General features: G+C 71.7%; 51 protein-coding genes, 2 tRNA genes and 1 other RNA gene (2 of these 54 running past the window's edge). 29 read left to right on the forward strand and 25 right to left on the reverse strand.

What is annotated here, in order from left to right:
* Positions 1-457, forward strand: partial view of a tetratricopeptide repeat protein gene (locus DK419_RS04420; RefSeq protein WP_109958020.1) — the end only. 2,795 nt of this gene lie to the left of the window's left edge; only the last 457 of its 3,252 coding nucleotides appear in the window; its start codon lies beyond the left edge, outside the window; the stop codon is at positions 455-457.
* Between the two features lie 81 nt (positions 458-538).
* Here the strand turns inward: DK419_RS04420 and DK419_RS04425 are convergent, their stop codons facing one another.
* From DK419_RS04425 to DK419_RS04435, 3 genes are all read right to left on the reverse strand, one after another.
* Positions 539-1,657, reverse strand: coding sequence for an aminotransferase class V-fold PLP-dependent enzyme (locus tag DK419_RS04425; RefSeq protein WP_109958021.1), 1,119 nt, complete (start codon positions 1,655-1,657; stop codon positions 539-541).
* 473 nt (positions 1,658-2,130) lie between these two features.
* Complete coding sequence (locus DK419_RS04430) at positions 2,131-2,331, reverse strand: hypothetical protein (RefSeq protein WP_109958022.1); 201 nt, start codon at positions 2,329-2,331, stop codon at positions 2,131-2,133.
* Positions 2,332-2,490: 159 nt separating this feature from the next.
* Positions 2,491-2,575, reverse strand: a tRNA-Leu gene (locus DK419_RS04435).
* A 377-nt stretch (positions 2,576-2,952) separates the two neighbouring features.
* Here DK419_RS04435 and DK419_RS04440 point away from each other — a divergent pair.
* The 4 genes from DK419_RS04440 to DK419_RS04455 all read left to right on the forward strand — a co-directional run bounded on the left by DK419_RS04440 (position 2,953) and on the right by DK419_RS04455 (position 8,267).
* Positions 2,953-4,284 carry an MFS family transporter gene (locus DK419_RS04440; protein WP_208642281.1) on the forward strand — a complete coding sequence of 444 codons (1,332 nt, stop codon included), beginning with the start codon at positions 2,953-2,955 and terminating at the stop codon, positions 4,282-4,284.
* 117 nt (positions 4,285-4,401) lie between these two features.
* A complete protein-coding gene (locus DK419_RS04445) occupies positions 4,402-6,303 on the forward strand; it encodes a sensor histidine kinase (RefSeq protein ID WP_162561144.1) in 1,902 nt (633 codons plus the stop codon).
* Positions 6,304-7,647, forward strand: coding sequence for a sigma-54-dependent transcriptional regulator (locus DK419_RS04450; RefSeq protein WP_109958024.1), 1,344 nt, complete (start codon positions 6,304-6,306; stop codon positions 7,645-7,647).
* A gap of 200 nt (positions 7,648-7,847) precedes the next feature.
* Entirely contained in the window at positions 7,848-8,267 is a 420-nt protein-coding gene (locus DK419_RS04455; protein ID WP_109958025.1) for an acyl-CoA thioesterase, read from the forward strand.
* 261 nt (positions 8,268-8,528) lie between these two features.
* On the opposite strand, the gene DK419_RS04460 is transcribed toward DK419_RS04455, so the two are convergent.
* From DK419_RS04460 to DK419_RS04485, 6 genes are all read right to left on the reverse strand, one after another.
* Positions 8,529-8,613: transfer RNA gene (locus DK419_RS04460), tRNA-Leu, on the reverse strand.
* Positions 8,614-8,709: 96 nt separating this feature from the next.
* Complete coding sequence (gene leuC, locus DK419_RS04465; protein WP_109958026.1) at positions 8,710-10,125, reverse strand: 3-isopropylmalate dehydratase large subunit; 1,416 nt, start codon at positions 10,123-10,125, stop codon at positions 8,710-8,712.
* 222 nt (positions 10,126-10,347) lie between these two features.
* Positions 10,348-11,238: a carbohydrate ABC transporter permease gene (locus tag DK419_RS04470; protein WP_109958027.1), complete on the reverse strand. Its 891-nt coding sequence runs from the start codon at positions 11,236-11,238 to the stop codon at positions 10,348-10,350.
* 18 nt (positions 11,239-11,256) lie between these two features.
* Entirely contained in the window at positions 11,257-12,201 is a 945-nt protein-coding gene (locus DK419_RS04475) for a carbohydrate ABC transporter permease (RefSeq protein ID WP_162561145.1), read from the reverse strand.
* A gap of 390 nt (positions 12,202-12,591) precedes the next feature.
* Complete coding sequence (locus tag DK419_RS04480) at positions 12,592-13,902, reverse strand: ABC transporter substrate-binding protein (protein WP_109958028.1); 1,311 nt, start codon at positions 13,900-13,902, stop codon at positions 12,592-12,594.
* A 98-nt stretch (positions 13,903-14,000) separates the two neighbouring features.
* The gene (locus DK419_RS04485; RefSeq protein WP_109958029.1) at positions 14,001-15,092 is read right to left on the reverse strand and encodes an ABC transporter ATP-binding protein; all 1,092 of its coding nucleotides are present in this window, start codon (positions 15,090-15,092) and stop codon (positions 14,001-14,003) included.
* Positions 15,093-15,364: 272 nt separating this feature from the next.
* Here DK419_RS04485 and DK419_RS04490 point away from each other — a divergent pair, with 272 nt between their 5' ends.
* Together DK419_RS04490 and DK419_RS04495 are read left to right on the forward strand one after the other, a co-directional pair.
* Positions 15,365-16,321: a 2-hydroxyacid dehydrogenase gene (locus DK419_RS04490; RefSeq protein WP_208642282.1), complete on the forward strand. Its 957-nt coding sequence runs from the start codon at positions 15,365-15,367 to the stop codon at positions 16,319-16,321.
* Between the two features lie 18 nt (positions 16,322-16,339).
* Positions 16,340-17,095, forward strand: coding sequence for an AprI/Inh family metalloprotease inhibitor (locus DK419_RS04495; protein ID WP_109958031.1), 756 nt, complete (start codon positions 16,340-16,342; stop codon positions 17,093-17,095).
* Positions 17,096-17,111: 16 nt separating this feature from the next.
* On the opposite strand, the gene DK419_RS04500 is transcribed toward DK419_RS04495, so the two are convergent.
* Positions 17,112-17,780 (reverse strand): pyridoxamine 5'-phosphate oxidase family protein, encoded by a 669-nt coding sequence (locus tag DK419_RS04500; RefSeq protein WP_109958032.1) that lies wholly within the window; start codon positions 17,778-17,780, stop codon positions 17,112-17,114.
* Between the two features lie 369 nt (positions 17,781-18,149).
* Here DK419_RS04500 and DK419_RS04505 point away from each other — a divergent pair, with 369 nt between their 5' ends.
* From DK419_RS04505 to DK419_RS04515, 3 genes are all read left to right on the forward strand, one after another.
* Positions 18,150-19,640: a carboxypeptidase M32 gene (locus tag DK419_RS04505; protein ID WP_109958033.1), complete on the forward strand. Its 1,491-nt coding sequence runs from the start codon at positions 18,150-18,152 to the stop codon at positions 19,638-19,640.
* A gap of 211 nt (positions 19,641-19,851) precedes the next feature.
* Positions 19,852-21,546, forward strand: coding sequence for a methyl-accepting chemotaxis protein (locus tag DK419_RS04510; protein ID WP_109958034.1), 1,695 nt, complete (start codon positions 19,852-19,854; stop codon positions 21,544-21,546).
* A 220-nt stretch (positions 21,547-21,766) separates the two neighbouring features.
* Complete coding sequence (locus DK419_RS04515; RefSeq protein WP_109958035.1) at positions 21,767-22,111, forward strand: hypothetical protein; 345 nt, start codon at positions 21,767-21,769, stop codon at positions 22,109-22,111.
* A gap of 4 nt (positions 22,112-22,115) precedes the next feature.
* Here DK419_RS04515 and DK419_RS04520 read toward each other — a convergent pair whose 3' ends face one another.
* The gene (locus DK419_RS04520) at positions 22,116-22,907 is read right to left on the reverse strand and encodes a class II glutamine amidotransferase (RefSeq protein ID WP_109958036.1); all 792 of its coding nucleotides are present in this window, start codon (positions 22,905-22,907) and stop codon (positions 22,116-22,118) included.
* A gap of 475 nt (positions 22,908-23,382) precedes the next feature.
* Here DK419_RS04520 and DK419_RS04525 point away from each other — a divergent pair, with 475 nt between their 5' ends.
* Positions 23,383-23,766 (forward strand): response regulator, encoded by a 384-nt coding sequence (locus DK419_RS04525; RefSeq protein WP_109958037.1) that lies wholly within the window; start codon positions 23,383-23,385, stop codon positions 23,764-23,766.
* 93 nt (positions 23,767-23,859) lie between these two features.
* Here the strand turns inward: DK419_RS04525 and rpsU are convergent, their stop codons facing one another.
* Positions 23,860-24,168, reverse strand: a complete 309-nt coding sequence (rpsU, locus tag DK419_RS04530) for a 30S ribosomal protein S21 (protein WP_109958038.1) — start codon at positions 24,166-24,168, stop codon at positions 23,860-23,862.
* 320 nt (positions 24,169-24,488) lie between these two features.
* Positions 24,489-25,703, reverse strand: a complete 1,215-nt coding sequence (locus DK419_RS04535; protein WP_109958039.1) for a polyhydroxyalkanoate depolymerase — start codon at positions 25,701-25,703, stop codon at positions 24,489-24,491.
* Between the two features lie 274 nt (positions 25,704-25,977).
* Between DK419_RS04535 and DK419_RS04540 the strand changes: the two genes are divergently transcribed.
* A complete protein-coding gene (locus DK419_RS04540; protein ID WP_109958040.1) occupies positions 25,978-26,631 on the forward strand; it encodes a glutathione S-transferase in 654 nt (217 codons plus the stop codon).
* A 132-nt stretch (positions 26,632-26,763) separates the two neighbouring features.
* Here DK419_RS04540 and chrA read toward each other — a convergent pair whose 3' ends face one another.
* Positions 26,764-28,149, reverse strand: coding sequence for a chromate efflux transporter (gene chrA / locus DK419_RS04545; RefSeq protein WP_109958041.1), 1,386 nt, complete (start codon positions 28,147-28,149; stop codon positions 26,764-26,766).
* A 137-nt stretch (positions 28,150-28,286) separates the two neighbouring features.
* Here chrA and ruvB point away from each other — a divergent pair, with 137 nt between their 5' ends.
* The 7 genes from ruvB to tolB all read left to right on the forward strand — a co-directional run bounded on the left by ruvB (position 28,287) and on the right by tolB (position 35,273).
* Positions 28,287-29,333, forward strand: a complete 1,047-nt coding sequence (gene ruvB, locus DK419_RS04550) for a Holliday junction branch migration DNA helicase RuvB (protein ID WP_109958042.1) — start codon at positions 28,287-28,289, stop codon at positions 29,331-29,333.
* Positions 29,326-30,267, forward strand: coding sequence for a metallophosphoesterase (locus tag DK419_RS04555; RefSeq protein ID WP_109958043.1), 942 nt, complete (start codon positions 29,326-29,328; stop codon positions 30,265-30,267). Before ruvB ends, DK419_RS04555 begins: the two co-directional genes overlap by 8 nt.
* 305 nt (positions 30,268-30,572) lie before the next feature.
* Entirely contained in the window at positions 30,573-30,977 is a 405-nt protein-coding gene (ybgC, locus tag DK419_RS04560) for a tol-pal system-associated acyl-CoA thioesterase (RefSeq protein WP_109962124.1), read from the forward strand.
* A 187-nt stretch (positions 30,978-31,164) separates the two neighbouring features.
* Positions 31,165-31,881 carry a protein TolQ gene (tolQ, locus tag DK419_RS04565; RefSeq protein WP_109958044.1) on the forward strand — a complete coding sequence of 239 codons (717 nt, stop codon included), beginning with the start codon at positions 31,165-31,167 and terminating at the stop codon, positions 31,879-31,881.
* A gap of 37 nt (positions 31,882-31,918) precedes the next feature.
* Positions 31,919-32,362 (forward strand): ExbD/TolR family protein, encoded by a 444-nt coding sequence (locus DK419_RS04570; protein ID WP_109958045.1) that lies wholly within the window; start codon positions 31,919-31,921, stop codon positions 32,360-32,362.
* A 22-nt stretch (positions 32,363-32,384) separates the two neighbouring features.
* Positions 32,385-33,884, forward strand: coding sequence for a cell envelope integrity protein TolA (gene tolA / locus DK419_RS04575; RefSeq protein ID WP_167450827.1), 1,500 nt, complete (start codon positions 32,385-32,387; stop codon positions 33,882-33,884).
* Positions 33,885-33,929: 45 nt separating this feature from the next.
* On the forward strand, positions 33,930-35,273 hold the full coding sequence (gene tolB, locus DK419_RS04580) for a Tol-Pal system beta propeller repeat protein TolB (protein ID WP_109958046.1): 1,344 nt from the start codon (positions 33,930-33,932) through the stop codon (positions 35,271-35,273).
* A gap of 382 nt (positions 35,274-35,655) precedes the next feature.
* On the opposite strand, the gene DK419_RS04585 is transcribed toward tolB, so the two are convergent.
* The 7 genes from DK419_RS04585 to DK419_RS04615 all read right to left on the reverse strand — a co-directional run bounded on the left by DK419_RS04585 (position 35,656) and on the right by DK419_RS04615 (position 42,168).
* Entirely contained in the window at positions 35,656-37,173 is a 1,518-nt protein-coding gene (locus DK419_RS04585) for a DegQ family serine endoprotease (protein ID WP_109958047.1), read from the reverse strand.
* A 158-nt stretch (positions 37,174-37,331) separates the two neighbouring features.
* On the reverse strand, positions 37,332-37,526 hold the full coding sequence (locus DK419_RS04590; RefSeq protein ID WP_109958048.1) for a DUF2065 family protein: 195 nt from the start codon (positions 37,524-37,526) through the stop codon (positions 37,332-37,334).
* Between the two features lie 202 nt (positions 37,527-37,728).
* Positions 37,729-38,649: a protease modulator HflC gene (gene hflC, locus DK419_RS04595; protein WP_109958049.1), complete on the reverse strand. Its 921-nt coding sequence runs from the start codon at positions 38,647-38,649 to the stop codon at positions 37,729-37,731.
* A complete protein-coding gene (gene hflK / locus DK419_RS04600) occupies positions 38,646-39,863 on the reverse strand; it encodes an FtsH protease activity modulator HflK (protein ID WP_109958050.1) in 1,218 nt (405 codons plus the stop codon). Before hflK ends, hflC begins: the two co-directional genes overlap by 4 nt.
* A 209-nt stretch (positions 39,864-40,072) precedes the next feature.
* Positions 40,073-40,567: a dihydrofolate reductase gene (locus DK419_RS04605; protein ID WP_109958051.1), complete on the reverse strand. Its 495-nt coding sequence runs from the start codon at positions 40,565-40,567 to the stop codon at positions 40,073-40,075.
* A 2-nt stretch (positions 40,568-40,569) separates the two neighbouring features.
* Positions 40,570-41,364 carry a thymidylate synthase gene (locus DK419_RS04610; protein ID WP_109958052.1) on the reverse strand — a complete coding sequence of 265 codons (795 nt, stop codon included), beginning with the start codon at positions 41,362-41,364 and terminating at the stop codon, positions 40,570-40,572.
* Between the two features lie 156 nt (positions 41,365-41,520).
* A complete protein-coding gene (locus DK419_RS04615) occupies positions 41,521-42,168 on the reverse strand; it encodes a CPBP family intramembrane glutamic endopeptidase (RefSeq protein WP_162561146.1) in 648 nt (215 codons plus the stop codon).
* 156 nt (positions 42,169-42,324) lie between these two features.
* On the opposite strand from DK419_RS04615, the gene ssrA reads away from it, so the two are divergent.
* Positions 42,325-42,690, forward strand: a transfer-messenger RNA (tmRNA) gene (gene ssrA / locus DK419_RS04620).
* A gap of 44 nt (positions 42,691-42,734) precedes the next feature.
* Positions 42,735-43,397: an SspB family protein gene (locus DK419_RS04625; RefSeq protein WP_109958054.1), complete on the forward strand. Its 663-nt coding sequence runs from the start codon at positions 42,735-42,737 to the stop codon at positions 43,395-43,397.
* Positions 43,398-43,536: 139 nt separating this feature from the next.
* Here DK419_RS04625 and DK419_RS04630 read toward each other — a convergent pair whose 3' ends face one another.
* Positions 43,537-44,928, reverse strand: a complete 1,392-nt coding sequence (locus DK419_RS04630; RefSeq protein WP_109958055.1) for a cytochrome P450 — start codon at positions 44,926-44,928, stop codon at positions 43,537-43,539.
* A 102-nt stretch (positions 44,929-45,030) separates the two neighbouring features.
* On the opposite strand from DK419_RS04630, the gene fumC reads away from it, so the two are divergent.
* From fumC to DK419_RS04645, 3 genes are all read left to right on the forward strand, one after another.
* Complete coding sequence (gene fumC, locus DK419_RS04635; RefSeq protein WP_109958056.1) at positions 45,031-46,440, forward strand: class II fumarate hydratase; 1,410 nt, start codon at positions 45,031-45,033, stop codon at positions 46,438-46,440.
* Positions 46,441-46,521: 81 nt separating this feature from the next.
* Complete coding sequence (locus DK419_RS04640) at positions 46,522-46,713, forward strand: DUF4169 family protein (protein ID WP_109958057.1); 192 nt, start codon at positions 46,522-46,524, stop codon at positions 46,711-46,713.
* Positions 46,710-46,997 carry a ribbon-helix-helix domain-containing protein gene (locus DK419_RS04645; RefSeq protein ID WP_245442826.1) on the forward strand — a complete coding sequence of 96 codons (288 nt, stop codon included), beginning with the start codon at positions 46,710-46,712 and terminating at the stop codon, positions 46,995-46,997. The genes DK419_RS04640 and DK419_RS04645 overlap by 4 nt, the downstream gene beginning before the upstream one ends.
* Positions 46,998-47,124: 127 nt before the next feature.
* Here DK419_RS04645 and ygfZ read toward each other — a convergent pair whose 3' ends face one another.
* Entirely contained in the window at positions 47,125-47,946 is an 822-nt protein-coding gene (gene ygfZ / locus DK419_RS04650) for a CAF17-like 4Fe-4S cluster assembly/insertion protein YgfZ (protein ID WP_109958058.1), read from the reverse strand.
* Between the two features lie 120 nt (positions 47,947-48,066).
* On the opposite strand from ygfZ, the gene DK419_RS04655 reads away from it, so the two are divergent.
* From DK419_RS04655 to DK419_RS04670, 4 genes are all read left to right on the forward strand, one after another.
* Positions 48,067-49,407: a dihydroorotase gene (locus DK419_RS04655; RefSeq protein ID WP_109958059.1), complete on the forward strand. Its 1,341-nt coding sequence runs from the start codon at positions 48,067-48,069 to the stop codon at positions 49,405-49,407.
* Between the two features lie 469 nt (positions 49,408-49,876).
* Positions 49,877-50,281, forward strand: coding sequence for a preprotein translocase subunit SecG (secG, locus tag DK419_RS04660; protein WP_109958060.1), 405 nt, complete (start codon positions 49,877-49,879; stop codon positions 50,279-50,281).
* Between the two features lie 148 nt (positions 50,282-50,429).
* Complete coding sequence (locus DK419_RS04665; RefSeq protein ID WP_109958061.1) at positions 50,430-52,058, forward strand: CTP synthase; 1,629 nt, start codon at positions 50,430-50,432, stop codon at positions 52,056-52,058.
* A gap of 167 nt (positions 52,059-52,225) precedes the next feature.
* Positions 52,226-52,474 carry a DUF2934 domain-containing protein gene (locus DK419_RS04670; RefSeq protein ID WP_109958062.1) on the forward strand — a complete coding sequence of 83 codons (249 nt, stop codon included), beginning with the start codon at positions 52,226-52,228 and terminating at the stop codon, positions 52,472-52,474.
* A gap of 18 nt (positions 52,475-52,492) precedes the next feature.
* On the opposite strand, the gene DK419_RS29765 is transcribed toward DK419_RS04670, so the two are convergent.
* Together DK419_RS29765 and DK419_RS04680 are read right to left on the reverse strand one after the other, a co-directional pair.
* Complete coding sequence (locus DK419_RS29765) at positions 52,493-53,659, reverse strand: M23 family metallopeptidase (protein ID WP_109962127.1); 1,167 nt, start codon at positions 53,657-53,659, stop codon at positions 52,493-52,495.
* 287 nt (positions 53,660-53,946) lie between these two features.
* On the reverse strand, positions 53,947-54,411 hold the full coding sequence (locus DK419_RS04680) for a peroxiredoxin (protein WP_109958063.1): 465 nt from the start codon (positions 54,409-54,411) through the stop codon (positions 53,947-53,949).
* A 191-nt stretch (positions 54,412-54,602) separates the two neighbouring features.
* Between DK419_RS04680 and DK419_RS04685 the strand changes: the two genes are divergently transcribed.
* Positions 54,603-56,653, forward strand: the 5' portion of a protein-coding gene (locus tag DK419_RS04685; protein ID WP_245442827.1) for a DUF3971 domain-containing protein. The gene runs 1,381 nt beyond the window's last position; the window shows 2,051 of its 3,432 coding nt (coding positions 1-2,051); it begins with the start codon at positions 54,603-54,605; its stop codon lies off the right edge, out of view.

Raw genomic sequence — 56,653 nt, forward strand, 5'->3', positions numbered from 1 at the left:
GGAGGCTGCGCACCTGCGCGGCGACATCCTGTGGAGCGCCCGGCGCTGGCGCGACGCCGGCGAGGCGCACGAGGCGATGCTGGGGACGCGCTGGCGCGAATCCGGCCCGCTCTCCGATCCCGAACGCGCCGACGTGATGCGCGCGGCGATCGGCTACGCGCTCGCCGAGGATTCGTTGAGCCTCGACCGCCTGCGCACCAAGTACACCCCGAAGATGGCCGACAGCCCCGACGCCCGGACCTTCGGCCTCGTCGCGGCGCCCAACGCCGCCGGGACCGCGGCCTTCCGCAGCCTCGTGCGCCAGGCGACGAGCGCCGAGACCCTGACCGAGTTCCTGCGCGCCTACCGCGCCCGCTACCCCGAGAGCGCCGCCCCCGAGCGGCCGAAGCCCGACGCCGCCGCGGCGCCGGGAACGGGACCCGAGGCCCGCGGCGCCGGCGGGCCGGCGCCGGGCTGAGCCTCGCGACCGGCCGGTGTCGCGGGTCGGCGCCGGAGGCGAAGCCCGACCGCCTGCCCGCGCGACGGGACGGAAGAGGCCCTACAGAACCCGGCGCAGGGCCGCGACGCAGCGTTCCACGTCGTCCCCGTCGGACCAGGCGTGCGGACTGAGCCGCAGCGCCCCGGATCGTTCGCTCGCGAAGACGCCCGCCTCCCGCAGGCGATCCGTCAGGCCGGGGGGCAGCCCGCCCGGCGCGCGCAGCCCGAGGACGTTCGGCACGCGCAGGTGCCCCGGCGCCGCCGATAAGCCGAGCCCGCAGGCTTCCTCCGCCAGACGGTCGGTGAGGCGACGCAGCCGGGCCGCCACCGCCGCCGGGTCCCAGGACAGGATCAGCTCGAGGCCGGTCGCCGCCATCGGCAGCAGCACCGGGTCGTTCAGCTCGCCCCGGTCGTAGCGCCTGGCACCCGCCGCGGGCGGGCGGTTGCCGGCGTTCTCCTCGATCGGAGCGCCGTCCTGCCGGCGCGGCGCGGCGTACAGGAAGGCGAGCCCGTAGGGCCCGAGCGTCCACTTGTAGGTCGGGAAGGCCAGGAAGTCGGGGCGCCAGCGGCCGACATCCACCGGCCGGGCCCCCGCCGTCTGGGTCGCGTCGATCACCAGGGCGGCGCCGGAGGCGTGGACGGCCGGCGCGAGGCGGTCGAGGTCGATCAGCCCGCCGTCGGTCCAGTGCGACGGGGTCAGGGTCGCGATCGCCATGGGCGGTGCCCCGGGGCGCCCGATCGCCTCCAGCAGGGCCGCCGTCCAGTCGCCGTCCCCGGGGCGGGGAACCTCCTCGACGACCAGGTCCCGCGCGCGCGCGAGCCGGTCGAAGGCGTAGCACAGCGACGGGAACTCGTCCGCGACGCGCAGCACGCGCCCGCCCGGCGCGACGGCCAGGTTCGCGGCGGCGGTGGCCATCGCGTGGCTCACGGACCCGACGATCGCCACGTCGTCCGCGGCCGCGCCGACGAGCCGGGCCGCCGCCGCCCGCGCCCGCTCGGCCTGGGCCGGCACCGCCTCGCGCGGGTGCGCCCAGGGCCGGCTCTTCACGAGCAGGCCCGCCTCCCCGGCCTCGCGGACCGCCCGGGGCAGCGGCGACCACGCCGCCGCGTCGAGGTAGCTGACGTCGTCGGGAACCTCGAACAGGTGCCGCTGGCACGGCAGGGGAGCGATGGTGGTCATGGGGGCACCTTGCATCCGTTCGCCCGGGCACGCGAGGCGGGGTGCGTGGGGGTTTAAACTGACGGAGGGACAGGATCGGACCTCGCGCATCCTACGACGAGGCGGCGCGTAGCAGGAAAGTGGTCGATGGCTGAGCAGATTTCACGCAATAGACGCCGGGTTTGCGACGAAATTTCTACAAGACAAAAGCATGGCAGGCCAAAGATTGGCTTGCCATGGTGCACGCCCCGGCGCAATGCCCGGGATCGTCAGGCTTGTCCCACCTGCGACCTCATCCTGAGGTGCTGCTGCTTGCAGCAGCCTCGAAGGAGGGCTCCAGAAATCTCCGCGATCCCTGGAGCGCTCCTTCGAGGCCGCTACGCGGCACCTCAGGATGAGGTTCTGGATGGGAGGGGCTGACACGCAGCCAGACAGCCCCTGCCGTGTACCGTGAAGCCTGCTGAGTCGAGCCCGCGTGCCGTCGAGCCCCAGGGTTAGACCTCGCCCTCGCCCGCCGGGGCGGGCTTGCGCGGCCGCGGCTCCCCGCCGGTGGTGCTGGTGCCGGGATCGAGGGCGTCGGGCTTGCCCGCGGCGTCGTGGTCGGCCGGCGTCACCCCGGCCTTGGCGGCGGCCTCGTCCTCGTCGCGGCGGGTCAGGTGCGGGCGAGCGGTGAGCAGATCGTCGCTACGCGGCATGGGCGTGTCCTCCGTTGGCGCAGCCCAACGCGAACAAGCCCGGACCGGTTCGGTGCCAGGCAGCTCAGCCTATCGTCCGAGTTTGCACGAAGAGATCAGGTTCGTCGCCGTTCGGCTCGCATCCCGCTGCGGGACGGCATCAACACCATCGAGGGGTGTTGGTGCCCAGGAGAGGACTCGAACCTCCACGGCTTGCACCACTGGTACCTGAAACCAGCGCGTCTACCAATTCCGCCACCTGGGCCCGTGGCGCCTCGCAGCGCCGCGGTGGAGGTCGTTTAGAGGGCGGCGGAGCCGGCGTCAACGGGCTTGAGCGGTGCCGCGGCGGGATGCGGGCGAGGCGCCTTCGCGGTTCGGACCGGGCCGTCCGGGCGCCGTCGGCGGATTTCCGCCGACGGCCTTGGGTCGATCGGCGCCTTCCCGCTCAAGCGGCCAGCCCGGTGCGCAGGCATCCTGTTGATGGATATCGGTTAATTTAATTCTTTGGCCTGGCATCCGGCTTGCCATCGCTCCCCCGCTGCCCGCCGACGCCGCCCGCAAGAAGCCGAAAGGCCTGGACGGTCGGGTGGGACATCCATCGGACCCGCGCGTCGCGGGAGAACCAGATCAGGGAGAACGTCCATGACCATGGCTGCACAGGCGGCGATCGGGGTGAGCCCGGCGCCCGCCGAGGCGACCGACCGCCAGAAGATCAGGGCCATCGTCGCCGCCTCGTCCGGCAACCTGGTCGAGTGGTACGACTTCTACGCCTATGCCTTCACGTCGATCTACTTCGCCTCCGCGTTCTTCCCGAGCAGCAGCCCGACCGGCCAGCTGCTCGCCACCGCCGGCATCTTCGCGGTCGGGTTCTTCATGCGGCCGCTCGGCGGCTGGATCTTCGGCCGCATCGCCGACCGGCGCGGCCGCAAGTCCTCGATGGTGTTCTCGGTGCTGCTGATGTGCGCCGGCTCGCTGATGATCGGCATCCTGCCGACCTACGAGACGATCGGCGTGCTGGCCCCCGTGCTGCTCCTCGTCGCCCGGCTGGCCCAGGGCCTCTCGGTCGGCGGCGAGTACGGCACCGCGGCGACCTACATGAGCGAGATCGCCGGCAAGGGCCGGCGCGGCTTCCTGTCGTCGTTCCAGTACGTCACCCTGATCGGCGGCCAGCTCCTCGCGGTCCTGGTGGTGTTCGCGCTCCAGCACATGCTCTCGGCCGAGGAGATGCGCGCCTGGGGCTGGCGCGTCCCGTTCCTGCTCGGCGCCGCCGCGGCGATCGTCGCGATGATGCTGCGCGGCTCGCTGAAGGAATCCGCCTCGCACGAGACCATGAAGAGCAAGGAGGCCGGCTCGCTGCGCGCGCTGATGCAGCACAAGCGGGCGCTCCTGATCACGCTCGCCTTCACCATGGGCGGGTCGCTCTACTTCTACACCATGACCACCTACATGCAGAAGTTCCTGGTCAACACGGTGAAGCTCGACCTGAAGACGGTCTCGACCGTGATGACCCTGGCGCTCGTGGTGTTCATGCTGCTGCAGCCGGTCTTCGGCGCCCTCTCCGACAGGATCGGGCGGCGCAACAACATGATCCTGTTCAGCGGGCTCGCGACCCTCGGCGCGGTGCCGCTGCTCTCGAGCCTGTCGCTGGTGACGAGCCCCTGGGCCGCCTTCGGGCTGATCCTCACCGGCCTCGTGATCGGGTCCTTCTACACCTCGATCAGCGGCGTGGTGAAGGCCGAGCTGTTCCCGGCCGAGATCCGCGCGCTCGGCGTCGGCCTGCCCTACGCCATCGCCAACGCGCTGTTCGGCGGCACGGCGGAATACGTCGCGCTCTCGTTCAAGACCTACGGCAACGAGGGCCTGTTCTACTGGTACGTCGCCGCCATGGCGGCGGTGGCCTTCGCCGCCTCGCTGTGGATGCCCGACACCCGCAAGTACGGCTACCTCGACGGCAACGGCCGGATGAGCGACTGACGCCCGCGACGAGGACCGGGACCTCCCGGGTCCCGGTCCTCGCGACGCCCGGACCCCCTCGGCTTTCGCTTGCGGGCGATCCCCGTTTCGGGGCACGGCGGGGACTTCGAGACCCGCGTGACCCCCGCAGTCGAGGCGCCCGGCATGAGCCAAGCCCATCCTGCCGACCTCCCGGCCGCGGCGCCGCGGCGCGCGCTCCTCGGCGGGGCCGGGGCCCGGCGGTGGGCCTGGGCGGCCGCGATCCTGGCGCTCACCCTCGCGGTCTTCCTCCTCGCCCTGAATGCCGGCCACGACCAGGTGCGGCGCGCCGCGCGCCAGCGCCTCGTGATCGCCGAGGCGGTCCTGCGCGCGGCGTTCGACCGCTACCGCTCCCTGCCCACCGTCCTCGCCCTCGACACGCAGGTCCAGGGCCTGCTGGCCGATCCGGCCGCGTCCGGTGCGGTCGCGGCCGTCAACGCCAAGTTCGAGGCGATCGCCGGGGCCTCGGGGGCCGCCGCGATCTACCTCATGGACGCGAACGGGCTCACGCTCGGCGCGAGCAACTGGAACCAGCCGCTCTCCTTCGTCGGCTCCACCTACGCCTACCGGCCCTACTTCCTCGACGCCCTGGCGAGCGGCGCCTCGCGCTACTTCGGGGTCGGCACCACCACCCAGCAGCCGGGCCTGTTCATCGGCAAGGCGGTGGTCGCGCGAGGCGGGGAGGGCGCCGGCCCGGTCGCGGGCGTCGTGGTGGTCAAGGTCGACCTCGAGGGCCTGGAGGGCGAGTGGCGGCGGGCGGGCGAGCAGATCCTCGTCTCCGACGCCGCCGGGATCGTCTTCCTGGCGAGCGAGCCCGGCTGGAAGTACCGCCCGTTCCGGCCTCTCGCCGCGGCCGACACGGACCGCATCCGCGCGGCCCGGCAATACGGCGACAGCGACCTGCGGCCCCTCCTGGAGGACGGCCCGCCCGATCCCGGCGGGACGATCCGGCTCCCCTCCGCCGGCCGGGCCGGGCGCGGCATCGTCGAGCCCGTCGCGATGCCGGATCTCGGCTGGACGCTCTGGTACGTCGCCCCGACCGGGGCCGCCTTCCGCCAGGCCCTCCTGGTGGCGGCCGCCACGGGCGTCGCCTGCCTGGCGCTCGCCTTCGCGCTCGCCGCCGCGAGCCAGAAGCGGCGGCGCCTGCGGGCCGAGCAGGCGATGCGGCTCGCCCTCGAGCGGCGTGTGGCGGAGCGGACCCACGACCTCAGCGACGCCAACGCGCGCCTGCGGGCCGAGATCGGCGAGCGCGAGCGCGCCACCGCGGCCCTGCGGGCGACCCAGGACGAGCTGATCCATGCCGGCCGGCTCGCGGCGCTCGGCCAGATCTCCACGGCGATCAACCACGAGATCAACCAGCCGCTCGCGGCCCTGCGCACCTTCCTGGCCAGCACCGCGGTGTTCCTCGAGCGCGGCGACGAGGCGACGGTGCGCCGCAACCTGCAGCGCATGACCGAGGTCACGCAGCGCATCGCCGAGATCATCCGCCACCTCAAGGACTTCGCCCGCAAGACCGGCCCCGGGCATTGCGAGCCGGTGCGCCTCGCCGCGGCGGCGGAGGCCGCCCTCGACCTGCTGCGGGTCCGGCTGCGGGCCGACGGCGTCGCGGTCGAGTGCCGGATCCCGCCCGACGCGACGGTGCGGGCCGAGCCGGTGCGCCTCGAGCAGGTGCTCCTGAACCTCATGGTCAACGCCCTCGACGCGATGCGCGACGCCCCCGAGCGCCGGCTCTCGTTGAGCGCGGCGCACGAGCCGGCCTCCCCCGGCGATTCCGCCTCCTCCTGGCGGCTCGCCGTCGCGGATAGCGGCAGCGGGATCGCGGCCGAGCATATGGGACGGATCTTCGATCCGTTCTTCACCACCAAGTCCGCCGGCGAGGGGCTCGGGCTCGGCCTGTCCCTGTCCTCGCTCATCGTGCGCGACCTCGGGGGCAGCCTGGCTGCCGAGAACGGCGAGCGCGGCGCCGTGCTGACCCTCGTCCTGCCGGCGATGGAGGCCTGAATGGCGGCACGGGTGGAACGCGTCCTCTTCGTCGACGACGAGGAGACGGTGCGCGAGGCGCTGGAGCAGTGGCTGACCCTCGCCGGCTACGCCGTCTCGACCTTCGAGGCCCCCGACGGCGCGCTCGCCGCGATCGACGAGCGCTTCCCCGGCATCCTCGTCACCGACATGCGCATGCCGCGGATGGACGGCCTCGCGGTGCTGGAGCGGGCGCTCAGCCTGGATCCCGAGCTGCCGGTCCTGCTCGTCACCGGCCACGGCGACGTGCCGATGGCGGTCGAGGCGATGCGGCGCGGCGCCTACGACTTCATCGAGAAGCCTTTCGCGCCCGAGCGCCTCGTCGACGCGATCGGCCGCGCCTGCGAGAAGCGCCACCTCACCCTGCGCCTGCGCCGGCTCCACGCGGGCACGGACGCGCACGCCATCGAGAGCCGGCTGATCGGCACCTCCCGGGCGATGGAGGCCCTGCGGCGCGAGGTGCTCGACCTCGCCGCGACACCGGTCAACGTCGTCGTCAATGGCGAGACCGGCTCCGGCAAGGAGCTGGTGGCGCAGTGCCTGCACGCCTTCTCGAGCCGGCGCGAGGGGCGCTTCGTCCCGGTCAATTGCGGCGCGATCCCCGACACGATGATGGAGAGCGAGCTGTTCGGCTACGAGGCCGGCGCCTTCACGGGCGCGCTCAAGCGCCGGATCGGCAAGCTCGAATACGCCCATCGCGGCACGCTCTTCCTCGACGAGATCGAGGCGATGCCGCTCTCCGGCCAGGTCAAGCTGCTGCGGGTGCTGCAGGAGCACCGGGTGGAGCGGCTCGGCGCCAACGAGTCGGTCGCCGCCGACCTGCGCACGCTCTGCGCCAGCAAGGTCGACCTGCGCGCCGAGGCCGAGGCCGGGCGCTTCCGCCCCGACCTCTACTACCGCCTCGACGTCGCGAGCCTGCGCATCCCGCCCTTGCGCGAGCGGCGCGAGGACATCCCGCTCCTGTTCGAGCACTTCGCCGCCCGGGCCGCCGAGGCGCATGGCCGGGCGATGCGGCCGTTGAGCACCCGGCATGTCCGGGACCTCGTCGAGCAGCCCTGGCCCGGCAACGTGCGCGAATTGCGCAACGCGGCCGAGCGCTACGCCTTCGGCCTCGACCGGCTCGGCGCCGCCCCGGACCCGGGCGAGGCCGGGCAGCCGCCGCTCGCCGCGCGGGTCGAGGCCTACGAGCGGGGCCTGATCGAGCAGGCGCTGCAGCAGGCGCAGGGCAACATCGCGGAAGCGATGCGTCTCCTCGACGTGCCTCGGCGCACCCTCAACGAGAAGATGCAGCGCTACGGCCTGAGCCGCGGCGACTTCGTCGGTTAGAGCCTCGTTCGCGGCGAAGCGAAGACCGGTCCGGCATGGAAAGTGCTGCACGATCACCGGTCGGGCGCTGCTCCAGGAGCATGCCGTTCCGACTGACGCGGGATGGATCGTCGTCCTGGCTTACCCTGCGCGAGGGGCGCTCCAAGGTGCCCCTCCCGGTCCCCCTCTCCCGCCACCCCTTGATCCCGGTCTTCAAAGCCATGTCCGACGCGCTGCCCTCTCCTCTGCCCGCCTGGGGTCCCCCGGTGATCCGCACCATCGCCATGCCGGCCGACACCAACCCGGCGGGCGACATCTTCGGCGGCTGGCTCATGGCCCAGATGGATCTCGCCGCCGGCAACGTGGCGGCGCGCCGGGCCCGGGGGCGCTGCGCCACCATCGCGGTCGAGGGCATGACCTTCCTGCAGCCGGTCGTGGTCGGCGACGAGGTCAGCCTCTACGCGCAGATCGTCTCGGTGGGCCGGTCCTCGATCCGCATCCAGATCGAGGCGTGGCGCCGCGCCCGGGAGAGCGAGGAGACCATCAAGGTGACGCAGGCGCTGTTCACCTTCGTGGCGATCGACGAGAACCGGCGCCCCCGCGCGGTGCCGCCGGAGACGCCCGGATCGGGTGGGGCCTAAGGCTTTCGCGCGCCGGCGGCGCCCGTCGGTCCTGCCGCGAACAGGGGAGGGCGCCGCTCAGGGGAGGATTCGGCGCAAGACTTCCCCACGCACATCGCCATTCCGGGCTCCGCTGCGGGGCCCGGTATGACGCAGAGGCTGTCGGGATCGATCGGGATCAACCGAACACGCTCTCGCGCTAGGCGGTGCAAGCAACTCAGGAATCGTACCGAAGGGGAAGATTACCGCATCGCGGAAAGCATCAACACCATCGAGGGGTGTTGGTGCCCAGGAGAGGACTCGAACCTCCACGGCTTGCACCACTGGTACCTGAAACCAGCGCGTCTACCAATTCCGCCACCTGGGCCCTAGAGCACCGCCTTGGCGGCGCCCCGGTGTCAGTTCGTTTAGTCGGCGGCGGAGCCGGCGTCAACGCCGAACTCCGCCGTTCGTCATCGTCGGCTCAAGCCCCGGCCGGCCACTCGCGGATGTCGACGAAGTGGCCCGCGATGGCGGCGGCCGCGGCCATCGCCGGGGAGACGAGGTGCGTGCGGCCCTTGTGGCCCTGGCGGCCCTCGAAGTTGCGGTTCGAGGTCGAGGCGCAGCGCTCGTGGGGTTTGAGGCGGTCGGCATTCATGCCGAGGCACATCGAGCAGCCCGGCTCGCGCCAGTCGAAGCCGGCCTCGATCAGGATCCGAGCGAGGCCCTCCTGCTCCGCCTGCTCCTTCACCAGCCCCGAGCCCGGCACCACCATGCCCGACACGTTCGGGTGGATCTTGCGCCCCTCGACCATGCGGGCGACGATCCGCAGGTCCTCGATGCGGCCGTTGGTGCAGGAGCCGATGAACACCTTGTCGAGGGCGATGTCGGTGATCTTCGTCCCCGGGGTCAGGCCCATGTAGGACAGGGCCTTCTCCTTCGAGAGGCGCAGGTTCTCGTCCTCGATGGCGGCCGGGTCCGGCACCCGGCCCTGGACCGAGATGACGTCCTCGGGGCTCGTGCCCCAGGTCACGATCGGCGGGAGATTTGCGGCATCGAGCCGGATCTCGCGGTCGAAATGGGCGCCCTCGTCGGAGACGAGGTTGCGCCAGTACGCGACCGCGCGCTCGAACGCCTCGCCCTTCGGCGCCTTCGGCCGGTCCTTGATGTAGGCGAAGGTGGTCTCGTCGGGGGCGACCATGCCGGCGCGGGCCCCGCCCTCGATCGACATGTTGCAGATCGTCATCCGGCCCTCCATCGAGAGGCCCCGGATCGCCTCGCCGGCATATTCCAGCACGTGGCCGGTGCCGCCGGCGGTGCCGATCTCGCCGATGATCGCCAGGATGATGTCCTTGGCCCCGACGCCGGCGGGCAGGCGGCCGTCGACGACGGCGCGCATGTTCTTCGCCTTCTTCTGGATCAGCGTCTGGGTGGCGAGCACGTGCTCGACCTCCGACGTGCCGATGCCGTGGGCGAGCGCCCCGAAGGCGCCGTGGGTCGAGGTGTGGGAATCGCCGCAGACGATCGTCTGGCCCGGCAGGGTGAAGCCCTGCTCCGGCCCGATGATGTGGACGATGCCCTGCCGACGATCGAGCGCGTCGTAGTACTCGATGCCGAACTCGCGGACGTTCTCGGCCAGCGTGTCGATCTGCGTGCGGCTCTCGGGATCCTCGATCCCGAAGCTGCGGTCCGAGGTCTGGACGTTGTGGTCGACGACCGCCAGCGTCTTCTCCGGGTGGCGCACCCGGCGCCCGGCGAGACGAAGCCCCTCGAAGGCCTGGGGAGAGGTGACCTCGTGGACGAGGTGACGGTCGATGTAGAGGAGGCAGGTGCCGTCCGGCTGACGATCGACGACGTGGTCGTCCCAGATCTTGTCGTAGAGGGTGCGAGGGGCAGTCATCGGGATTGTGACCTTGGGGTTTGTTGCCTTGTCACCAAGACCTAACGGTGAGGCCGGGCGCGCGGCGTTCGGGCCCGGGACCCGTCATGTAACCGTCCCGTCCGCCGACGGGTAGACCCCACGGCGCCGCAAGGGGATGCAGGCACCGCAAGGCGTGCCTCGGCCTGTCGGTCGCCCTGGGACGCGCCCCCGAAGCGTCGCCGTCCGGGGGCGCCGGTGCCGTCATTCCTTCACCGCCCCGGTCATCGCCGAGACGTAGTGCTCGACGAAGAACGAGTACAGGATCACCAGCGGCAGCGAGCCGACGAGCGCCCCCGCCATCAGCGAGCCCCAGCGATAGATGTCGCCGTCGACGAACTCGCTCACCACCGCCACCGGCACGGTCTTGTTGTCGGTCGAGGACAGGAAGGTCAGCGCGTAGATGAACTCGTTCCAGCACAGGGTCAGCGAGAAGATGCCGGCCGAGATCAGCCCCGGCACCGCCAGCGGCAGGATGATCTTGACGAGGATCTGCCAGCGGCTCGCCCCGTCGATGAGCGCGCACTCCTCCAGCTCGTAGGGAATCGTCTTGAAGTACCCCATCAGCAGCCAGGTCGAGAACGGGATCAGGATGGTGGGATAGACCAGCACCAGGGCGAAGGGCGAATCGTAGAGCCCGTAGGCCTGGATGATGGTGGCGAGCGGGATGAACAGGATCGAGGGCGGCACCAGGTAGGCGAGGAAGATCGCCGCGCCGACCGCGACCGCGCCCTTGTAGCGGATCCGCACGATCGCGTAGGCCGCGAGCACGCTGGCGAACAGCGACAGCACCGTGGCCGCCACCGAGATCATCATCGTGTTCCACAGCCACAGGGGATAATGGGTCTGGAACAGGAGCTTCGAGATGTGCTTGAGCGTCGGCGAGACCACCCAGAACGGGTTGTAGGTCTCCATGTCGATGAGCTGCTCGTCCGGTTTGATGGCGGTCAGGACCATCCAGTAGAACGGGAAGAGCAGCACCACCAGGATGACGAAGAGCGGCAGGTAGACCGTGACGACGCGCTTCGGCAGCGTGTCGAGATAGGCCATGCCCTCGTTGTCGTCGGGCTTGTCGGGTGTCGTGGTCGCGGCCATGGGTGATTTTTCCTTCTCTCAGCCGGTCTGCCACTTGCGGTTCTGGAGGCCGAACCACGAGATCCCGATGGCGAAGATCAGGAACGGCACCATCGCGGTGGCGATGGCCGCGCCCTCGCCGAGATTCCCCGACAGGATGCCGCGCTGGTAGGACAGGGTCGCCATCAGGTGGGTGGCGTTGACGGGGCCGCCGCGGGTCATCGCCCAGATCAGCTGGAAGTCGGTGAAGGTGAACAGCACCGAGAAGGTCATCACCACGGCGATGATCGGGGTGAGGAGCGGCAGGGTGATGTGGCGGAAGTTCTGCCACGGCGTCGCGCCGTCGATCGTCGCCGCCTCGTAGAGCGAGGGCGAGACGGTCTGCAGGCCGGCGAGCAGCGTGATGGCGATGAACGGTACGCCGCGCCAGATGTTGGCGAAGGTCACGCAGATCCGCGCCATCGTCGGATCGCCCAGGAAATCGATGTTGCGGTCGATGAGGCCGAGATGGCGCAGCGACCACGAGATGATCGAGAACTGGCTGTCGAAGATCCACCAGAACGCCAGCGCCGACAGCACCGTCGGCACGACGAAGGGGATCAGCACGATCGAGCGGATCAGCGCCTTGAACGGCAGCCGCTTGTTGAGGAGCAGCGCCAGGTAGAGGCCGATCGCGAACTTCGCCACCGAGGCGAAGCCCGTATAGACGAGCGTGTTGAACACCGAGAGCCAGAAGACGCTGTCGTCCCACAGCCACTCGTAGTTCTCGATCCCCACGTAGTTGCCGCCGCGCCCGATGCGGGTGTCGGTGAGCGAGAGCCAGACGCCCTTGCCCAGCGGGTAGGCCAGGAACAGCAGCAGGATCGCGGCTGCGGGCAGCATGAACCAGAAGCCCAGCCAGCCGCGGCTCGTCCGGAACCGGCTCCAGGCCGAGCCGGTCGGGGGCGCCGCCGCGGCGGGGCGGGCGAGGGCGATGTCGGCCACGGGGAGCCTCCTCCGGGTGTTTTGTTGTTCTGGGGGCATCTCGGGGACGATGAGGGCAGCATAGTCGCGCTGCCACACTCATCAGTCGCCGCGTGAGGCGCGGGCTTCCCCTCTCCCCGCGGGCGGGGAGAGGACTTCATCGACCTTGTCGTCGATGAAGTGAGCGCAGGCGAAGCCGGAGCGAGGGTGAGGGGGTGATGCCGGAGGAGCCACATTCGGCACCTCCCCCTCACCCTCGGCTGCCGCCTCGCCGTCGACCCGACAGGGGGTCAACAGCCCTCTCCCCGCGAGAAGGCGGGCTTGCCCGACTTCGTCCATCGCTTGCAGATCCCGGGCAAGCCCGGGATCCGGCGGGGAAAGGGGAGATGCGCACGAGCCGCGCGCAGGGCGTCAGGCCGACCGGAAGATCCGCTGCGCCTGCCGCTCGGCGGTGCGGATCGAGGTCTTCAGGTCCTCGCGGCCGGTGCAGTAGGAGGCGAACATGTCGACGACGACGAAGTCGGCGAGCACGGCGGCCACCTTCTCGCTCACCGGCGCGAGGCCGCCGGCGGCGAGCGTCCGGGACGAGGCTTCGCCGAACACCTTGTTCTTCGGGTCGGCGGTCCAGATCGGGTTGTTGGCGTAGGCCTTGAGCGGATGGCAGAGGTAGCCCTGCGACGCTTCGAGCCAGGAATTGTAGTTCTGGGCCTCGAGCGCGAAGGCCATGAAGGCCTTACAGGCGTTCGGCGCCTTGGTGTAGGTGTAGGCCAGGATCGGGAAGGCGAGCTGGAACTCGGTCGGCTTGCCGGACTTGCCGACCGGCCAGACGGCGTGGTCCATGTCCGCCGCGATGTCCTTCCTCTCGTTCTTCGCCGCGGCGTAGACCGAGATGCCGTTGCCGGTGAGGTAGAGGTCGCCCGACAGGAAGGCCTTGTTGTTGGACGAGTCGTTCCACGACACCGTGCCGGGCACGAAGGTCTCGTAGAGCGCCTTGACGTATTCGAGCGCCTTGGCGGTCTCCGGCGAGTTGATGACGATCTTCTCGTTGGCGTCGACCAGATAGGCGTCGTGCGACCACAGCGCCCAGTGGATCCACGAATTGGCGTCGCCCGTGGCGTGGCCCAGCGCGAAACCGGCCGGCGTGTTGTTCTTCTTCATCGCGCGGCAGAGTTCCAGGAAGCCGGCATGGTCCTCCGGGACCTTCTGGAAGCCGGCCTTGTTCACGGCCGAGATGCGGTAGTTGATGTAGCCGCCGTTGAACGCCATCGGGATGGCGATCCACTCCCCCTTCACCTTGCCGTAGGCCTCGGCCGCGGGCAGCCAGCCGCCGTACTTCTTGCCGAGGTAATCCGCGACGTCGCCGACCTTGAGGCACTTCGACGGGAACAGGGCCGGGAAGGAGTAGAGGCCCCAGACCATGTCCGGGCCCTGGCCGGTATTGGCGGCGACCGACGCCTTGGGCTGGATGTCGTCGAAGGATTCGCTCGTCACCGTGACGGGCACGCCGGTGGCCTTGGTGAAGGCGTCGACGAGGCGCATGAAGGCCTCGTCCTCTGAGGGGATGAAGCGCTTCCACCGCAGGAGCTTCAGCGAGGCGCCCGCTTCGGGCTTCCACTGGTTCTCCTGCGCCCAGGCGCGGGCGAAGCCCTCCAGGCCCGCCGCGGAGGCGAGGCCGAGGGCGGCACCCCCCTTGAGGATCTGGCGACGATCGAAGGCTGACATCGTGGCGTCTCTCCCGGGATGAAGGATTTTGATTTGTTGTCGTTGGGACCGGCCGGCGGCGGGATGGCGTCCCGCCGCCGCCGGCAGGCGTCGCAGGCTCAGTTCAGCCGGCGGCCGTTCTCGGCGTCGAACAGGTGGACGAGGCCGGGATCGGCGGTGATGGTGATCCGCTCGCCCGGGCCTGCGCCGATCCGGTCGCGGAACACGCAGGCGATGTCGCGGGCGACCTCGTGGGCGATGTCCTTCGCGCCGCCGCCCGGCGGGCGCACCAGCACCATGGTCTCGGAGCCGGTCGGCTCCACCACCGCGACCTCGACCGGCACGCCGCCCTCGGCGAGGCGCACGTGCTCCGGCCGCAGGCCGTAGACCGCCGGCATGCCGTCGGCGGGACGCGCGCCGCGGGTCGGCAGCGGCAGGGTCAGCCCGCTGTCGGTGCGGAACGTGTCGCCCGCGACCTTGCCCTTCAGGAAGTTCATCGCCGGCGAGCCGATGAAGCCGGCGACGAACATGTTGTCGGGCCGGTCGTAGAGCTCGAGCGGGGCGCCGACCTGCTCGACCACGCCGTCATGCATCACCACGATCTTGTCGGCCATGGTCATGGCCTCGATCTGGTCGTGGGTGACGTAGACCGTGGTGGTGCGCAGGCGCTGGTGCAGCTCCTTGATCTCGGCCCGCATCGCCACGCGCAGCTTGGCGTCGAGGTTCGAGAGCGGCTCGTCGAACAGGAAGACCTGCGGGTCGCGCACGATCGCCCGCCCCATGGCGACGCGCTGGCGCTGGCCGCCGGAGAGCTGGCGCGGATAGCGGTCGAGGAGCTTCTCGAGGCCCAGGATCCCCGCGGCGCGGCCGACCCGGCTCTCGATCTCCTCCTTGGCGGCCTTCCGGAGCTTGAGCGAGAAGGCCATGTTGTCCCGCACCGTCATGTGCGGGTAGAGCGCGTAGTTCTGGAACACCATCGCGATGTCGCGTTCCTTGGGCGGCACCGCGTTGACGACGCGCGATCCGATCCGGATCTCGCCCGCCGAGATGTTCTCGAGACCCGCGATCATGCGCAGAAGGGTCGACTTCCCGCAGCCCGACGGGCCGACCAGGATCACGAATTCCCCGTCCTGAATGTCGATCGAGACGCCGTGCAGGATCGGGGTGGCCCCGAACGATTTGCGCACGTTCCTGATTTCCAGCCCGGCCATCGGCTCCTCGCGGTCGTAAATGTCAGAATAGGGTCGCGCGCGGCGCGCGGACCGGAACGGCAGCGCTGCCACGGGCAGACGACGAAGACACGACAGCTGAGCCCGGATGGGGGCGTCTGGCGCTCATTGGGTGTTTCCTCGACCCGTCGAACGGGGCGGCCTGTCTTGCCGCCTCTCGTGTTGGCGGCCATCATCGGGCGCGCGGGGCGCAAGATCAAGCGCCTCGCCATGCGCCCATCGTCGGATGCGCCAGAAACGACCGGGAGACAGGCTTGAAGTCCACAGATGTTCTGATCATGCGGCCGATGTCGCCGCTCGTGACCGAGAGCCTGGAGAGGCATTTCACCCTCCACCGCGGCGACCGCGCCGAGGACAAGGAGCGCTTCCTCGACGAGGTCGGCCCGAAGATCCGCGCCCTGGCGGCGAGCCACGTCCACGTGAACGACGCGCTGCTCGACCGGCTGCCGAAGCTCGAGATCGTCGCCAATTTCGGCGTCGGCTACGACACGATCGACGCGGCGGCCTGCGGCCGGCGCGGCGTCATCGTGACCAATACGCCGGACGTGCTGACCGACGAGGTCGCGGATCTGGCGGTGGGCCTCCTGCTCGCCACCGTGCGGCAGATCCCGCAGGTCGACCGCTACCTGCGCCAGGGCAAGTGGCTGGAGAAGCCCTATCCGCTCACCGGGACGCTGCGCGGGCGCAAGGTCGGCATCCTCGGCCTCGGCCGCATCGGCCGGGCGATCGCCCACCGCCTCGTCGCCTTCGGGCTGCCGATCGCCTATCACGGCCGGACGAAGCAGGGGGACGTGCCCTACGAGTACTTCCCCTCGCTCCTCGAGATGGCGAAGGCCTGCGACGTGCTGATGGTGGTGGCCCCCGGCGGCCCCGAGACCCAGAACATCGTCGGCCGCGAGGTGCTGGAGGCGCTGGGGCCGCAGGGCGTGCTCGTCAACGTCGCCCGCGGCACATTGGTCGATGAGGACGCGCTGGCCGCGGCCCTCGCCGACGGCACGATCCAGAGCGCTGGCCTCGACGTGTTCGCCGAGGAGCCGAAGGTGCCGGACGCCCTGATCGCCCAGGAGCATGCGGTTCTGCTGCCACATGTCGGCTCGGCCTCGGTCCACACACGCAACGCGATGGGCCAGCTCGTCGTTGATAACCTGACCTCCTGGTTCCAGGGCAACGGTCCGGTGACCCCCGTGGCCGAGACACCCTGGAAGGCCTGACCTTCGAGAGCCACGTCCATGCGCCTGCGTCGCCTCCTCCCCGTCCTCGGTCTCCTCGCCTGGACCGGATGCGCGGCGGCGCAGGAATCGTCTCCGCCCCGGGACGCCGCCGGCGCCTGGGAGCTGGCGCTCGACGGCAGCTTCCGCCGCTGCGGTCTGACGCTGGCGGCGGAGGCCGGCCCGGTGGGACAGGCCCTGCGCTTTCCCGCCGGCTGCCGCCGGGCGCTCCCCGTGGTCAACGGCCTCGCCGGCTGGCGCCAGGACGGCGAGCTGATCCAGCTCCTCGACCGCGAGGGCCAGCCGGTCCTCGCCTTCGCATCGCCCGAGGGCGAGGGGCCGCGCAGCGCGGAATCGCTGGGCGGCGAGCGCTACAGCCTGGCCCAAGGCGGCGTCCGGCCCGCCGTCCCGGACGTGCCGCTGGTGACACCGGCGGCGCTCTCGACCTTGCCGAGCGCCCGCGAGACCCTTCGCGACGGCCTCGCCGTCGCCCCCGCCACCGCCGCCGGGGTCACCGGGCTCTACACCCTCGACCGCTTCGTCGAGAAGGATGTCTGCCGGGTGAGGCTCAAGGCCGATGGCGCCCAGGTCCAGGAGGATTGCCGCGACCCGGGCCTCGCCCTGTTCGATCCCACCGCCTGGCACTACGAGGCCGGCCGCCTCGTCCTCGTCGCCCGGCGCGGCCACAGCGTCGAGCTGATCCCGGTGGGGGAGGGGCGCTGGCGCCGCGACCCGGAGATCGGGACGACCTTCGTGCTGCGGCGGGTGGAGCCGTGAGGGGCGCCGTCCGGCCTCAGCGGTTCGGCATCAGGTCCGGGGCCGGGTCGGCCTCGCCGGGGTAATCGTCGAGCGGGATCGTCCCGCCGACCGCCTCGACCTGCCGGGCATCGGCCTCCGGCAGCGCGCCCTCGAACAGGTCGAGGCGCTTCCAGGCCGGGAAGGGCTGGCGCCCCCGCTCGTCCGGGACGTGGGGCGAGGGTGCGCTTCCTGCGCTGCGGTGGATGTAGCGGCCGCAATTGACGAAGATCTGCGTCGCGGCGACCTGCACGACGCAGTCGGCGCCGGGATAGAGCGCGAGCAGGGCCTCGTCCCGGGTCAGCCTCGCCGTGCCGTGCACGCGCAGGCGGTGGGGCCGCTCGAAATCGATGAAGAGCAGGCCGACCCGCTCGCTCGCCGCGATGTTGCCGAGGGTCATGAACATGCCGTTGCCGTCGTAGTTCGGGAAGACCAGCTCGCTCGGCCCGGTCACCCGCACGAAGCCGGGCGCCCCGCCCTTGTAGGAGACGGTCGGCTGGCCGTGCTCGTCGACGGTGCTCAGGAACAGCATCGCGACGCCCTCGATGAAGGCGCGCTCCTGCGGCTCGAACGCCGCGTGCGCGTTCTCCTCCAGCCGGTCCGCGAGCCGACGGGTGCCGTGCTCGTCCTGCAACTGCCGGTGCGTGGCGCCGAAGAACACGCTCATGGCCGTCCCCCCTTGTTGTCGTTGGGTGAGGGTATGCCGGGCGGGGGCGCGGGGAGAACGTAGACGATGGGACGAGCCGGCGCGGGGGCGTCGTTACGACGATCGCGCCGCATGCCTGGCGGGCGCCGCCACGTCCCCGGCGGCATCGTCACCTGCGGCCGAGGCACCGACGACGGCGTCGGGCTTCGTCCCATCCAGGCGGCGGGACCCGTCCTGCCAGCCGTCAACGCCCGATCCTCCGCACGGCTCGCGTGCAGGCTGCGACGGGGCCGCGCCACGTCGAGAGGCCGCTCATCGCCGTCCGGGCTTGCCACGCCGCATTCCGCCGTTCGACAACCCAACCACGACTCCACCACGACGGATCCCGCCATGCAGGCCTACCGCGCCCTCGAAGCCACCTTCGCCCGCATCGGCGCCCTCGAGGACGCCGCCGGCATCCTCGGCTGGGACGCCCAGACGCTGATGCCGGACGGGGCGGCGGAGGGGCGGGCTGACCAGATCGCGGTCCTGCGCGGGCTCGCCCACGACCTCCTCACCGATCCCGCCACCGCCGACCGGCTCGCCGCGGCGGAGGAGGAGGGCGGTCTCGACGCCTGGAGCCGAGCGAACCTCGCGGAGATGCGCCGGGCCTACACCCACGCCGCGGCGGTGCCGCGCGACCTCGTCGAGGCGAATTCGCGGGCGGTGTCGCGGTCCGAGATGACGTGGCGCGAGGCCCGCCGCACCTCCGATTTCGCGCTGCTGCGGCCCGACCTCGCCGAGGTGCTGCGGCTCCAGCGCGAGATCGGCCGGGCGAAGGGCGAGGCCCTGGGCCTCCCGCCCTACGACGCGCTCCTCGACAGCTACGATCCGGGCCTGCGGCAGGACGCGATCGACCCGCTCTTCGCGGTGCTCGAGGACGAGTTGCCGGGCCTGATCGCGCAAGCGCGGGCGCGCCAGGACGCGGCGGGATCCGCACCCGTGGCCGAGGGGCCGTTCCCGGTCGAGACCCAGCGCCAGGTCGGGCTCGCGCTGATGCGGGCGGCGGGGTTCGATTTCGACAGGGGGCGGCTCGACGTCAGCCTGCACCCGTTCTGCGGCGGCGCCACCGACGACGTGCGCATCACCACCCGGTACGATGAGGCGGATTTCGCCCGCGCCCTGATGGGCGTGCTGCACGAGACCGGCCACGCCCTCTACGAGCAGGGCCGCCCCGCCGCCTGGCGCCGCCAGCCCGTCGGGGCGGCGCGCGGCATGAGCCTGCACGAGAGCCAGTCGCTCGCCCTGGAGATGCAGGCCGGCCGCAGCCGCGAGTTCGTCGCCTGGCTGGCGCCGCTGGTGCGCGAGGCCTTCGGCGGCACCGGCCCGGCCTGGGAGGCGGACGCCCTCCACCGCAACTACACGCGGGTGGCGCCCGGCTTCATCCGGGTCGATGCCGACGAGTGCACCTACCCGGCCCACATCCTGCTGCGCTACCGCCTCGAGCGGGCGCTGATCCGCGGCGAGATGGAGATCGGCGACCTGCCGGGCGCCTTCAACGACGGGATGCACCGGCTCCTCGGCCTCACGGTGCCGGACGACGCGCAGGGCTGCCTGCAGGACATCCACTGGCCCGGCGGCGCCTGGGGCTACTTCCCGACCTACACGCTCGGCGCGATGATGGCGGCGCAGCTGTTCGACGCCGCCTGCCGGGCCGAGCCGGACCTGCGCCCCGGCCTCGCCCGCGGCGACTTCGCGCCCCTCGTCGGCTGGCTGCGCGCCAACGTGCACGAGAAGGGCAGCGCCCTCGGCACCCGGGAGATCCTGGAAGCCGCGACCGGCCGGCCGCTCTCGGCCGAGATCTTCCTCGGCCACCTGCGCCGGCGCTACCTCGACGCGTGATCGCGCCGCGGCGGATCGGGACGAGAGGTCTGCGATCCGTCGTATTTGACATGATCTGGGAAGGCATGAAATAGTTTCTTCGATAATCCGAGATCTTGAGACGCAGACTGACATATGCATGTCATATTGATCGTTGGTCGTCTAAGTTTAAACCTGCATCAATCTTCGTCGTTGTATCGGCGCTCCGTTAGATCGTTTCCCGGTGCGTCCCATGCGCTTCATGTCCGTGCGCTTCACCCTCGGCCGCAAGCTCGGCATCGTCGTCGGGCTGCCGATCCTGGTCGCCGCCGGCATCGCCGCCTTCGCCGTCTCCCTGTCGCAGAACGAGCAGGGCCGCGCGGGCGCCGTCGAGGCGGCCTGGGAGGCGGCCCTGCGCACCCGCACCCTGGCGCAGGGGATCGAGCACGTGGTCGTCACGGTGCAGGCCCTGGTGGCGGCCGAGGACGTCGCCGAGGCCCGGCAGCGGTTCGGGGCCCTGCGGGCCGCGCTCGCGGCGGTCGAGGCCGAGCACCCGGCCTTCTTCGCGGCGCTGCAGCCCTACCTCGCCGAGGACGAAGCGCGGAAACTCTCGCTCACCCTGCAGGAATTCCTGGCCTACCAGCGCGACACGGCGGAGCTCGGCCAGACGCTCTCGCCCAAGGCGGCCCAGATCCAGGCCGCCGACGAAGCGACGATCGCGAGCCGCGAGCGGATGGTGGCTCGCATCCTCACGCTCGGCGACGCGGTGCTGGAGCGCCTGCAGGAGCAGCGCAAGGGCGTGCGGCAGGCGCGCCGCCGCGAGGCGGTGGCCCTCGTCGCGGTTCCGGCGCTGGGTCTCGTCCTCGCCGTCGCGGGCGCCGTCTGGGTGAGCCTGATGCAGGTGCAGCGCCCGCTCCAGGCCCTGCGGCGCACCATGCAGTCGCTCACCGTCGGCGATCTCGCGGTCGCGGTGCCGTTCACCCGGCGCCGGGACGAGATCGGCGAGATGGCCGCGTCGATCGCGGTGTTCCAGGCGGCCTTGAACGAGCAGGGGGCGGCGCGAGGTCTGGAGCGCGCCCGCCTGGAGATCGAGCGGCACCGGGCCGAGCGGCTGGAGGCGGCCTGCCGGGCGTTCGAGGCCCGGGCCTCGCAGGCGGCCGACGCGCTCGACGCCTCGACCCGCGAGATGGAGCTGACTGCCGACGTGCTGTCGCGGGCGGCCCACGAGGTCGAGCACCGGTCGGGCGCGGTCACCGGCGCCTCCGATGTCGCCGCCCGGGCGGTCGGGGCGGTGGAAGGCGCGTTCCGGCTCTTCGCGGACTCCGCCGCCGGCGTCGGCGGCCGGGTCGGCCGGGCGAGCGAGGTCGCGAACGCGACGCTGGCCCGCAGCCGGGCCAGCGCCGCGACGGTGGAGCGGCTGGTGAGCGCCTCGCGGGAGATCGGCGAGGCCACCGACCTGATCCACACCATCGCCGACCAGACGAACCTGCTGGCGCTGAACGCCGCGATCGAGGCGGCCCGGGCCGGGGCGGCGGGCCGCGGCTTCGCGGTGGTGGCCGCCGAGGTCAAGGCGCTCGCCGGCCAGACCGCCGCGGCCACGGGGCGGATCGCCACCCAGATCGCCGCGATCCAGGGCGCCACCCGGCACACCGCCGAGGAGATCGGCGCGATCATCGAGACGGTGGCCGAGACGAGCCGGCTCGCCGACGAGATCCGCGGCGCGATGGCGGACCAGGCCGCGACGAGCGCCGGCATCGGCCACCACATCCACCGTGCCGGCGCCGAGGCGCGCAGCGTCGCGCAGAGCATCGACCAGGTCCGCGCCGCGTCGCTCGCGAGTGCCGCCCAGTCGGACCAGGTCCGGGCGGTCGCCGGTGTGCTCGCGCAGAACTCGGCGCTTCTCGCCGAATCGGTCACGGCGTTCCTGGGCGAGGTGCGGGCGGCGTGAGCGACCCCGGCGGTCGCCTCCCGCCCCTCCGCCGCGAGGCCGGTCGTGTGGCGCCGCCGCCGCTCGGGCTGCCGGCGGCCCGTGGGTTTCGCCGCCATCGCGGCCCGATCGCGTCGCTCCGGACCGTTGCTCTCCGCCCGGACCGGCGGGACCGTCCCCGAAAAAAGGCCGGATTCGCGGCGCGAGGATCGCGGGTCTCGCCCATCGAGGAGACTGCCGCATGGCCGCGTCCTGCCCGATCCCGACGCCCGAACAGGCGCAATACGCCGCGATCCTGGCGCGGGCCGCGGACGCCATGCGGGCCGCGATGACCGCCGCCCTCGCCGAGGCGGCGCGGGCGAGCGCGGCGGAACTCGCCGCGGCCGGCAGCCCGCTGCCGGCGCCCGCCGAGGCCTACTTCGCCGCGGTGGCGCACCAGGCCCTGTATTGCCGGCTCTGCGGCGCGGACCCGAGGACCTTCTCGGGCGGCGACCCGGACAGGGCCGCCGCACTGCTTCGCAACGGGCGAAACATCGCCCGGCACCACTGGGGCATGAAGGAGCCGGGATGGGGGGATCCGGCCTGACGGCTCAGGCCGCCGCGCGCCGCTCAGCCGTCTCCGGTCCGACCACCCGCACCGGCTGGCCCGGGCGCGCCAGCAGGGTCCCGCCCTTCGGCACCTCGGACCAGCCGGCGCGCAGGCCGTCGATCGGCTCGGAGACGACGGCGAGCCCGGTGCCGGTCTCGCGCCAGTACAGGCTCGGCGGGCGGCCGTCGCAGGCCCAGCGATAGGCGGTGAGGCTCTCGCCGTCGGTGAGCACGGCGGTGAAGCGCAGGGGCTCGTCGATCCCGGCCTCGCGCATCAGGCCGCGGGCGGCCGAGACGCTCGCCGCCATGGCGCCGACGGGATCCCGGTCGAGGCCGTGCGCCAGGGCCAGCAGGAACAGGGCCTCCGAATCGGTGGTGCCCTGGCGCGCCTCGTAGAGCCCGTCCGGGATCATCGCCTCGAGCCGCCGGCGGATGCGCCCGTAGCCGCCGATCTGGCCGTTATGCATGAACAGGTGGCGGCCGTGGGCGAAGGGGTGGCAGTTCGCCCGGGTGGTCGCGGTGCCGGTCGCGGCGCGGACATGGGCGAAGAAGGTGCGGGCGCGGATCTGCCGGGAGAGGCTGCGCAGGTTCTCGTCGGACCAGGCCGGCCGCACGTCGCGGTAGAGGCCGGGCTCCGGCCGCTCGCCGTACCAGCCGATACCGAACCCGTCGCCGTTGGTTTCGGTCTGGGCCTCCGCGGCGTGCAGCGACTGATGCACGAGCGAGTGGGTCGGCGCGCAGACCAGCTCGTCGAGATAGACCGGGTCGCCGTGGTAGGCGAGGAAGCGGCACATCGGCTCTTCACCTCCCGCGGCGGGTGCCGGTCCCGCCCCGGGCCGTGCCTCGTCCGCCGCCGTCATCGAAAGGTAACATTCTGCACCGGATGGTGAACAGCTCGTTAATGCGCCGCAGCATGACGGAAGCGCTGCAGCATGCCTCAAGAGCAGGCAATGGCGCGGCGTCAGAGCCTGTCATGCGCGAGGCGCATCGACCACCCCGGTGAGGGTGGACCTTTTGCCGGGATCAATGTCAGCATTGAGTCGTTGATGATCACGCAGGCGTGTTCGCGTAGCCGGCTTGCGTCCGTTCCCCCGGCAGGCGTCTCACGCCGGGCCCGATCCCCGTCCCCTGGTTCCGCCCGCTCCCGTTCCGGGGGCGGTGACGCGATTCGGCCGGGCGTCGATCGATCCAGCACCCGTCCCGAGCACTCGCGAGGACCCGGGCACACACGACATCCACAACAACAGTCGAAGACTGACAGGAGGCTTCATGGGCAGAGCAGCACCCACCGCGCCGATCGCCGTCGTGGTGGAGGACGATGAATCCGTTCGGGACTTCGCCGCGGCGATCCTGGAGGAGACCGACCTCGAGGTCATCACCTGCGACAGCGCCGCCGGCGCGCTGGCGGTGATGCGCGAGCACGGCTCCGAAGTCGCGCTGCTGTTCACCGAGATGCAGCTCTCCGGCGAGATCGACGGCGCCACCCTGGCCCGCACGGTGGAGCGGGACTGGCCGGAGGTGCGGCTGGTCGTGACCTCGCGCCCGGGCGCGGCGCAGGCCGTGCCGGATCACGCCGTCTACATGCAGAAGCCCTGGCGGCCCTTCGACGTCCTGGTCGAGGCCGAGCGGGCGGCCTACGCCGCCGCGGCCTGAACCAACGCGAAGAGCCCGCACGCCTCGCGGCGTCGGGCTCGACGGTTCGGGCGAGATCCCGCCGCGCGTGCGGCGGGACCACGGCCGGAGAGCTTACGCGTTGGCGGCCGGAGCGGCGGCGGCGGCCGGAGCAGGAGCCGACGGGGCCATGCCGGGACGGCGGGGACCGCCGACGCGGGGCTTCGGCTTCGGAGCGGCGATCAGGCCCTCGCGGATGGCGGTCTTGCGAGCCTGCTTGCGGGCGCGGCGCACGGCCTCCGCCTTCTCGCGGGCCTTGCGCACCGACGGCTTCTCGTAAGCCTTGCGCTGCTTCATCTCGCGGAAGATGCCCTCGCGCTGCATCTTCTTCTTGAGGACGCGGAGGGCCTGATCGACGTTGTTGTCCCGAACGAGTACCTGCAAGGGTGTATGTCCTTTTGTCTAAATCCGAAAACGTGGCCGACCTTGCGCGGAACGCGCCCGGATGGCTGCCTGCCCGGCAAACCGAAATGCGCCCCACGGCCCGGGCCTGGAAGGACCGGGAGGGGCTGAGGGTACATCGCGGTCGCACCGGAGCCCGGCGCAAGCTGTCGGCGCACGGTATGCGCCTGATCGCGGCCTTACACCACTCCGCCAGGACTTCCAACCGGGGAGTGGCCGCCTGACCGAAATTTGAGCGGCCCGCGGGCCGGGAACGAGCCTCGCGGGCGGCACCGTCGCATCTAGGCGACGGTCTCGCGCGATCAAGCGTTGGCCTGGATGAAGCTGCGCACCAGCGGGTAGGTCTGCCCCTCCCACTTGCGGCCGGAGAAGACGCCGTAATGGCCGACGCCGGCCTGGAGGTGATGGCGCTTGCGGAAGGGTTTCAGGCCGGTGCAGAGGTCGTGCGCCGCCACCGTCTGGCCGACGGCGCAGATGTCGTCGCGCTCACCCTCCACCGTCATCAGCGCGGTCCGGCGGATCGCCCTCGTGTCGACGGGGTTGCCGCGGAAGGTCAGCTTGTTCTGCGCCAGGGTCGCGTCCTGGAACACGGTCTTGACCGTCTCGAGGTAGAACTCCGCCGCGAGGTCGAGCACCGCGAAATACTCGTCGTAGAAGGTCTCGATCTGCGCCGCCTTCCCGGCCTCGCCGTCGGCGAGGTGCCAGTAGAGGTCGAGGTGGCCGTGCATGTGGCGTGCGGCGTTCATCGACATGAAGGCCCCGACCTGCATGAAGCCCGGATAGACCCGGCGCCCGGCCCCGGCATGGCGGTGCGGCACGGTGGCGATCAGGTTGCGCTCGAACCAGTCGATCGGCCGCGAGGTCGCGAGCTCGTTGACCTTGGTCGGGTTGATCCGGGTATCGACCGGGCCCGCCATCAGGGTCATGCTCGCCGGATGCGCGGCGTTGCGGCTCTCCGCCATCACGGCGGCGGCGGCGAGCGCCTGCACGCAGGGCTGGCACACCGCCACGACGTGGGCGCCCTCGCCGATCGTCTCCAGGAACTGCACCAGGTGGGCGACGTAATCGTCGAAGCCGAAGCGGCCGGCGCTCAGCGGCACGTCGCGGGCGTTGTGCCAGTCGGTGATGTAGACGTCGTGGTCGGCGAGCAGGGTGCGCACGGTGCCGCGCAGGAGCGTGCCGAAATGGCCCGAGAGGGGGGCCACCACCAGCACCCGCGGCTGCTCGGTGACGAGGTCCTTGCGGAAGCGCAGCAGGGTGCCGAAGGGGGTGGAGAGCACCGGCTCCTCGGTCACCGGCGCCTCGCGGTTGCCGATCCGGACCGCGTCGATCCCGTAGGAGGGCCGGGCATGGGTCAGGCCGGCCCGCATCATCATGCGGGCGGCGGCGGAGATCCAGGTCGCCGGCGCGCCGTAGCCGGCCCGCAGCCAGGGCGTCGTGCCGTCGTGCAGCACGCGCCCCCAGGCGCGGGTGGCGTTCGCGATGTCCGACTGGACCTCGAAGGCATCGTAGAGCATCGGCCCGGGCACTCCCTCACGGACACGCGCGGGGTTGCGGCCCGCCGGCAAGCGTAGGGGACGACTTCGCCCCTCCGCGACCGGACTTTCGGCGGAACGCGACGGCAGCCGTCCGTCCCGCCGAGATGCGACCCTCGTGCCAGGTCGATGAGACCTCGCGTGACTTGTGCGAAGATTGCGCCCGCGGCGATCCCGATCGGCACGAGTCTTGGATCGCTCCCTGCGAAACCCAAGGGCAGACGGGCGGCGCGACGCCGCCCCGGGGGAGGACGCGATGGCCGAGGCGACGCTGACGATCTCAAGCCGCAACTACTCGTCCTGGTCGCTGCGGGGCTGGCTGCTCTGCCGCATGGCCGGGCTCGATCTCGCGGTGGAGGTGCTGTCCGGAGATCCGGCGAGCCGGGCCGAGCTCCTGCACCTCTCGCCCTCGTTCCTGGTGCCGCGCCTCACCCACGGTGCGGTGCGGGTCTGGGACGTGCTCGCCATCGCCCAGTACCTGACGGAGGTGCGGCCGGAGGCCGGCCTCCTGCCCGACGACCTCGCCGCGCGCTCCTGGTCGCGCTCGATCTCGGGCGAGATGCATGGCGGCTTCATCAACCTGCGCTCGGCCCTGCCGATGAACCTGCGCGCCCGGTACGCCGACTTCACGCTCTGGGGCGGCGCCCAGGCCGACATCGCCCGGGTGGTCGAGATCTGGCAGGAGGCGCTGCGCGCCCACGGGGGGCCGTACCTGTTCGGGGCGCGGCCGGTGGTGGCGGACGCGATGTACGCGCCGGTCTGCACCCGCTTCGTCACCTACGGCGTCGACCTCCCGCCCGATTGCGCCGCCTACCGCGACCGGATCATGGCGTGGGACCTGATGCGGGAATGGATCGCGGCGGCGGACGGGGAGCCGGAGGAGATCGAGGAACTGGACATGGAGTTTTGAGGGGTTCGATTCGGGCTCCCTGTCGTTCTTCTCGCACTCCGCGTCGTTGCGGGGCCGCGAAAGCGGAGCCGGGAATGACCCCGTGAGGTGAGGGGCGGGGCGCCGGTTCTGCCCGTGCTGCGGCCCGATCGTTCAGATCAGCCCCGCCAGCCGCAGCCCCACCCCCGTGGCCGCGCAAGACCCGAGCACCGGGATCATCCCGGCCCGGAACCGGAACACCGCGACGGCCGCGGCCAGCGCCAGGGCGAGCGCGTAGGGATCGACGCTGGAAAGGACCGGCACCTCGAGCCTGGCCGGCCCGACGGTTACCAGGCGCAACGCCCGGAACAGGGTGTGGAGCGCGAACCAGACCGCGAGGTTCAGGATCACCCCGACCACCGCCGCGGTGATCGCCGAGAGCGCCCCGGCGAGCGCCCTGTTGCCGCGCAGGCGCTCGACGTACGGAGCCCCGACGAAGATCCACAGGAAGCAGGGCGCGAAGGTGACCCAGGTGGTGAGGAGCCCGCCGAGCGTTGCCGCGACGAGTGGCGGCAGGAATCCGGGACTGCGGAACGCGGCGAGGAAGCCGACGAACTGCGTCACCATGATGAGCGGGCCGGGCGTCGTCTCGGCCATGCCGAGGCCGTCGAGCATCTCGCCGGGGCGCATCCAGCCGTACTGCTCCACCGCCGCCTGCGCGACGTAGGCCAGAGCCGCGTAGGCGCCGCCGAAGGTCACGAGCGCCATCTTCGAGAAGAACACCGCGATCCGGGAGAAGACGTCGTCCGGCCCGAGAGCGAGGAGGAGCACGGCGACCGGGACGAGCCAGATCGCCGCCCAGGCGGCCAGGGTGGCGAGCGTATCGCGCGGGCGCGCATGCTCCCGCGGCAGCGCGTCGTCGCCGAACAGGTAGGCGCCGCCCTCCGCCCGGGCGCCGTGGCCGCCGCCGGGGCGGAAATCCGGATGCCCGGCCCGGCCGCCGAGGAAGCCGATCGCGCCCGCTGCCGCCACGATGAGCGGGAACGGCACGTCGAGGAGGAAGATGCCCACGAAAGCGGCGCTCGCGAGCCCGGTCATCACCCGGCTGCGCAGGGCCCGCCGGCCGATGCGCTGCACCGCCTCGATCACGATGGCGAGCACCGCGGCCTTGAGGCCGAAGAACAGCCCGGCGACCGGGCCGGCGTCGCCGAAGAGGACGTAGATCCAGCTCAGGGCCATGATGGCGAGAAGCCCCGGCAGCACGAACAGCCCGCCGGCGAGAAGGCCGCCGCGGGGCCCGTGCATCAGCCAGCCGACATAGGTGGCGAGCTGCTGCGCCTCCGGCCCCGGCAGGAGGGTGCAGAAGTTGAGCGCGTGCAGGAAGCGGTTCTCGGAGATCCAGCGCCGCTCCTCGACCAGCACCCGATGCATCACGGCGATCTGCCCGGCCGGCCCGCCGAAGGACAGGGCGGCGACCCGCAGCCAGACCGGCAGGGCCTCGGCCAGGGTGACGGGCCGGGGCGCCGTCCGATCACGTGCCGCAGGCTCAACGGTCGTCACGAATGCAGGCTCTCCGGGGTGGTGCGCCGCAGCGTAGCGCGATCGGTCGCGTTGTGCGACACGAAGCAGCGATTACATCCGGGTGAGCGGGCGCCGCCGGCCTCGCGCCGCCGCAGAGACATCCCGTCAGGTCCCGCTTGAGCAAGTCCAAAGCCCTCCTCACCCCCGAGCGCCGCGAGGACGACACCGACGCCTCGATCCGGCCGCTCAGCCTCGCCGACTTTACCGGCCAGCGGGCAGCGCGCGCCAACCTGCAGGTGTTCATCGACGCGGCGAAGAAGACCGGCCAGGCCCTCGACCACGTGCTGTTCGTCGGGCCCCCGGGCCTCGGCAAGACCACGCTCGCCCAGATCGTCGCCCGCGAGCTCGGGGTGAACTTCCGCTCGACCTCCGGCCCGGTGATCGCCAAGGCCGGCGACCTCGCGGCGCAGCTCACCAACCTCGATGAGCGCGACGTCCTGTTCATCGACGAGATCCACCGCCTCAACCCGGCGGTGGAGGAGATCCTCTACCCGGCGATGGAGGATTACCAGCTCGACCTCATCATCGGCGAGGGGCCGGCCGCCCGCTCGGTGAAGATCGAGCTGCCGAAGTTCACGCTGGTCGCCGCCACCACCCGGGCGGGGCTCCTGACCACGCCGCTGCGCGACCGCTTCGGCATCCCGGTCCGGCTCGAATTCTACGACATCGACGAGCTCGAACTGATCGTCAGCCGCGGCGCGCGGGTGCTCGGCATCGGCATGGCGCCGGACGGTGCCAACGAGATCGCCAAGCGCGCGCGGGGCACGCCGCGCATCGCCGGGCGGCTCCTGCGCCGGGTGCGCGACTTCGCCATCGTCGAGGACGCCCCCACCATCACCCGCGCCATCGCCGACCGGGCGCTGCGGCTCCTCGACGTCGATCCCGCCGGCCTCGACACGATGGACCGCAAGTACCTCAACATCATCGCCCACTCGTTCAACGGCGGGCCGGTCGGGGTCGAGACGATCGCGGCGGCGCTCTCCGAGCCGCGGGACGCGATCGAGGAGATCATCGAGCCCTACCTGATCCAGAAGGGCTTCGTGCAGCGCACGCCGCGCGGCCGGGTGCTCACCGCCCACGCCTTCCGCCATCTCGGCCTGCCGGAGCCGAACCGCGACGGGACCGTGCAGTTCGGCCTGTTCACCGGGGACGAGGATGCGTGAGGAGGGGAGGGGGTACCGTCTGTTCACCCGCCGCCGGGTGCTCCAGGGTGCCGGCATCGTCGCGCTCTCCGGCGTCGGGACCGGCGCCTACGCCACCGGGATCGAGCCGTTCCGGCAGGTCGTGACGCGCTACGCGATCACGCCCAACCCCGCCGCGCCGTGGCCGGCAGGACTGACGCTGCGCATCGCCGTGCTCACCGACATCCACGCCTGCGAGCCCTGGATGAGCGCGGAGCGCATCGCCGGCATCGTCGCGGCCACCAACGCGCTTCAAGCCGACCTCGTGGTGCTGGTCGGCGACTTCATGGCCGGCCAGCGCTACGTCACCCGCTACGTGCCTGCCGCCGAATGGGCGCCGGTGCTCGGCCGGCTCACGGCGCCGCTCGGCGTCTACGCGGTGCTCGGCAACCACGATTGGTGGGAGGACAAGGCCGCGATGAAGCGCGGCGCCGGGCCGACCATCGCCGGCACGGCGCTCTCCGACAACGGCATCCGGGTCCTGTCGAACGAGGCGGTGCCGCTCGCGACCCGCGCCGGCCCGGTCTGGCTCGCCGGGCTCGAGGACCAGCTCGCCCTGCTGCCGGTGCGGCGCGGCAAGGGCCGCGGGCGGGTCGGCCTCGACGACCTGCCCGCCACCCTGGCGGCGGTGCCGGACGGCGCCCCGATGATCCTGCTCGCCCACGAGCCCAACATCTTCCCGGAGGTGCCGGCGCGGGTCGCCCTGACCCTGTCGGGCCACACCCATGGCGGTCAGGTGCGGCTGTTCGGCTTCTCGCCGGTGGTGCCCTCGCGCCGCCGCTACGCCTACGGCCACGTCCGCGAGGCGAGCGACCTCGTGGTCTCCGGGGGCCTGGGGTTGAGCATCGCGCCGATCCGGTTCGGGGTGCCGCCGGAGATCGTGGTGGTGGAATTGGGGGCGGAGGCGACCGTCTGACGCGGGTCTCGACGCGCTTCGCCCTGACGTAGAGGCGCGGGATCCCCCTCTCCCGTGTGGGAGAGGGATAGGGGCGATCGGAGATCGCGCGAGGGTGGAGACGGTTCAGAATGGAACTCTGAACGTTGAGCTTCCAGCACGGCGGTTGGCGCTTTGATCGGAATCGTAGCACCCTCACCCCTGACCCTTCTCCCACACGGGACAGGGGAAGCGTGCGACTTGTCGGCCCCAGCTCGGCTGAAGCGCTTCAAGGCGCGCTAAGGATGAGATCGAGGACGGAACCCCGCGTGACCGACGCCCAGACCATGCCCCCGGACGCCCACGCCCTGCCGTTGCGCGTCTACTACGAGGACACGGATTTCTCCGGCTTCGTCTACCACGCGAGCTACCTGCGCTTCATGGAGCGGGGACGCACCGAGCTCCTGCGCGGGCTCGCCGGCGACCAGTCCGACCTGCACCGGGAGGCCAACGGCCTCGTCTTCGTGGTGCGGCGGATGAGCCTCGACTACCTCAAGCCGGCCCGCATGGACGACGCGCTGACCGTGCTCACCGCCACGCGCGAGTTGCGCGGCGCCTCGATGCATCTCGACCAGGAGGTGCGCCGCGGCGACGAGACCCTGGTGCGGGCCGAGGTGGTGGTGGCCTGCGTGCGCGAGGGTCGCGCCGTGCGCCTGCCGGAGGCCCTGCGGCGGACCCTCACCCGGCGTTGAGCGGTCGCGCTCACCATTCCTTAACCCTGCCGGGGGCTTAACTCGCGGCGGGCGAACGATCCCTCGCGGGGCGCTGGCCCATACTTTCGACAGATTCGGGCGCGATCGAACCACGATACGACAAGCCCCGATCCCGGTTGGAGTGCCTTCGGGCCGTTCATCGGCCCGGGACGCGAGGACAAGCCGCATGAATCCCGCCGACGCCGCCCAGGCGATGCCCGTGGCCGAGATCACGATGTTCGGCCTGTTCTGGCAGGCACACTTCGTCGTCAAGGTGGTGATGCTCGGCCTGCTCGGCTCATCGATCTGGTGCTGGTCGATCATCGTCGACAAGACGCTGCTGTTCCGCCGCACCAAGGCGGAGATGGACGCCTTCGAGGAGGAGTTCTGGTCCGGCCGGCCGCTGGAGGAGCTCTACCGCGCCTACAACGAGAAGCCGGCGACCGGGCTCGCCGCCCTGTTCGTCGCCGCGATGCGCGAGTGGCGCCGCTCCTACGAGGGGTCGGGCCGCTCGATCCGCAGCCTCGGCCAGCGCATCGACAAGGTGCTCGACGTCACGATCCAGCGCGAGGTCGAGCGGCTGGAATCGCGCCTGCTCTTCCTGGCCTCGATCGGCTCGGCGGGCCCCTATATCGGCCTGTTCGGCACGGTGTTCGGCATCATGACGGCGTTCACGTCGATCGCCGCCTCGAAGAACACCTCGCTCGCGGTCGTGGCGCCGGGCATCGCCGAGGCGCTGTTCGCCACCGCGATCGGCCTGTTCGCGGCGATCCCCGCGGTGCTCGCCTACAACAAGCTCCAGGCCTCGGTCGCCAAGGCGCAGGGGCGTCTCGAGGGCTTCGCCGACGAGTTCTCGGCGATCCTGTCGCGCCAGATCGACGAGCGCATGGCGCTCGCCGCCTGAGCCGCGTCGCCTCAGTCATCAGGAAGGATTGAGCCAGATGGGCATGGCCTCCGGAGCGGCACAGGGCGGCGGGCGCCGTCGGCGCGGCCGGCGGGGCGGCGCGATCAACGAGATCAACATGACGCCGTTCATCGACGTCGTGCTGGTGCTCCTGATCATCTTCATGGTCGCCGCGCCGATGATGACCGTCGGCGTGCCCCTCGACCTGCCGCAGACCAAGGCCGCGGCCCTCAACCAGGATTCGAAGCCGGTCACCCTCTCGATCCGCCAGACCGGCCAGGTCTTCCTCGGCGAGGACGAGCTCTCCGACGACGCGATCGTCGCCAAGATCTCGGCCACCGCCAAGGACGGCTTCGAGGAGCGGGTCTTCGTGCGCGGCGACAAGCGGGTCGATTACGGCCGCGTCGCCCAGGTGATGGCGATCGTGACGAGCGGCGGCTTCAAGAAGGTCGCCCTCGTGACCGAGCCCGACCAGCGTTAGCGTCAGTAGGGCGGGGTTCTCCGTGCTGTTTCCCTTCGACAGGTCCGAGCCCGGCGTCTGGGTCTCGGCCGGCGCGCACGTGGTGCTGATCGGGCTGGCGCTGTTCGCCGCCGCCTCGCACGCGCTGCCGCAGGCCGAGGAGGGCGTGCCGGTCGAGGTCATCACCGAGAACCAGTTCTCGGAGCTGACCAAGGGCCAGCGCGACGGCGAGGCCCCGGCCAAGAGCCCGCGCGCCGACCGCGTGGCGGACAAGCAGCAGGAGAACGACCCCGGCGAGGCGAAGGCCAACGTGCCGACGCCGCCGACGCGCCCGCCCGACATCAAGGTCGCCAACGCCGAGGAGATGCCGACGCCGCCCCTGCGCCCGGCCCTCGAGCAGCCCGAGCCCGCGCCGATGCCGCCGGCCCGTCCCGACACCGCCAGGGCCGACGCCGAGAAGGCGGCTGCCGCGGCTGCCGCCGCGAAGGCCAAGGCGGAGGCGGACGCGCGCGCCGAGGCCAAGGCGGAAGCGGAGCGCGAGGCCAAGGAAGCGGCCAAGGAAGCTGCGAAAGAGGCCGCGAAGGCTGCCGCCAAGGCCGCGGCCGAGAAGGCGGCCGTCGCCGCGGCCAAGGCGGCGGCCGAGAAAGCCGCCGCCGAGAAGGCCGAGGCCGAGGCGATCCGGCGCGAGGAACTGGCCGAGGCGAAGGCCGCCGCCAAGGCCCGGGCCGAGGCCAAGGCGCGCGCCGACGCCGAGGCGAAGGCAAAGGCCGAAGCCAAAGCGGAAGCGGAGGCCGAGGCCAGGGCGAAGGCGCAAGCGGAGGCCGAAGCGAAGGCCAAGGCGGTCGCCGACGCCAAGGCGAAGGCGGACGCCAAGGCGCGCGCCGAGGCGAAGGCGGAAGCCGAAGCGAAGGCCCAGGCCCAGGCCGAGGCCGAGGCGAAGGCGGAAGCCCAGGCCCAAGCCAAGGCGGAGGCCGAAGCCAAGGCCCGCGCCGCCGCGGACGCCAAGGCGAAGGCGGAAGCCGCCGCAAAGGCGCGTGCCGTGGCCGAGGCGAAGGCCAAGGCGGCCGCGGAGGCCAAGGCCCGGCACCAGGCCGAACTCGCCGCCAAGTTCAATTCGGGCTCGATCCGCGACATGCTGGCGGCGCACGGGCCGTCGCAATCCACCGGCGCCACCGGCCGCGAGGTGCAGCGCACGGCGGCGCTCGGCGCCGCCAGCGGCACCTCGCAGCGCCTCAACCCGAGCCAGCGCGACGCCCTGGTTGGCCTGCTCCAGCAGCAGATCGAGCGCTGCTACTCGGCGCCCCCGGGCGCCGCGCAGGGAATCGTGCTGCCGCAGCTCGACATCCGCCTGAACCCCGACGGCTCGCTCACCACCGACCCGCGCATCCTGCGCGCCGGCGGCAGCGCGGTCGACCGCTCGATCGCCGAGGCCGCGGTGCGGGCGGTGCGGCGCTGCGCGCCCTTCCGCATCCCGTCCCAGTTCGCCCCGTTCTACAACGACTGGCGGGTCATCAACGCGGAGTTCGAGCTGCCGCGGGCGTAAACACCCCCGGCGGCCTGCCTCACCATACGGACGGACGACCCCTCCATGCCCTTCCCCTCGCGATTGCGTCCCGCGCTCGCCGCGCTCCTGTGGCTGTGCCTCGCCGCCGGCTTCGTCTCGGGCCTGGCCTCGCCGGCCTGGGCGCAGCTCAACCTGCGCATCGGCCCCGGCGGCGCCTTCCAGCCGATGCCGATCGCCGTCGCCGACTTCTCGGGCGATCCGAGCCTCGGCCCGACGCTGTCGGGCATCGTGACCAGCAACCTGAAGCGCTCGGGCTACTTCACGCCGGTCGAGAAGGCGCGCTTCCCCGAGACCCCGAACTTCGACGCGGCGCCGAACTTCGCCGCCTGGAAGGATACCGGCGTGCAGGGCCTCGTCACCGGCCGGGTCATCCGCGACGGGTCGGGCCGGCTCAAGGCCGAGTTCCGGCTGTGGGACGTGCTGTCGGGCCAGCAGATGATCGGCCAGCAATATGCCGGCGACGGCGCCAATGCGCGCCGCATGGGCCACCTGATCTCGGACGCGGTCTACACCAAGATCACCGGCATCGGCGGCTTCTTCGACACCCGCGTCGCCTTCGTCGACGAGTCGGGCTCGAAGGAGAACCGGCGCAAGCGCCTCGCGATCATGGATCAGGACGGCGCCAACGTGCGCTACCTGACGAGCGGCGAGGCCTCGGTGGTGGCGCCGCGCTACTCGCCCTCGACCCAGGACATCACCTACATGTCGCAGGTCACCGGCCAGCAGCCGCGGGTGCAGGTGATCAACCTCGCGACCGGATCGCGCCAGGTGATCCCGACCAAGGCCGAGATGAGCACCAGCCCGCGCTTCTCGCCGGACGGGCGGCGCCTGGTGATGAGCGACCAGGACGGCGGCAATGCCAGCATCTACGTGATGGACCTCGCCTCGAAGGCCCAGACCCGGATCACCAACGCCAACGCCATCGACACCTCGCCGTCCTTCTCGCCGGACGGGCGCGAGATCGTGTTCGAATCCGACCGGGGCGGCCAGCAGCAGGTCTACGTCATGGGAGCCGACGGCGCGAACCCGCGCCGCCTGTCCTTCGGCGACGGCTCCGCCTCGCAGCCGGCCTGGTCGCCGCGGGGCGACTACATCGCCTTCACCCGCCAGCGGAAGGGCTCGTTCTCGATCTGCATCATGAAGCCCGACGGCACCGGCGAGCGGGTGCTGACGGAGGGCTTCCACAACGAGGGCCCGACCTGGGCGCCCAACGGCCAGTACGTGATGTTCTTCCGCGACCCGGGCGGCCAGGCCGGGGGCAAGCTCTACATGGTCGACATCACCGGCAAGGTCGAGCAGCCGGTCCCGACCCCGTCCTACGCCTCGGATCCGACCTGGTCGCCGCTGATCGACCCGCAGCAGAAGTGAGGGGAGGGGCGACCCGGAACGCGGGCCGGCTCGCAAATCATCTCTGAGCGCCCCGTCTCCGAACGAAAAATCCCACCCGCGATCTCACAAGGAGGTCGCAGGTGGGATTTTCGCGTCGTGCCCTCGGCGCAGACCTGGGGCTCGGCGCAGATGAGAACCCGGGATGGCGATGGAGGGTGGTCGCGCCGCAGGGAAGGTCCGGTCAGGCGCGGCCTCGCCAGGGAGCCTGCTCGATCGCCAAAGGTCCCCAACACTCCCCGCGCCATTTCCGGGCTCCGCTGCGCGGTCGCGGGAACGACAAGGAGCGTATCGTTTCGATCGGGGCTGAACCAACAGGATCATGAGCGCGCAGCGAGCCGGAAGCCCGCCGCGCGCTGATGGACTACTCCAGGCTCAACGCCACGAACCGCACCTCGCCCTCCTTGTTGGAGACGAGGAGCAGGGCCGACTTGCGACCGTCCTTCTTGATCTGGTCGATGCGACGGGTGACGTCGGCAGGGGAGGACACCGCCTCCTGGCCGACCTCGACGATCACGTCGCCGGGCTGGATGCGCTTGTCGGCGGCGTTGGAGTTCGGGTCGACCCGGGTGACCAGCACGCCCTTGACGGTGTCCTTCACCCCGAAGCGCTTGCGCGCCTCGTCGGAGAGGCCCGAGAGGTTGAGCCCGAGCGCCTGGCGGGTGACGTCGGCCTCCGGCTGCGGCCGGCTCAAGTTCGCCTGCTGCTGCGGCTTGTCGCTGTCCTCCAGCCGCCCGAGGGTGACCTGCTTGGTCTGCTCCTGGCCCTTGCGGATGGTGGTCACGTCGACGACCTTGCCGACCGGGGTCGAGGCGACGATGCGGGGCAGGTCGCTCGAGCTCTTGACGTCGACGCCGTTGAACTTGGTGATCACGTCGCCGACCTCGAGGCCGGCGGTCCGGGCCGGGCCCTTGTCGTCGACGCCCGCGATCAATGCGCCGCGGCCGCCGCCCTTGAGGCCGAGCGCCTCGGCGGTGGTGTCGTCGACGTTCTGGATCCGCACGCCGAGCCAGCCGCGGCGCACCTCGCCGAACTGGCGCAGCTGGTCGATCACCGGGCCGGCGGTGGCGGTGGGGACGGCAAAGCCGATGCCGACCGAGCCGCCGGTCGGCGACAGGATCGCGGTGTTGATGCCGATCACCTCGCCGTTCATGTTGAACAGCGGACCGCCGGAGTTGCCCTTGTTGATGGCCGCGTCGGTCTGGATGTAGTTGTCGTAGGGGCCGGACTCGATGTTGCGGCCGCGCGCCGAGACGATGCCGGCCGAGACCGAGCCGCCGAGGCCGAACGGGTTGCCGATCGCGATCACCCAGTCGCCCGGCCGCATCTTCTCGGAATCGCCGAGCGGCACCGCCTTCAGCGGCCGGTCCGGATCGGGCTTCACCCGCAGCACCGCGAGGTCGATCTTCGAATCCTTGCCGACGATCTCGGCCTTCAGCTTGCGGCCGTCGTGCAGGATCACCTGGATGTCGTTGGCGTCGCCGATGACGTGGTTGTTGGTGACGACGATGCCCGACGAATCAATGATGAAGCCGGAGCCGAGCGAGTTCGAGCGGCGCGGCGCCCGCGGCTGGCTCTCGCCCCCGCCGCCCCCGCCGCCCTGGCCGCGGCGGTTGAAGAACTCCTCGAACAGGTCCTCGAACGGCGTGCCCTGCGGCAGTTGCGGCAGGGTGCGGCCGCGCGCCTCGACGGTGGTCGAGGCCGAGATGTTCACCACCGCATCCGTCACCTGATCGGCGAGGTCGGCCAGCGATTCGGGGCCCTTGGCGAGGGCGACGCTCGGCAGGGCCGCGGTGCCGACGGAGAGCGCGAGAAGCGCCCCCGCGAGGGCGGGCAGGCGCCGTCTCGCGAAGGCGGGGTTACGGCGCGAGGAAGCGGCCATTGATGAACCTCGTTGGGCAGGGTCGTCTGGACAAGCGTGTCGGCCCGGCCCGCCGCGGCGCCCGGGCAGCCCCGGCGACGGGCCGGGAGCCCCTTAAGATCGTCTCCCGGCGAACCGGTTCAAGCCCCTGGCGCGTCGGCCCAAGCCCCCGGGCGCGGTCAGCCGAAGACCAGGCGCACGACGCCGACGACGACGACGCCGGCCGCCGCGGAGGCGAGGCCGACGAGGCGCATCCGCTCCATCGGGCTCTGGGCGGCTTCCTGCATCGCGCGGCGCATCGCCCCCGGGAAGGCGGCGCAGAGCAGGCCCTCGATGGCCAGGGCGAGGCCGAGGGCCGCGACGAGATCCTTCACGGCCGGGAGCGGGCGGTCATCGCCGCCATCCCTATTCCCCCTGCGGTCGCATTCTCGTCGTCTCCGCGGCACCGGCCGGATCTTGACGTCCGCCGTCACAACAATGCGCCCCGCCGGGGCGGGGCGCTCAGGTCTCGTCACGCGTGTCGGGTCGAGCCCCGCGAGGGCCGGGCGCGCCCGGCCGCCGCGGGGCTCGCCGGGGCTACTGGCCGGCGGCCGGGGCCGTCGCCGGGCGCGCCCGCCCCTGCGGGTCGTTGAAGTAGCGGAAGAACTCCGAGCCGGGGCTGATCACCAGACGGGTGTCTGACCCGCTCAGGCCCTTCTCGTAGGCCTGCATCGAGCGGTAGAAGGCGAAGAAGTCCGGGTCCTGCCCGAAGGCGTCGGCGAGGATGCGGTTGCGGTCCGCCTCGCCCTGGCCGCGGAGCTGGTCGGCCTTCTGGTTCGCTTCCGCCAGCAGCACGGTCACGTCGCGGTCGGCCCGGGCCTTGATGGTGGCCGCCACCTGGGCGCCGTTGGCGCGCAGGTCCGCCGCCTCGCGCTCGCGCTCGGTCCGCATCCGCTGGTAGACCGCCTGCGAGTTCGCCGCCGGCAGGTCGACCCGGGTCAGGCGCAGGTCGATGATCTCGATGCCGAGGTTCTTCGCCTGCCGGTTCACCTCCTCCTGGATGCGGTTCATCAGGGCCTCGCGCTGGGTGCGCACGATGGCGTCCCGCGAGGCGCTGGCGAGGACGTTGCGCATCGCCGCGTTGGTGAAGCTCGAGAGGCGCTGGTTGGCGACCTGGATGTTGTTCACCGCCTGGTAGAAGCGCAGCGGGTCGCTGATCTTGTAGCGGGCGAAGGCGTCGACCTCGAGGTTCTGGCGGTCGGCCGAGAGGACCGTCTGCACCGGCAGGTCGAGGTCGAGGAGCCGCTTCTCGAACAGCACGACGCTCTCGAGGAACGGCACCTTGAAGTAGAGGCCGGGCTTGTCGGTGCCGGCCTGGTTCAGCACGGTGCGCACGCGGCCGAACTGCAGCACGAGGGCCTGCTGGGTCTGGCCGACGGTGAAGGCCGAGGCGTAGATCACCACCAGCAGCAGGACGGCGAGGACGACGAGACCGGTGCGAAGGGCGTTGCCGTTCATCGCGCGCTCCCCTGGGCCGAGGCGGCGGGACGGCCGGTATTGGCGAATTCCTGCAGCGGCAGGACCGGCAGCACGCCGGCGGCGGCCGCACCGGCGCCGGCGGCGCCGCCCTGGTCGATGATCACCTTGTTCACGCCGCCCAGCACCTTCTCCATGGTGTCGAGGAACATGCGCTCGCGGGAGACCGCGGGCGACACCTTGTAGGATTCGTAGACCTCGCGGAAGCGCGAGGCCTGGCCGGTCGCCTCGGCGGTGGCCTGGGCCTTGAAGGCCTCGGCCTGCTGCAGGATCTGCGAAGACCGGCCGCGGGCCTCGGGCACCACGCGGCTGGCGTAGGTCTCGGCCTCGTTGCGCGAGCGGGCCGCGTCCTGCTGGGCCGCGTTCACGTCGACGAAGGCCTGGCGCACCTCGGCCGGCGGGCTCACGCCCTGGAGCTGCACCACGTTGATCAGCACGCCGGCGCCGTAGGAATCGAGCGCCTTCTGGATGATCTGCTGCACCTCCTGCGCCACGCTCGACTGCTCGGTGGTCAGGATCGCCTGGATCTGGCGCCGGCCCACCACCTCGCGCATCGCGCTCTCGGCCACCGACTTGATGGTGCCCTCGGGGTTCTGGAGGTTGAACACGAAATCCTCGGCCTTGGCCGGGTTCACGCGCCACTGCACGTCGAAGTCGATGTCGACGATGTTGTCGTCGCCGGTGAGCATCAGGCTCTCCTCCGGCACGTCGCGGGAGCGCTGGGCGCCGACGCCCGAGCGGTAGCCGACCTGGATGCTGCGCGACTCGCCGACATTCGGCTTTACCACCGCGCCGATCGGGTAGGGGAAGTTGTAGCGCAGGCCCTCGCCGGACTGGCCGGTGTAGCGCCCGAAGACCGTGTTGATGCCGACCTGGCTCGGCAGCACCGTGTACCAGCCGGTCATCAGCCAGAGCACCAGCACGGCCAGCACCGCCAGCACCGCGCCCTTGGCGCCGACCGAGCCGCCGCCGGGCATCAGGTTCCGCAGGCGGTCCTGGCTGCGGCGCAGGAGGTCCTCGAGGTCCGGCGGCTGGTTGCCGCCGCCCGAACCGCCGCCGCCCCAGGGACCGCCGCCACCGCCGCCGGAGCCGCCGCCCCACGGACCGCCGCCGCCATTGCCGCCGCGGTTACCCCAGGGACCGCCCCCGTTGCCGCCGCCACCGCCGCTGCCGCCGCTCTGATTGCTCCAAGGCATGCTCGCCCACGTCCTTTCCCGGCCGGCACGCCCCGCGCTGTCTCTCGCGTCCCGCGCGGCACTCGCATTGCACTGGCACTCGCTCCTTCAGCGATATCGGCTGAGCCCCACGCGAAAGCAACCTCCGGCCCGGGGCCAATTCTCAAGGTTTCGACCCCGGCGCGGGAGTTCCATCGCCGCACCCGGATCCTTGAGATGGTTTGCCCGTCTCAGACGTGCCGCGCGAGGGTGACGAACCGGAAGTCGTGCTCGTCCTCCGGCCCGGCCGGGTGGGCCTCGGCGGAGACCTCGCGGAAGTCCGGCGGGATGGCGGGGAAGCGCGCGTCGCCGTCCGGCGCCGCCGCGACCTCGGTGAGGTGGATCCGGCCGGCGTGCGGCAGGGCGAGCGCGTAGATCTCGGCGCCGCCCGCCACCATGACCTCCTCGGCGTCGCCCGCGAGCCGCAGGGCGTCGTCCCAGCCGGCCGCCCGCTCGGTCCCGGGGGCCGACCAGGTCGCGTCGCGGGTCATGACGATCACCCGCCGCCCCGGCAGCGGCCGCCCGATCGAATCCCAGGTCTTGCGCCCCATCACCACCGGCTTGCCCATGGTGAGGGCGCGGAAGCGCCGCAGGTCGCTGCGCAGGCGCCAGGCGAGCGCGTTGTCGCGGCCGATGACGCCGTTCCGCGCCACGGCGACGATCAGGGTTACGAGGGGAGGGGCCATCCCTACACCGCCACCGGCGCCCGGATCGCCGGATGCGGGTGGTAGTCCTCGATGGCGATGTCGTCGTAGCGGAACTCGAACAGCGAGCGCACGGAGGGGTTGAGCCGCAGGCGCGGGAGCGGGCGGATGTCGCGGGAGAGCTGCTCGCGGGCCTGGTTCAAGTGGTTGGAGTAGAGGTGCGCGTCGCCCAGCGTGTGGACGAAGTCGCCGGGGACGAGGTCGAGCACCTGCGCCATCATGTGGGTGAGGAGCGCGTAGGAGGCGATGTTGAACGGCACGCCCAGGAACACGTCGGCCGAGCGCTGGTAGAGCTGGAGCGAGAGGCGGCCGTCGGCGACGTAGAACTGGAACAGGCAGTGGCAGGGCGCGAGAGCCATGCGGTCGAGGTCGGCCGGGTTCCAGGCCGAGACGACGAGGCGGCGCGAATCGGGGTTGCGGCGGATCTCGTCGAGCACCCAGGCGATCTGGTCGACGCTGCCGCCGTCGGGCTTGGCCCAGGATCGCCACTGCCGGCCGTAGACGGGGCCGAGGTCGCCGTGCTCGTCGGCCCACTCGTCCCAGATCGTCACGCCGTTCGCCTGGAGGTAGGCGACGTTGGTGTCCCCGGCGAGGAACCACAGGAGCTCGTGGATGATCGATTTGAGGTGGAGGCGCTTCGTCGTCACGAGGGGGAAGCCCTCGGCGAGGTCGAAGCGCATCTGGTGGCCGAACACCGAGAGGGTGCCGGTGCCGGTGCGGTCGTGCTTCTCGACGCCGTCGTCGAGGATGCGCTGGAGGAGGGCGTGGTAGGGGCGCATGGCGGACATCCTCCGCGTGAAGACGGCGTGCGGGCGCCGCGCGGCGCCCGGTTCGGCCTCGTTATGCCTATGCCCGGGTGGAGAAACGGTTCCCGCTCGGGCGGTCCTCCACGATAGCGCGTCCCCGGCGCGAGGGAGAGCGCCGGCGCGGGTAAATCAGCCGGTACTCCACACCCGCGCCAGCACCACGGCGCCGTTGCTCGCGGCGTGGAGCGCGATGCAGGGCCACAGGCTGCCGGTCCACAGCCGCATCGCGCCGAGCGCCACCCCGAGCGGCAGGACCGAGACCGGCTGCAGCAGGCCCTGCTCGGCGTGGCAGAGCGCGAACACCGTCGCGCTCACGGCGATCGTCGCGGCCGGGGCGAGGTGCCGGCGCAGCCGCCCGAACAGGTCGCCGCGAAACAGCATCTCCTCGGCGAGCGGCGCCAGCACCACCAGCCACAGGATCCAGGTCCAGAACACCCCGCCGGTGAGGAACGGCGACAGGCGCCAGGCCCGGGCGGGGGGCTGACCTGCGAGGAGCAGCAGCCCCGCGGTGCCCGCGACCTGGAGCGGCGGCCACAGCAGGATCAGAAGCAGGGCCCGGCGGGGCAGGGCGGGACGGGTGAAGCCCAGCGGCGGTCCCGGCCGGAGCCGGGCGGCGAGGAGCACGAGGAGGGCAAGGCCCGCATGCGGCAGCACCGTCAGGGCGAGGATCGCGCGCTCGCCGCCGCTCAGGGAGGAGAACGGCAGCAGGCCGGGCGGCGGGGCCGGCAGGCGACCGGCCGCCGCGACCGCACCGAAGGCGAGGCCGAACGCGGCCACTTGGAGGAGCAGCGCCCGGAGGCTCGCGGCGGCGATTCCGAGGCAGCGACCCGACCGCGAAGATGCTCGAGAGGACGCCCGGGGGGGCGCTTCCGGGGAGCCGGATTCGGGCATCGGTGCAACGGTTGGCGAAACGGACGCAGAATGGCGCGGGGCGGGCTTCAAAAGCGGCACGGGACCCTCTATATTCGCCCTTGCCGGTCGCGAGGCCGGCTATGGCGATAAACGTTCTTCGGAATAAACCTATCGGACCCGGGGGCGGTACCCGGCGCCTCCACCCAAGCCCGGAACGGCCCGTCCGGTTCGGGCTTCGGCGGGGGCGAAATAGGATCGACGAGGGCGTAAAGGTTGAGCTTTCGCTCGGCATGGTTCCGCCGTAATCGGGCCAATGCAATAGTTGCCAACGACAACTTTGCTCCGGTGGCGGTGGCCGCGTAAGCGGTCCCCAAGACCAAACGAAGTCCTAGCGGGTAGCACCGCATAGGCGGGGTTCGGAGGCACCTGGCAACAGAAGCCTCCACTTCGAATTCTCTTCCCGCGAGCGATGCGGCGCCAGGCAACGGTTGATGGCAGACGATCTGATTCGCTACGATCTCCTGGTGCAGGATGCCCTGCGCAACGTCGTGCGCAAGGTTCTGGGCGATGCGGCGCGCGACGGCCTGGCCGGCGAGCACCATTTCTACGTCTCGTTCCGGACCGACTATCCCGGCGTGCGGATCTCGCAGCGCCTGCGGGAGAAATACCCGCAGGACATGACGATCGTCCTCCAGCACCAGTTCTGGGACCTCGGCGTCACCGAGCACACCTTCGAGGTGGGCCTGTCCTTCTCCGGCGTGCCGGAGCGGCTCTTGGTGCCGTTCGAGGCGGTGACCGGCTTCTTCGATCCTTCCGTGCAGTTCGGCCTCAAGTTCGAGCTGAACGACGGCTCGGCCCCGGCCGAGGACGCGGCCCCCGTCGGCGCGACGCCCCTGCGGGCGATCCGCGGCGCCGGCTCCGAGCCGAGCGAGGCCCTGCCGAAGGTCCCTGCGATCGGCAGCAACCTGCCGAAGATCGTGCCGGCGGCGAAGGCCGAGGCCAAGCCGGCGGCCAAGGACGAGTCCGGCAAGGATACCTCCGGCAAGGATGAGGCGGGCGCCGAGGCCAAGCCCGACGAGGCCGCCGAGCGCCCCGACGCCCCGCAGGAGGGCGCCTCGGTGGTCAGCCTGGACGCGTTCCGCAAGAAGAGCTGAGCGCGGCGCGTCGCGTCCCATCGTCCGACATCGCCAATCCTTTCATCCTCCCGTCAAATTGGGGCTCGCCGCAGGCGAGGCCCAGGGTTGACGAGGAGGGCCTGTCGACGACAAGGCCGTCCTCTCTCCTGATCCGCCTTCACCCCCGCGCCGTCACCCGCATCCGCAGCCCGTCCTGCGGCCTGAGCGTCACCCGGTGCAGCGGCACCACGGGGCCTGCCTCCGGCGCCCGGTCGAGGCGTACCGCGTGCAGCACGTGGGCGAGCACCAGCGTCGCCTCCATCACCGAGAAGCTCGCGCCGATGCAGACCCGCGGGCCGGCCCCGAAGGGCAGGTAGGCGTAGCGGTCGATGCGGGCGCGGTTCTCCGGCAGGAAGCGCTCGGGCACGAAGGCGTCGGGCTCGTCCCACAGACGGCGATGGCGGTGCAGCACGTAAGGAGCGACCGTCACCAGCGAGCCGCGCGGGATCTTGATCCGGCCGATCCGGTCCTCGGCGAGCGCCTGCCGGCTCATGAACGGCACCGGCGGAAAAAGGCGCATCGCCTCCTCCAGAGCCGCCTTGGTGCGGGGCAGGGCGTCCAGGCCCGGCGCGGGGCTCGCCGAGAAGGCCGCGTCGACCTCCTCCTCCACGTCCTCGCGCGCACTCGCGTCCTGCGACAGGCAGTAGAGCGTCCAGGTCAGCGCGTTGGCGGTGGTCTCGTGGCCGGCGCCGATGAAGGTGACGATGTTCGCCCGCACCTCGATGTCGGAGAGGCCGCGGCCGGTCTCCGGATCCTGCGCCTTGAGCAGCAGGGTGAGGAGGTCGTGCGGCGCCTCGGCGCCCGACGCCACGAGGGCGCGACGGCGCTCGATCAGCTCGTCCACCACCTCGGCGAAGAAGCGGAGCGCCGGCCGCGCCTTGAGGCGGCCGATCCGCGGCAGCCAGTCGGGCATGCCGAACACGTCGAGGGGGTCGATGGGCCCGAGCGCCTCGAAGTAGCGGGTGATGGCGCGCCCGAGCGCGTCCGGCTCGCGGGCGAGGCCATGGGTGAAGATCGTGCGCTCCAGCACGTCGAGGGTGACGCGGGTCATCTCGAGGGCGGCGTCGACGCTCTGGCCGTCCCGGCGCTTCAGCCGGCGGGCGAGCCGGCTGGCTGCCTCCGACATCGAGGCCTCGAAGCCGGCGACGTGGCGGGGCGAGAAGATCGGCGCGAGGGTGCGGCGCTGGAGGCGCCACTCGTCGCCCTCGGCGGTGAGGAGGCCGTTGCCGAGGCCCGGTGCCAGCACCCGGCGCTGGAGGTCGTCCTTACGGTAATTGGCGGCGTTGTCGACCATCACGTGGCGGATCGCCGCCGGATCGCTCACCACCGTGACCCGGCCGAGCGCGCCCTCGCCGGTGACGATCGGCTGCTCGAAATGCTCCTCGTACCAGGTGGTCAGCGGGTTGGCGCGGGCGGCACGAAGGAAGCTGAACAGCCCCATCGGCTCGGTCCGCGGGCGGGGCACGGTGGGACGGAAGGGGGCGACAGAAGCCGCCGCACGCGAAGGCATCCGGACTCCTCGGGGTGGCGCGATTCGAAGCATGTCAGGGCATCGCGCAATCGCTGCTCTTGGCTTAAGTAGGCGCCGTTTCGCACCGCCAAAGAGGCCAAGATGTCGCCGACCGAGAAAGCCACCCGCACGGAATCCGATACGTTCGGGCCGATCGAAGTCCCGGCGGACCGCTACTGGGGCGCCCAGACCCAGCGCTCGATCCAGAATTTCCGCATCGGCACCGAGCGGATGCCCGCACCCCTCGTCCACGCGCTCGGGCTCGTCAAGCAGGCCGCCGCGCTCGTCAACCGCGACCTCGGCGTGCTCGAGCCGAAGGTCGCCGAGGCGATCGCGGCGTCGGCCGCCGAGGTGGTCGAGGGCCGGCACGACGGCGAGTTCCCGCTGGTGGTCTGGCAGACCGGCTCGGGCACCCAGTCGAACATGAACGCCAACGAGGTCATCGGCAGCCTCGCCAACGAGCGGTTGGGCGGCCAGCGCGGCGGCAAGTCGCCGGTGCACCCGAACGACCACGTCAACCGCGGCCAGTCCTCGAACGACGTCTTCCCGACCGCGATGCACATCGCGGTGGCGCGCGAGATCAACGACCGGCTGATGCCGGCGCTCCGGCACCTGCACGGCGCCCTCGACGCCAAGGCCAACGAGTTCTCCGAGATCGTCAAGATCGGCCGCACCCACCTGCAGGACGCGACCCCGGTCACGCTCGGCCAGGAATTCTCCGGCTACGCCGCGCAGGTCGCCCTCGGCGGCGCCCGGGTCGGCGCGACGCTGCCGGGCGTGCTGGCGCTGGCGCAGGGCGGCACGGCGGTGGGCACCGGCCTCAACGCGCATCCCGAATTCGCGGACAAGTTCGCCGCCAAGGTGGCGGAGCTGACCGGGCTGCCCTTCACCTCGGCCGAGAACAAGTTCGAGGCGCTGGCGACCCACGACGCCCTGGTGTTCACGCAAGGCGCGCTCAACGCGCTGGCGAGCGGCCTGTTCAAGATCGCCAACGACATCCGGCTGATGGGCTCGGGGCCCCGCTCCGGCCTCGGCGAGATCTCGCTGCCCGAGAACGAGCCCGGCTCCTCGATCATGCCCGGCAAGGTCAACCCGACCCAGGCCGAGGCGCTGACGATGGTGTGCTGCCAGGTGGTCGGCAACGGCACGACCGTGTCGATGGCCGGCAGCCAGGGCCACCTCGAGCTCAACGTCTACAAGCCGGTGATCGCCAACGCGGTGCTGCAATCGGTGCGGCTGCTGGCAGACGCCGCGGTGAGCTTCGCCGACAACTGCGTCGTCGGGATCAAGCCGAATCACGACCGCATCGCCGACCTGATGAGCCGCTCGCTGATGCTCGTCACCGCGCTCGCGCCCTCGATCGGCTACGACAAGGCCGCCGAGATCGCCAAGACCGCGCACAAGAACGGCACCACGCTGAAGCAGGAGGCCCTGCGCCTCGGCTACGTCACCGAGGAGCAGTTCGACGCGGTGGTGCGCCCGGAGGACATGCTGGCGCCGAGCGCCGAATGACCCCACTGTGATGCGAAGCCCCGCGCAGCCTTTGGCGGCGCGGGGCGTTCTCACGATCGCGGGGGCGCGGAGGATCGGGTCATGGCCGAGATCATCAACCTGAAGCAGGTCCGCAAGGCCCGCGAGCGGGCCGCCAAGGAGGCCCAGGCGACCGAGAACCGGGTCGTGTTCGGCCGGCCCAAGGCGGCCAAGACCCGGGAGGAGGCCCGCAAGAGCCTGGAGGCCGCCCGGCACGAGGGCCACCGGCTGAAGAATCCCGACGCCGAGGCGTGAGCCCGGACGACCTTCCGCCGTCGAGCGCTCTGCCCGAGGGCGGATTGCTCAAGCGCTCGCTCGTCATCGCCGGCCACCGCACCAGCGTCTCCCTCGAGGCGGCGTTCTGGGAGGCGTTGCGCCAGCTCGCCTCGGCGCGCGGCCTCTCGGTCCAGGCCCTTGTCGGGCGCATCGACGCGGAGCGGGGCGGGCAGAACCTGTCGTCGGCGATCCGGGTGTTCGTATTGCGGGCGGTGTGGCCGGGGGAGGCGGACGGTACTGGCGACAGTTCCGCGCCGACCTGATGATTGCGATCTTCTACAGGGTTTTCAGGTAAATCCCGTCCCCTTTCCCGCATGGGAGAGGGATCCCGCGACATTATGAATATTCGTAGTTTCCGAACATCAGTCCTGAACGTCGAAAAGGTCGTGGTCACACCGGCCACGCGAAACTCGCGAAGCCCGGCTTCTCGACCTCCACCGCCCGCCCGCCGGCCAGCACCGTCTCCCCTGCCGCCAGCGCCTCGGCCAGACGGTCGATGCGCAGGCTCGCGAGCCCCCGCCCGTCCGCACCGCCGCCGGTCTGGCCGAGGCTCCGCTCGCCGGCCGTGACCGGCTCGCCGGAGGGCGCCGCCGCGCCGTCGCGGTAGACCAGCGGCACGATGCGGGTACGGGCGGTGCCGCGGTGCTGCATCCGCGACACCACCTCCTGGCCGACGTAGCAGCCCTTCTTGAAGTCGACGCCGCCGAGCTGGTCCATCAGCGCCTCGTGCGGGAATGCGTCGCCGAGCGCGAAGTCGGTCCCTCCTTCCGGCACGCCGAGGGCGATGCGGCGGGCGGCATAAGCCGCCGCGTCGGAATCCGCCGCCGAGGCCTCCGGGGCGTAGAGGCGCCAGCCGAGGGCGGCGAGACGCCCGTCGCGCAGGGCGGAGGAGGGGGCGTCCGCATCCCAGCCCGCCGCCACCGCGAGCGGCAGCGCCTCCACCGTCACCTTGGCGCGCAAGCGGTAGAGGGTCAGGCGCTTGAGGAGGTCGGGCGCCTTCTCGCGGGCGACGTCGAGGCGGTAGCCGTCGGGGGCGCGGCTGACCAGGAAGTCGAACAGGATCTTGCCCTGCGGGGTCAGGAGCGCGCCGAGGCGGGCCTCGCCCTCGGGCAGGGTCTCGACGTTGCAGGTCACGAGACCCTGGAGGAAGCTCGACGCGTCGGCGCCGGTCACCGCCACGAGGGCACGGTCCGGCAGGTGGGCAAGCGGCATCGGGGGTCCTTTGCTTGAACCGCGGGCGGGGGTGACATAAGCCGCCTGCGCCCGGCCCTCAATCGGGGCCCAGAGCGAACGCAGATTGCGAACGCGGATTGCGGACGAGGATTGCGACCGATGAGCCAGAGCTTCGACCTCCTCCTGCGCGGCGGTACCGTGGTCAACCACGACGGCGAGGGCCTGGCCGATATCGGGGTGACGGCCGGGCGCGTCGCCGCGATCGGCGACCTGTCGCAGGCGTCGGCCGGCCGCACCCTCGATTGCCGGGGCCTCCACCTCCTGCCCGGCGTGATCGACAGCCAGGTCCATTTCCGCGAGCCGGGCCTCGACCACAAGGAGGACCTGGAAACGGGGTCGCGCGCCGCCGTGATGGGCGGCGTCACCACGGTGTTCGAGATGCCCAACACCGTGCCGCAGACGACCGATCCCGACGCCCTCGACGACAAGCTGAAGCGCGCCCATCACCGGATGCATTGCGACTTCGCGTTCTGGGTCGGGGGCACGCACGAGAACGCGCGGGACGTCGCCGAGCTCGAGCGCCTGCCGGGGGCGGCCGGCATCAAGGTGTTCATCGGCTCCTCCACCGGCTCCCTCCTCGTCGAGGACGATGCCGGCATCACCGAGATCCTGAAGCGCACCCGCCGCCGCTCGGCCTTCCACGCCGAGGACGAGGCGATGCTGCGCGACCGCAAGGGCCTGCGGGTGCCGGGCGATCCGTCCTCCCACCCGGTCTGGCGCTCGCCGGAAGCAGCGCTGAAGGCGACCGAGCGGCTGGTGCGCATCGCCCGCGAGACCGGGGCGCGCATCCACATCCTGCACATCTCCACCAAGGAGGAGATGCGCTACCTGGCCGAGCACAAGGACGTCGCGACCTGCGAGCTGACGCCCCATCACCTGACGCTGGACGGCGATGAGGCCTATGCCCGCCTCGGCACGCTGGTGCAGATGAACCCGCCGGTGCGCGACGCGAGCCACCGCGACGGGCTGTGGTGGGGCCTGTCGCAGGGTGTCGCCGACGTGCTCGGCTCCGACCACGCGCCCCATACCCTCGAGGAGAAGCGGAAGGCCTATCCGGATTCGCCCTCGGGCATGACCGGCGTGCAGACCCTGGTGCCGGTGATGCTCGACCACGTCGCCGCCGGCCGGCTGTCGCTGCAGCGCTTCGTCGACCTCACCAGCGCCGGGCCGAAGCGCATCTTCGGCATCGCCCGCAAAGGGCGCCTGGCGGTCGGCTACGACGCCGACGTGACGGTCGTGGACCTCAAGCGCCGCGAGACCATCACCAATGCGTGGATCGCCTCGAAGTGCGGCTGGACGCCTCATGACGGCCGCGAGGTCACGGGCTGGCCGGTCGGGACGGTGGTGCGCGGCCAGGCGGTGATGTGGGAGGGCTCGCTCGCGGAGCCGTCGCGGGGCGAGGCGGTGCGGTTCGAGGAAGGGTTCCCGGCGAAGGCGTGAGGCGAACCGTCAGAATCCTTCCCCTCTGCGGCATGGCTGTCCGGGAAGGAAGAGGCGCAGGTTCTCTCCTCTCCCCGCGGGCGGGGAGAGGGCCGTGTCGCCGTCCAGGGGACACGGCAAGCGGAGGCGCAGCTGGAGCGGGGGTGAGGGGGTGTTTCCGGAGGAGCCTCACGCGTCGAGACCCCCTCACCCGCGCCCTGCAGGCTTCCTTCACCCCCGACAAGGGGGGTGAAGGCCTCTCCCCGCCCACGGGGAGAGGAGGGTTCCCGCGCCATTCTTTTCCCGGGACAGCCCTGCCTCTATAGGGAGAGGGTTCATCCCGCGCCTCGCGCGGAACCTTCATTCCACCCATCACCCTTGGCGCGGGCGCACTTCTCGTATAGGAGCGCCCGGAATTGGAGGTCCGGACGCGTCCCGCGTGCCGGCCGTTGCCACGTTGGCGGCCGTTCGCGGCCGGCCCGGAAGCCCGATGCAGACCGTCCTGATCGTCGTCCACCTGATCATCGTCCTCGCCCTGATCGGCGTGGTGCTGCTGCAGCGCTCCGAGGGCGGCCTCGGCCTCGGCGGCGGGGGCGGCACGCAGGGCTTCATGACCGGCCGCGGCCAGGCCAACGCGCTGACCCGCGCCACCGCGATCCTGGCGGCCCTGTTCTTCACCACCAGCATGATCCTGGCGATCATGTCGCACCGGGGAGCGGGCCCGCGCTCGATCTTCGACGGCGCCGGCAACCGGGCCCCGGCGGGCCAGACCGGTGCTCCCGCGACCGGCAACGTCCTCGACCAGCTGCGTCAGCAGCAGGGCGACGCGCCCGCGACCCAGGCACCGGCGGCGCCCGCCGCCCCGGCCGCTCCCGCGGCTCCCCAATCGCGCTGAGGCGACGCGTGAGTCCGGCGGCGCCCCCCGCGCCGCCCCTCTCTCCCGAAAGATCCTGTGAATCCGGCCGGCCCTGCCGCCCGGACATGACCCCGTTGAGCTGGCGGCGTTTGGCAACCCGGCCACGCCTGTGTATGGAGCACGTCCCATGACGCGGTATGTTTTCATCACCGGCGGCGTGGTCTCCTCGCTCGGCAAGGGTCTCGCTTCCGCCGCCCTCGCGGCCCTGCTCCAGGCCCGCGGCTACAAGGTCCGCCTGCGCAAGCTGGACCCCTACCTCAACGTCGATCCGGGCACGATGAGCCCGACGCAGCACGGCGAGGTCTTCGTCACCGACGACGGCGCCGAGACCGATCTCGATCTCGGCCATTACGAGCGCTTCACCGGCGTGCCGGCGACGCGGGCCGACAACATCACGACCGGCCGGATCTACCTCGACATCATCACCAAGGAGCGGCGGGGCGACTATCTCGGCGCGACCATCCAGGTGATTCCGCACGTCACCAACGCCATCAAGGAATTCGTCCTCGACGGCAACGACGCCTACGACTTCGTGCTGGTCGAGATCGGCGGCACCGTCGGCGACATCGAGGGCCTGCCGTTCTTCGAGGCGATCCGCCAGCTCGGGCAGGAGCTGCCGCGGGGCACCTGTGCCTACGTCCACCTGACGCTGCTGCCCTACATCCCGTCCGCCGGCGAGCTGAAGACCAAGCCGACCCAGCACTCGGTGGCGGAGCTGCGCTCGATCGGCATCCAGCCCGACATCCTGCTCTGCCGCTGCGACCGGCCGATCCCGCGCGAGGAGCGCCGGAAGCTCGCCCAGTTCTGCAACGTGCGCGAGACGGCGGTGATCGAGGCGCGCGACGTCGGCACGATCTACGAGGTGCCGCTCTCCTACAAGGAGGAGGGCCTGGACCGCGAGGTGCTGGCGCATTTCGGCCTCGAGACCGGTCCCGAGCCGAAGCTCGACCGCTGGCGCGACATCGTCGGCCGGATCAAGAGCCCGGAGGGCGAGGTCTCGATCGCCATCGTGGGCAAGTACACGGGCCTCAAGGACGCCTACAAGTCGCTGATCGAGGCGCTGAACCACGGCGGGATCGCCAACCGGGTCAAGGTCAACCTGGAGTGGATCGAGGCCGAGGTGTTCGAGCGTGAGGATCCGGGCCCGTTCCTGGAGGGCCTCAACGGCATCCTGGTGCCGGGCGGCTTCGGCCAGCGCGGGGCGGAGGGGAAGATCCGCGCCGCCCGCTACGCCCGCGAGCGCAAGATCCCGTATTTCGGCATCTGCTTCGGCATGCAGATGGCGGTGGTCGAGGCGGCGCGCTCGCTCGCCGGCATCGCCGACGCCAACTCGACCGAGTTCGGCCCGACGCCGGAGCCGGTGGTCGGCCTCCTCACCGAGTGGATGCGCGGCAACGAGCTCGAGCGGCGCATCGCCGAGGGCGATCTCGGCGGCACGATGCGGCTCGGCTCCTACACGGCGGCGCTGGCGCCCGAATCGCAGATCGCCAAGATCTACGGCGGCACCCGCATCGCCGAGCGCCACCGCCACCGCTACGAGGTCAACATGGCCTATCGCGAGCGGCTCGAGGCCAAGGGCATGCGCTTCGCCGGCCTGTCGCCGGACGGGCTCCTGCCCGAGACCGTCGAGGTGGTGGGCCACCCCTGGTTCATCGGCGTGCAGTTCCACCCGGAGCTGAAGTCGCGGCCGTTCGAGCCGCACCCGCTGTTCCAGAGCTTCGTCGCCGCGGCGATCGAGCAGAGCCGGCTGGTCTGACGCCGCCGGCCCCCGGGCGTCGCTCGGGGTCAACATAGGTTATCGAAACGATCGGGACCGGCGGCGAGAGCGGCCGTTCCGTCGCGACAGTGATACCGAGCCACGGTATAGAAACCCCGTTGTGCCGTGCGGCACGGTGCGGGGGCGTGGAAGAGGTATGTTTCGCGATGCGTGAGATTCCCCTGGCGGCGATCCGGGCCCGCGCCTACGACATCTGGGAGCGCAACCACCGCCCGGACGGGTTCGAGATCCAGTTCTGGCTCCTCGCCGAGCGCGAATTGCGGGCCGAGCAGGACGGCCGGCGCGATCCCGCCGCGGCGCAGGCGCAGCCCGAGGAGGCGGCATCGGCCCACATCCCGGCCAAGGCTCCCGTTCCGGCTCCCGCCGACGCCACGACCGGAGCCGCCGAGGGATAGGCTTGTCCCGCCCGGTGCTCAGCGCGCCGCCAGCCGCGCGCCGGCCCGCAGGAAGCGCTGCGGATCGACCGGCTCGCCGTCGATGCGGGTCTCGTAATGCAGGTGCGTGCCGGTCGAGCGGCCGGTGGATCCGACACGGCCGACCACCTGTCCCGCCGCCACGGTCTGGCCGGGCACCACCGTGATCGCCGAGAGGTGGGCGTAGCGGGTCGCGAGGCCGTGGCCGTGATCGATCTCGACCAGGTTGCCGTAGCCGCCGGCGTACTCCGCCTGGGTCACCGTGCCGGCGGCGGTCGCCCGCGCCGGAGCGCCGTGATCCGAGCGCAGGTCGATCCCGGTATGGAGCGCCAGGCCGCGGGTGAACGGGTCGGCCCGGTAGCCGAAGGTGCTCGACAGCCCGCCATCGACCGCGACCGGCCGCCGCAGCGGCAGCGTCCCGACAATCTTGCGCAGGCCGTCGCGCTCGCCGAGATCGTGCTGGGCCTGCAGCACCGCGGTCTCGAACGGGCCCGACCCGGCCGGCACCAGCGGCCCGCCGATCCCGCCGGTACGGGCGGCGGCGAAGCGCCGCGCGTCGAGCCCGGTCTCGGCCATCACGCTCCGCAGGCGCGCCGCCTCGCTGCGGCTGCGGGCCGCGAGGCGCCCGACCGTCAGGCTCTGGCGCGCCTCGAACCCGTCGAGGGCGTGTTCCAGCATCGCCATCCGGGTCGACAGCCCGGGGGAGGGGGCGGGCGCGATCGCGTCGGCCTCCGTGCGCAATCCGAGGGATTCGGGCGTCGGGGAAACCGGGACCTGCGCGGGCGGGGACGGCAGCGGCCTGGTTTCGCGGGCGGTCCAGGCGCCGGCGAGCGCCGACCCGTCCTCGCCCGCCGCGATGCCGGCCTGCTCGGCGAGGCCCGCGAGCATCGCCTGGCGGCTCTCCAGCGCGACCTGGCGGCCGGCGATGTCGGCGAGCCGCGTCTCGACCCCGTCCTGCTCCAGGAGCTTCTGCGTCGCGACCCGGTCGAGGCGGGCCCGCAGGGCACTGATGCGCTCCTCGTAGGCGTACTGCATCGCGCTCTGGCGCTCCATGAACCGGGCGAGCGCCTCGTCGCGGAACACGATGAACCAGGTCGCCGCGCTGGCCCAGAGCGAGAGCGCCCCGAAGGCGAGGGCGGCGAACGCCAGCGTCCTGCGCCGCACCACCCAGATCCGATCCGGGCCGCCGGAGGTGCGGGCGGAGTTGCGCGCGGGCGGCAGGAAGGCGGCGGCGAGGGACTGGAGGCGGGGAGGGAGCATCGGGACGGTCCGGTAACCTGATGCAGACCGTCGCGGGTTAAGGTTAAGGATGTTTCAAGGGCGGGCGCGACCGGACGTCTCGGAGCGGCATGGCCCGTCCTCGGCGTCATCCCCGGGGTTCCGCTGTCGCGGCCCCGGTATGACCCGAGGTTCCAGTCCCGTCGGGCGGTTCGCCCGGATTGACGCCACGCGTCTCACAGCGCCCGCGCCGCCTCCAGCACCGCGTCGGCGTGGCCCGGCACCTTCACCTTCTGCCAGACCTTCGCGATCGTGCCGTCGCGGTCGATCAGGACGGTGGTGCGCTCGACGCCCATGTACTTGCGGCCGTACATGCTCTTCTCGGCCCAGACGCCGTAGGCCTCGAGCATCGCCTTGGTCTCGTCCGAGGCGAGCGGGAATGCGAGCTCGTACTTCGCCCGGAACTTGTCGTGGCTCTTCATCGGGTCGGGCGAGACGCCGATCACCGCCGTGTCGGCCTCGGCAAAGGCCTGCCGCAGGCCGTTGAAGGCCTGGGCCTCCAGGGTGCAGCCGCTGGTGTCGTCCTTGGGGTAGAAGTACAGCACGGCCTTGCGGCCTTTCAGGCCGGCGAGGCTCACGGTCTCGCCGCCGGTCGCCGGCAGGGAGAAATCGGGGGCGGGGTCGCCCGGGTTCAGCGCCATCGTGCCTTCCTTTCGGCCGATTGATGGTGTGCCTCTGGGGGAGGCCCCCGGCGGGGAGGGGACCTCGACGCGTCCGACGGATTAGCGACAGGAGGTTACCCTCCGGTCACCGGATCGGGCCATCATCGGCGAGGGCCTCATCGGCCCGGATCAGCGGCGGACGAGTGACGACAGGCCGAGCGACACCAGGCATGGACCACGCCACCGAACCGGGCCGCGACGGCCCGGAGGCCTGCGCCGCGCGGATCAAGGCCGCGCCCCGGTCGCTGCTACGGACCTGCCTGCGCGGCGTGCTGTGGCTGAAGCTCGCGGCGGTGCTCCTCCTCGCGATCGGTCTCGGCCTCGCCTACCTGCGCCTCGCCAGCGGGCCGATGAGCTTCTCCTGGCTCGAGCCGCGGGTGGCGGCGGGGATCGCCGAGCGCCTCGGCCCGGGCTGGAACGTGTCCCTGCACGACAGCGCCGTCGAGATCGACCGCGACGGGGCGCTGGCCCTGCGCACCACCGGCCTCGACATCCGCAACCCGGAGGGCGACCTCGTGGTGCGGGCGCCCCTCGCGGTCGTCGCCATCGACCTGTGGTCGCTGCTCGGCCTGTCGGTCCAGGCCCGCTCGGTCGAGTTCCGCGACCTGCAGCTGCGCGCGCTCCTGCACCACGACGGCTCGATCGCCTTCGCGGCCTCCAACGACCCGGCCGAGGTGAAGCCCCACACCCCGCCGGCGGTGGCGGCGGCCCGCGGCACCGTCTCCCCGGTCTCCGCCACCGTGGCGTCGATCCTGAGCCTGGTCCTCGACCCGGCCGGGGTGATCGGCAGCCTCGACCGCGCCCGCCTGACCAATGCCCGCCTGACGCTGCTCGACGAATCCGGCGCCGAGCGCGTGGTGTTCCCGCGGGTCGACGGGCTGTTCAACCGCGACGCGACCCGGCCCGCCCGGGTGTTCGAGATGCGCATCGTCGGCCCGCACGGGCCCTGGCGCTTCGGCGGCGACGTCGAGCAGGCGCCGGACGGCGGACGGCACGGCGTGCTCACCCTCGACGACCTGCCCGCCCCCGACCTGCTGCTGCTCTCCGGCCAGTCGCGCCTACCGCTGACCACCGACCTGAAGCTCTCCGGCCGGGCCCAGGTGGCGATGCACGGCGCGCGCCTCGACGGGATGACGCTGCGCCTGACCACCAGCGAGGGCAACCTTCTCATCGAGGAGAAGGACTTCAACCCGGTGACGATCGAGGCGGTGACGGTCGACGCCGCCTGGGACGAGGCCCGCCGGGCGCTCAAGGTGGATTCCCTCGACTATCGCGGCGCCGGCAACCGCGTGCGCCTCGCCGGCGAGTGGGTGGCGGCGCCGGACGGCACCGGCGCCGGCTGGACCGCGGCGCTGTCGGGCGCCGACGCGGTGCTGCGGGGGGCGACCGCCGGCGACGGCCCGGTCAGGATCGCCAAGGTCGAGGCCCGCCTGTCCGGCCGCGACGACGGCGTGAGGATCGACGGGCTCACGCTCTCGGGCGAGACCGTCCGCGGCACGATCAGCGGCACGCTGGGCACGAGGGCCGACGAGGGCGGGCTCACCTTGCGCATCACCGCCGAGCGCACCGACGGGCGCGCCGCCCTGCGGCTCTGGCCGGAGAACGTCGCGCCGCCGATCCGCACCTACCTCGTCGACAACCTGCGGGCCGGGCGGCTCGACAGCCTCGACATCGTGGTCGACATGAGCATGGCCGAGTTCGCCGCCGCCGCCCGCGGCGAGCCGATGCCCGACCAGGCGGTGCGGATCGCCTTCGCGGTGAGCGAGGGCGGGCTCGCGATCTCGCCCGACGCGCCGCCGCTCTCCCGCGCCCGGGTCTCCGGGCTCGTCACCGGGCGCAACACCACCATCCGCGGGGCGACCGCCGAGATCCGGATGCCGGACGGCCGGGCCCTGTCCCTGCAGGACGGCTCGTTCGTCATCAAGGACGCGGTGCCGCACGACGTCTCGGCCCAGATCGGGCTTCGCCTCACCGGCGGCGCCGACGCGCTCGCCTCGCTGCTCCAGACCAAGCTGTTCCGCTCGCTGTCGGGCGCCGAGCTCGATCCAGCGACCCTGCGGGGCCAGGCCGACCTGCGCATCGACTTCCCCCTCTCCCTCGAGGCGGTGCCCGACATCGCCGACCTGCCGGTGACCCTCAGCGGCACCCTGACCGACATCGCCGCCGAGCGCCTCGTCGGCAAGGAGCGGCTCGAGAACGGCCGCTTCGCGATCGCCTACGA

It is taken from the genome of Methylobacterium terrae (assembly GCF_003173755.1).
GTDB classification, from domain to species: domain Bacteria; phylum Pseudomonadota; class Alphaproteobacteria; order Rhizobiales; family Beijerinckiaceae; genus Methylobacterium; species Methylobacterium terrae.

Bases quoted from the DNA above. Each gene is read 5' to 3' on its own strand.
- DK419_RS04425 (WP_109958021.1), bottom strand. From the start codon at position 1,657: ATGACCACCATCGCTCCCCTGCCGTGCCAGCGGCACCTGTTCGAGGTT.
- DK419_RS04430 (WP_109958022.1), bottom strand. From the start codon at position 2,331: ATGCCGCGTAGCGACGATCTGCTCACCGCTCGCCCGCACCTGACCCGC.
- DK419_RS04440 (WP_208642281.1), top strand. From the start codon at position 2,953: ATGACCATGGCTGCACAGGCGGCGATCGGGGTGAGCCCGGCGCCCGCC.
- DK419_RS04450 (WP_109958024.1), top strand. From the start codon at position 6,304: ATGGCGGCACGGGTGGAACGCGTCCTCTTCGTCGACGACGAGGAGACG.
- DK419_RS04455 (WP_109958025.1), top strand. From the start codon at position 7,848: ATGTCCGACGCGCTGCCCTCTCCTCTGCCCGCCTGGGGTCCCCCGGTG.
- leuC (WP_109958026.1), bottom strand. From the start codon at position 10,125: ATGACTGCCCCTCGCACCCTCTACGACAAGATCTGGGACGACCACGTC.
- DK419_RS04470 (WP_109958027.1), bottom strand. From the start codon at position 11,238: ATGGCCGCGACCACGACACCCGACAAGCCCGACGACAACGAGGGCATG.
- DK419_RS04480 (WP_109958028.1), bottom strand. From the start codon at position 13,902: ATGTCAGCCTTCGATCGTCGCCAGATCCTCAAGGGGGGTGCCGCCCTC.
- DK419_RS04485 (WP_109958029.1), bottom strand. From the start codon at position 15,092: ATGGCCGGGCTGGAAATCAGGAACGTGCGCAAATCGTTCGGGGCCACC.
- DK419_RS04495 (WP_109958031.1), top strand. From the start codon at position 16,340: ATGCGCCTGCGTCGCCTCCTCCCCGTCCTCGGTCTCCTCGCCTGGACC.
- DK419_RS04500 (WP_109958032.1), bottom strand. From the start codon at position 17,780: ATGAGCGTGTTCTTCGGCGCCACGCACCGGCAGTTGCAGGACGAGCAC.
- DK419_RS04505 (WP_109958033.1), top strand. From the start codon at position 18,150: ATGCAGGCCTACCGCGCCCTCGAAGCCACCTTCGCCCGCATCGGCGCC.
- DK419_RS04510 (WP_109958034.1), top strand. From the start codon at position 19,852: ATGCGCTTCATGTCCGTGCGCTTCACCCTCGGCCGCAAGCTCGGCATC.
- DK419_RS04515 (WP_109958035.1), top strand. From the start codon at position 21,767: ATGGCCGCGTCCTGCCCGATCCCGACGCCCGAACAGGCGCAATACGCC.
- DK419_RS04520 (WP_109958036.1), bottom strand. From the start codon at position 22,907: ATGTGCCGCTTCCTCGCCTACCACGGCGACCCGGTCTATCTCGACGAG.
- DK419_RS04525 (WP_109958037.1), top strand. From the start codon at position 23,383: ATGGGCAGAGCAGCACCCACCGCGCCGATCGCCGTCGTGGTGGAGGAC.
- DK419_RS04535 (WP_109958039.1), bottom strand. From the start codon at position 25,703: ATGCTCTACGATGCCTTCGAGGTCCAGTCGGACATCGCGAACGCCACC.
- DK419_RS04540 (WP_109958040.1), top strand. From the start codon at position 25,978: ATGGCCGAGGCGACGCTGACGATCTCAAGCCGCAACTACTCGTCCTGG.
- DK419_RS04555 (WP_109958043.1), top strand. From the start codon at position 29,326: ATGCGTGAGGAGGGGAGGGGGTACCGTCTGTTCACCCGCCGCCGGGTG.
- ybgC (WP_109962124.1), top strand. From the start codon at position 30,573: ATGCCCCCGGACGCCCACGCCCTGCCGTTGCGCGTCTACTACGAGGAC.
- tolQ (WP_109958044.1), top strand. From the start codon at position 31,165: ATGAATCCCGCCGACGCCGCCCAGGCGATGCCCGTGGCCGAGATCACG.
- DK419_RS04570 (WP_109958045.1), top strand. From the start codon at position 31,919: ATGGGCATGGCCTCCGGAGCGGCACAGGGCGGCGGGCGCCGTCGGCGC.
- tolB (WP_109958046.1), top strand. From the start codon at position 33,930: ATGCCCTTCCCCTCGCGATTGCGTCCCGCGCTCGCCGCGCTCCTGTGG.
- DK419_RS04585 (WP_109958047.1), bottom strand. From the start codon at position 37,173: ATGGCCGCTTCCTCGCGCCGTAACCCCGCCTTCGCGAGACGGCGCCTG.
- hflC (WP_109958049.1), bottom strand. From the start codon at position 38,649: ATGAACGGCAACGCCCTTCGCACCGGTCTCGTCGTCCTCGCCGTCCTG.
- hflK (WP_109958050.1), bottom strand. From the start codon at position 39,863: ATGCCTTGGAGCAATCAGAGCGGCGGCAGCGGCGGTGGCGGCGGCAAC.
- DK419_RS04605 (WP_109958051.1), bottom strand. From the start codon at position 40,567: ATGGCCCCTCCCCTCGTAACCCTGATCGTCGCCGTGGCGCGGAACGGC.
- DK419_RS04610 (WP_109958052.1), bottom strand. From the start codon at position 41,364: ATGCGCCCCTACCACGCCCTCCTCCAGCGCATCCTCGACGACGGCGTC.
- DK419_RS04625 (WP_109958054.1), top strand. From the start codon at position 42,735: ATGGCAGACGATCTGATTCGCTACGATCTCCTGGTGCAGGATGCCCTG.
- DK419_RS04630 (WP_109958055.1), bottom strand. From the start codon at position 44,928: ATGCCTTCGCGTGCGGCGGCTTCTGTCGCCCCCTTCCGTCCCACCGTG.
- fumC (WP_109958056.1), top strand. From the start codon at position 45,031: ATGTCGCCGACCGAGAAAGCCACCCGCACGGAATCCGATACGTTCGGG.
- DK419_RS04640 (WP_109958057.1), top strand. From the start codon at position 46,522: ATGGCCGAGATCATCAACCTGAAGCAGGTCCGCAAGGCCCGCGAGCGG.
- ygfZ (WP_109958058.1), bottom strand. From the start codon at position 47,946: ATGCCGCTTGCCCACCTGCCGGACCGTGCCCTCGTGGCGGTGACCGGC.
- DK419_RS04655 (WP_109958059.1), top strand. From the start codon at position 48,067: ATGAGCCAGAGCTTCGACCTCCTCCTGCGCGGCGGTACCGTGGTCAAC.
- secG (WP_109958060.1), top strand. From the start codon at position 49,877: ATGCAGACCGTCCTGATCGTCGTCCACCTGATCATCGTCCTCGCCCTG.
- DK419_RS04665 (WP_109958061.1), top strand. From the start codon at position 50,430: ATGACGCGGTATGTTTTCATCACCGGCGGCGTGGTCTCCTCGCTCGGC.
- DK419_RS04670 (WP_109958062.1), top strand. From the start codon at position 52,226: ATGCGTGAGATTCCCCTGGCGGCGATCCGGGCCCGCGCCTACGACATC.
- DK419_RS04680 (WP_109958063.1), bottom strand. From the start codon at position 54,411: ATGGCGCTGAACCCGGGCGACCCCGCCCCCGATTTCTCCCTGCCGGCG.